The 56,778-nt window shown below is 64.1% G+C and carries 51 protein-coding genes, 1 tRNA gene and 2 pseudogenes; 33 read left to right on the plus strand and 21 right to left on the minus strand.

Translation table 11 applies throughout. The features are described 5' to 3' along the window. Positions 1-166: 166 nt before the first annotated feature. Positions 167-1,000 carry an alpha/beta fold hydrolase gene (locus J7E82_RS00005; RefSeq protein WP_214859135.1) on the minus strand — a complete coding sequence of 278 codons (834 nt, stop codon included), beginning with the start codon at positions 998-1,000 and terminating at the stop codon, positions 167-169. Between the two features lie 59 nt (positions 1,001-1,059). Further along, positions 1,060-1,908 carry an alpha/beta fold hydrolase gene (locus J7E82_RS00010; protein ID WP_214859136.1) on the minus strand — a complete coding sequence of 283 codons (849 nt, stop codon included), beginning with the start codon at positions 1,906-1,908 and terminating at the stop codon, positions 1,060-1,062. Between the two features lie 90 nt (positions 1,909-1,998). On the opposite strand from J7E82_RS00010, the gene lysS reads away from it, so the two are divergent. The 7 genes from lysS (at position 1,999) to J7E82_RS00045 (ending at position 10,503) form a co-directional block, all read left to right on the plus strand. Continuing rightward, the gene (lysS, locus tag J7E82_RS00015; RefSeq protein WP_214859137.1) at positions 1,999-3,516 is read left to right on the plus strand and encodes a lysine--tRNA ligase; all 1,518 of its coding nucleotides are present in this window, start codon (positions 1,999-2,001) and stop codon (positions 3,514-3,516) included. A gap of 2 nt (positions 3,517-3,518) precedes the next feature. Continuing rightward, the gene (locus tag J7E82_RS00020; RefSeq protein WP_214859138.1) at positions 3,519-3,767 is read left to right on the plus strand and encodes a hypothetical protein; all 249 of its coding nucleotides are present in this window, start codon (positions 3,519-3,521) and stop codon (positions 3,765-3,767) included. 128 nt (positions 3,768-3,895) lie between these two features. Beyond that, entirely contained in the window at positions 3,896-4,222 is a 327-nt protein-coding gene (locus tag J7E82_RS00025; protein ID WP_214859139.1) for an Lsr2 family protein, read from the plus strand. A 558-nt stretch (positions 4,223-4,780) separates the two neighbouring features. Continuing rightward, positions 4,781-7,273, plus strand: coding sequence for an ATP-dependent Clp protease ATP-binding subunit (locus J7E82_RS00030; protein WP_214859140.1), 2,493 nt, complete (start codon positions 4,781-4,783; stop codon positions 7,271-7,273). Positions 7,274-7,501: 228 nt separating this feature from the next. Next, positions 7,502-7,705 carry a hypothetical protein gene (locus tag J7E82_RS00035; RefSeq protein ID WP_214859141.1) on the plus strand — a complete coding sequence of 68 codons (204 nt, stop codon included), beginning with the start codon at positions 7,502-7,504 and terminating at the stop codon, positions 7,703-7,705. 63 nt (positions 7,706-7,768) lie between these two features. Further along, positions 7,769-9,898 (plus strand): prolyl oligopeptidase family serine peptidase, encoded by a 2,130-nt coding sequence (locus J7E82_RS00040; protein WP_214859142.1) that lies wholly within the window; start codon positions 7,769-7,771, stop codon positions 9,896-9,898. A gap of 95 nt (positions 9,899-9,993) precedes the next feature. Next, positions 9,994-10,503, plus strand: coding sequence for an amino-acid N-acetyltransferase (locus tag J7E82_RS00045; RefSeq protein WP_214859143.1), 510 nt, complete (start codon positions 9,994-9,996; stop codon positions 10,501-10,503). 27 nt (positions 10,504-10,530) lie between these two features. Here J7E82_RS00045 and J7E82_RS00050 read toward each other — a convergent pair whose 3' ends face one another. After that, entirely contained in the window at positions 10,531-10,695 is a 165-nt protein-coding gene (locus J7E82_RS00050) for a hypothetical protein (protein ID WP_214859144.1), read from the minus strand. Between the two features lie 384 nt (positions 10,696-11,079). Between J7E82_RS00050 and dhaK the strand changes: the two genes are divergently transcribed. Genes dhaK through dhaM form a run of 3 tightly spaced genes read left to right on the plus strand, consistent with a single transcriptional unit; the run spans position 11,080 to position 13,420 of the window. Beyond that, positions 11,080-12,081, plus strand: coding sequence for a dihydroxyacetone kinase subunit DhaK (gene dhaK / locus J7E82_RS00055; RefSeq protein WP_214859145.1), 1,002 nt, complete (start codon positions 11,080-11,082; stop codon positions 12,079-12,081). 2 nt (positions 12,082-12,083) lie between these two features. Beyond that, positions 12,084-12,728, plus strand: coding sequence for a dihydroxyacetone kinase subunit DhaL (gene dhaL, locus J7E82_RS00060; RefSeq protein ID WP_214859146.1), 645 nt, complete (start codon positions 12,084-12,086; stop codon positions 12,726-12,728). After that, the gene (gene dhaM / locus J7E82_RS00065; protein WP_214859147.1) at positions 12,725-13,420 is read left to right on the plus strand and encodes a dihydroxyacetone kinase phosphoryl donor subunit DhaM; all 696 of its coding nucleotides are present in this window, start codon (positions 12,725-12,727) and stop codon (positions 13,418-13,420) included. The genes dhaL and dhaM overlap by 4 nt, the downstream gene beginning before the upstream one ends. Before the next feature lie 5 nt (positions 13,421-13,425). On the opposite strand, the gene J7E82_RS00070 is transcribed toward dhaM, so the two are convergent. Together J7E82_RS00070 and J7E82_RS00075 are read right to left on the minus strand one after the other, a co-directional pair. Next, a complete protein-coding gene (locus J7E82_RS00070) occupies positions 13,426-13,914 on the minus strand; it encodes a hypothetical protein (protein WP_214859148.1) in 489 nt (162 codons plus the stop codon). A 154-nt stretch (positions 13,915-14,068) separates the two neighbouring features. Then, entirely contained in the window at positions 14,069-15,019 is a 951-nt protein-coding gene (locus J7E82_RS00075; RefSeq protein ID WP_285289671.1) for an A/G-specific adenine glycosylase, read from the minus strand. 207 nt (positions 15,020-15,226) lie between these two features. Here J7E82_RS00075 and J7E82_RS00080 point away from each other — a divergent pair, with 207 nt between their 5' ends. Then, the gene (locus J7E82_RS00080) at positions 15,227-15,949 is read left to right on the plus strand and encodes a hypothetical protein (protein ID WP_214859149.1); all 723 of its coding nucleotides are present in this window, start codon (positions 15,227-15,229) and stop codon (positions 15,947-15,949) included. Between the two features lie 29 nt (positions 15,950-15,978). Here J7E82_RS00080 and disA read toward each other — a convergent pair whose 3' ends face one another. The 3 genes from disA to J7E82_RS00095 form a co-directional block, all read right to left on the minus strand. Beyond that, a complete protein-coding gene (gene disA / locus J7E82_RS00085) occupies positions 15,979-17,055 on the minus strand; it encodes a DNA integrity scanning diadenylate cyclase DisA (RefSeq protein WP_214859150.1) in 1,077 nt (358 codons plus the stop codon). Between the two features lie 330 nt (positions 17,056-17,385). Further along, positions 17,386-18,759 (minus strand): DNA repair protein RadA, encoded by a 1,374-nt coding sequence (gene radA, locus J7E82_RS00090; protein WP_214859151.1) that lies wholly within the window; start codon positions 18,757-18,759, stop codon positions 17,386-17,388. Between the two features lie 85 nt (positions 18,760-18,844). Continuing rightward, positions 18,845-19,972, minus strand: coding sequence for an FUSC family protein (locus J7E82_RS00095; RefSeq protein WP_214859152.1), 1,128 nt, complete (start codon positions 19,970-19,972; stop codon positions 18,845-18,847). 273 nt (positions 19,973-20,245) lie between these two features. Between J7E82_RS00095 and pstS the strand changes: the two genes are divergently transcribed. The 4 genes from pstS (at position 20,246) to pstB (ending at position 24,440) form a co-directional block, all read left to right on the plus strand. Next, positions 20,246-21,361 carry a phosphate ABC transporter substrate-binding protein PstS gene (gene pstS, locus J7E82_RS00100; RefSeq protein ID WP_214859153.1) on the plus strand — a complete coding sequence of 372 codons (1,116 nt, stop codon included), beginning with the start codon at positions 20,246-20,248 and terminating at the stop codon, positions 21,359-21,361. Positions 21,362-21,557: 196 nt separating this feature from the next. Next, positions 21,558-22,490: a phosphate ABC transporter permease subunit PstC gene (gene pstC, locus J7E82_RS00105; RefSeq protein ID WP_214859154.1), complete on the plus strand. Its 933-nt coding sequence runs from the start codon at positions 21,558-21,560 to the stop codon at positions 22,488-22,490. Further along, the gene (gene pstA, locus J7E82_RS00110) at positions 22,491-23,600 is read left to right on the plus strand and encodes a phosphate ABC transporter permease PstA (RefSeq protein ID WP_214859155.1); all 1,110 of its coding nucleotides are present in this window, start codon (positions 22,491-22,493) and stop codon (positions 23,598-23,600) included. It begins immediately after the preceding gene. A 60-nt stretch (positions 23,601-23,660) separates the two neighbouring features. Continuing rightward, positions 23,661-24,440, plus strand: a complete 780-nt coding sequence (pstB, locus tag J7E82_RS00115; protein ID WP_214859156.1) for a phosphate ABC transporter ATP-binding protein PstB — start codon at positions 23,661-23,663, stop codon at positions 24,438-24,440. A 94-nt stretch (positions 24,441-24,534) separates the two neighbouring features. Here pstB and J7E82_RS00120 read toward each other — a convergent pair whose 3' ends face one another. Then, positions 24,535-24,720 carry a hypothetical protein gene (locus tag J7E82_RS00120; protein ID WP_214859157.1) on the minus strand — a complete coding sequence of 62 codons (186 nt, stop codon included), beginning with the start codon at positions 24,718-24,720 and terminating at the stop codon, positions 24,535-24,537. Positions 24,721-24,955: 235 nt separating this feature from the next. Between J7E82_RS00120 and J7E82_RS00125 the strand changes: the two genes are divergently transcribed. From J7E82_RS00125 to J7E82_RS00145, 5 genes are all read left to right on the plus strand, one after another. Next, positions 24,956-26,221 (plus strand): hypothetical protein, encoded by a 1,266-nt coding sequence (locus J7E82_RS00125; protein WP_214859158.1) that lies wholly within the window; start codon positions 24,956-24,958, stop codon positions 26,219-26,221. Positions 26,222-26,223: 2 nt separating this feature from the next. Continuing rightward, a complete protein-coding gene (locus J7E82_RS00130; protein WP_374223567.1) occupies positions 26,224-26,931 on the plus strand; it encodes an ABC transporter ATP-binding protein in 708 nt (235 codons plus the stop codon). Next, complete coding sequence (locus J7E82_RS00135) at positions 26,928-28,115, plus strand: ABC transporter permease (RefSeq protein WP_214859164.1); 1,188 nt, start codon at positions 26,928-26,930, stop codon at positions 28,113-28,115. The genes J7E82_RS00130 and J7E82_RS00135 overlap by 4 nt, the downstream gene beginning before the upstream one ends. 215 nt (positions 28,116-28,330) lie before the next feature. Then, positions 28,331-29,224 carry a glycosyltransferase family 2 protein gene (locus J7E82_RS00140; protein ID WP_214859166.1) on the plus strand — a complete coding sequence of 298 codons (894 nt, stop codon included), beginning with the start codon at positions 28,331-28,333 and terminating at the stop codon, positions 29,222-29,224. A 46-nt stretch (positions 29,225-29,270) separates the two neighbouring features. Further along, positions 29,271-29,465 carry a DUF2795 domain-containing protein gene (locus J7E82_RS00145; protein ID WP_214859167.1) on the plus strand — a complete coding sequence of 65 codons (195 nt, stop codon included), beginning with the start codon at positions 29,271-29,273 and terminating at the stop codon, positions 29,463-29,465. Positions 29,466-29,556: 91 nt separating this feature from the next. Here J7E82_RS00145 and J7E82_RS00150 read toward each other — a convergent pair whose 3' ends face one another. The 3 genes from J7E82_RS00150 to J7E82_RS00160 are packed head-to-tail and all read right to left on the minus strand — an operon-like array spanning position 29,557 to position 32,810. Next, positions 29,557-31,299, minus strand: coding sequence for a tripartite tricarboxylate transporter permease (locus J7E82_RS00150; RefSeq protein WP_251041239.1), 1,743 nt, complete (start codon positions 31,297-31,299; stop codon positions 29,557-29,559). Beyond that, positions 31,300-31,803 carry a tripartite tricarboxylate transporter TctB family protein gene (locus J7E82_RS00155; RefSeq protein ID WP_214859169.1) on the minus strand — a complete coding sequence of 168 codons (504 nt, stop codon included), beginning with the start codon at positions 31,801-31,803 and terminating at the stop codon, positions 31,300-31,302. Then, positions 31,800-32,810: a tripartite tricarboxylate transporter substrate binding protein gene (locus J7E82_RS00160; protein WP_214859171.1), complete on the minus strand. Its 1,011-nt coding sequence runs from the start codon at positions 32,808-32,810 to the stop codon at positions 31,800-31,802. The genes J7E82_RS00155 and J7E82_RS00160 overlap by 4 nt, the downstream gene beginning before the upstream one ends. Positions 32,811-33,055: 245 nt before the next feature. On the opposite strand from J7E82_RS00160, the gene J7E82_RS00165 reads away from it, so the two are divergent. Both J7E82_RS00165 and J7E82_RS00170 read left to right on the plus strand, forming a co-directional pair. After that, on the plus strand, positions 33,056-34,630 hold the full coding sequence (locus J7E82_RS00165) for a sensor histidine kinase (RefSeq protein ID WP_214859201.1): 1,575 nt from the start codon (positions 33,056-33,058) through the stop codon (positions 34,628-34,630). Continuing rightward, positions 34,627-35,301 (plus strand): response regulator, encoded by a 675-nt coding sequence (locus J7E82_RS00170; RefSeq protein ID WP_214859173.1) that lies wholly within the window; start codon positions 34,627-34,629, stop codon positions 35,299-35,301. The genes J7E82_RS00165 and J7E82_RS00170 overlap by 4 nt, the downstream gene beginning before the upstream one ends. A gap of 9 nt (positions 35,302-35,310) precedes the next feature. On the opposite strand, the gene J7E82_RS00175 is transcribed toward J7E82_RS00170, so the two are convergent. The 3 genes from J7E82_RS00175 to J7E82_RS00185 all read right to left on the minus strand — a co-directional run bounded on the left by J7E82_RS00175 (position 35,311) and on the right by J7E82_RS00185 (position 37,899). Then, on the minus strand, positions 35,311-36,321 hold the full coding sequence (locus tag J7E82_RS00175; RefSeq protein ID WP_214859175.1) for an inorganic phosphate transporter: 1,011 nt from the start codon (positions 36,319-36,321) through the stop codon (positions 35,311-35,313). Between the two features lies 1 nt (position 36,322). Next, a complete protein-coding gene (locus J7E82_RS00180) occupies positions 36,323-36,940 on the minus strand; it encodes a DUF47 domain-containing protein (RefSeq protein ID WP_214859203.1) in 618 nt (205 codons plus the stop codon). 299 nt (positions 36,941-37,239) lie between these two features. Continuing rightward, entirely contained in the window at positions 37,240-37,899 is a 660-nt protein-coding gene (locus J7E82_RS00185) for a hypothetical protein (protein WP_214859177.1), read from the minus strand. A 165-nt stretch (positions 37,900-38,064) separates the two neighbouring features. Between J7E82_RS00185 and J7E82_RS00190 the strand changes: the two genes are divergently transcribed. The 3 genes from J7E82_RS00190 (at position 38,065) to J7E82_RS00200 (ending at position 40,529) form a co-directional block, all read left to right on the plus strand. Beyond that, a tRNA-Lys gene (locus tag J7E82_RS00190) sits at positions 38,065-38,137 on the plus strand. 353 nt (positions 38,138-38,490) lie between these two features. Continuing rightward, positions 38,491-39,501 carry a LacI family DNA-binding transcriptional regulator gene (locus J7E82_RS00195; RefSeq protein ID WP_308113493.1) on the plus strand — a complete coding sequence of 337 codons (1,011 nt, stop codon included), beginning with the start codon at positions 38,491-38,493 and terminating at the stop codon, positions 39,499-39,501. Positions 39,502-39,608: 107 nt separating this feature from the next. Further along, positions 39,609-40,529: a cation diffusion facilitator family transporter gene (locus tag J7E82_RS00200; protein WP_214859179.1), complete on the plus strand. Its 921-nt coding sequence runs from the start codon at positions 39,609-39,611 to the stop codon at positions 40,527-40,529. Here the strand turns inward: J7E82_RS00200 and J7E82_RS00205 are convergent. Then, on the minus strand, positions 40,526-42,685 hold the full coding sequence (locus J7E82_RS00205; protein ID WP_214859207.1) for a glycogen debranching N-terminal domain-containing protein: 2,160 nt from the start codon (positions 42,683-42,685) through the stop codon (positions 40,526-40,528). The two genes, J7E82_RS00200 and J7E82_RS00205, sit on opposite strands and share 4 nt — an antisense overlap. A 260-nt stretch (positions 42,686-42,945) precedes the next feature. Here J7E82_RS00205 and J7E82_RS00210 point away from each other — a divergent pair, with 260 nt between their 5' ends. The 7 genes from J7E82_RS00210 to araA all read left to right on the plus strand — a co-directional run bounded on the left by J7E82_RS00210 (position 42,946) and on the right by araA (position 51,238). Continuing rightward, the gene (locus J7E82_RS00210; RefSeq protein ID WP_308113494.1) at positions 42,946-44,118 is read left to right on the plus strand and encodes a glycosyltransferase family 9 protein; all 1,173 of its coding nucleotides are present in this window, start codon (positions 42,946-42,948) and stop codon (positions 44,116-44,118) included. A 21-nt stretch (positions 44,119-44,139) separates the two neighbouring features. After that, entirely contained in the window at positions 44,140-45,138 is a 999-nt protein-coding gene (locus J7E82_RS00215) for a glycosyltransferase family 9 protein (protein WP_214859181.1), read from the plus strand. A gap of 142 nt (positions 45,139-45,280) precedes the next feature. Further along, positions 45,281-46,168 carry a family 43 glycosylhydrolase gene (locus tag J7E82_RS00220; protein WP_214859183.1) on the plus strand — a complete coding sequence of 296 codons (888 nt, stop codon included), beginning with the start codon at positions 45,281-45,283 and terminating at the stop codon, positions 46,166-46,168. Further along, a complete protein-coding gene (locus J7E82_RS00225; protein ID WP_214859185.1) occupies positions 46,155-47,108 on the plus strand; it encodes a glycoside hydrolase family 43 protein in 954 nt (317 codons plus the stop codon). Before J7E82_RS00220 ends, J7E82_RS00225 begins: the two co-directional genes overlap by 14 nt. A 65-nt stretch (positions 47,109-47,173) precedes the next feature. Next, entirely contained in the window at positions 47,174-48,937 is a 1,764-nt protein-coding gene (araB, locus tag J7E82_RS00230; RefSeq protein ID WP_214859187.1) for a ribulokinase, read from the plus strand. After that, complete coding sequence (locus J7E82_RS00235; RefSeq protein ID WP_214859189.1) at positions 48,934-49,638, plus strand: L-ribulose-5-phosphate 4-epimerase; 705 nt, start codon at positions 48,934-48,936, stop codon at positions 49,636-49,638. The genes araB and J7E82_RS00235 overlap by 4 nt, the downstream gene beginning before the upstream one ends. A 76-nt stretch (positions 49,639-49,714) precedes the next feature. Continuing rightward, entirely contained in the window at positions 49,715-51,238 is a 1,524-nt protein-coding gene (gene araA / locus J7E82_RS00240) for an L-arabinose isomerase (RefSeq protein ID WP_214859191.1), read from the plus strand. Positions 51,239-51,273: 35 nt separating this feature from the next. Here the strand turns inward: araA and J7E82_RS00245 are convergent, their stop codons facing one another. From J7E82_RS00245 to J7E82_RS00265, 5 genes and pseudogenes are all read right to left on the minus strand, one after another. Next, positions 51,274-52,377, minus strand: coding sequence for a S1C family serine protease (locus J7E82_RS00245; protein ID WP_251041240.1), 1,104 nt, complete (start codon positions 52,375-52,377; stop codon positions 51,274-51,276). A gap of 115 nt (positions 52,378-52,492) precedes the next feature. Further along, positions 52,493-53,299 (minus strand): annotated as a pseudogene (locus tag J7E82_RS00250) (GntP family permease); the annotation flags it as partial. After that, a complete protein-coding gene (locus J7E82_RS00255) occupies positions 53,300-54,373 on the minus strand; it encodes an IS630 family transposase (protein WP_374223568.1) in 1,074 nt (357 codons plus the stop codon). Positions 54,374-54,425: 52 nt separating this feature from the next. After that, a pseudogene (locus tag J7E82_RS00260) lies at positions 54,426-55,019 on the minus strand (GntP family permease); the annotation flags it as partial. Positions 55,020-55,092: 73 nt separating this feature from the next. Then, entirely contained in the window at positions 55,093-55,641 is a 549-nt protein-coding gene (locus tag J7E82_RS00265; protein ID WP_214859193.1) for a gluconokinase, read from the minus strand. 189 nt (positions 55,642-55,830) lie between these two features. Between J7E82_RS00265 and J7E82_RS00270 the strand changes: the two genes are divergently transcribed. After that, positions 55,831-56,565 carry a FadR/GntR family transcriptional regulator gene (locus tag J7E82_RS00270; RefSeq protein WP_214859195.1) on the plus strand — a complete coding sequence of 245 codons (735 nt, stop codon included), beginning with the start codon at positions 55,831-55,833 and terminating at the stop codon, positions 56,563-56,565. Positions 56,566-56,778: the final 213 nt, after the last annotated feature.

Consider the following 56,778-nt stretch of genomic DNA (forward strand, 5'->3'; position numbering starts at 1 on the left):
CCGCCTGACCCCGACAGGCTCACCCACCCCCCCCGCCCAGGTGCGAGATACCACGGGAAGCACCACCCAAAACCACGAAACCCCACCCCCCCGTCGAACCTGGGACTTCGAACCCGGGCCGTCGAACCCGGGCCGTCGAACCCGGGCCGTCGAACCCGCCAGGAGCTCAGCCCGAGTAGAACTCCGCGAGCTCGCTGATGAGCTTCTCCGGCGCCCTGATTGGGCCGTCGTGACCGAAGCCGGGCAGGATCGTGTAGCTGGATCCGGACAGGACGTCATGGATTTGCCCACAGGCAACCCCGAAGTATGCCGGGCTCTTCTCGCCCACTACAATCAGGGTTTCCAGGGGGAGCGCCAGGAACGGCTCCGCAGGCATGTCGGCCGCGATGATCGCCTTGATCTCCCTGACTCCCGCGTGCATAAGCTCTCGCATCTGCTTCCCCATGGGGGTTCCCGCGGTGAGCCGGTTAGCAAGGGTCAGCATGGAGAGCGGCATACGCGAGAAAGGGCCGCCGGTCTCAGGTCCCTTGAGCAGGACCGCCAGGCCGCGATCGTAGTCGCCCGCCGCCATCGCACGCTCGTACTCCGGGATCCAGTCGGCCCTCACGCTGTGGTTCACTGACACTGCGGGATCGTAAACCGCGAGCCGTTCCACGGGTAGGTGCCGGGCAGCATGCAATGCCACTGCGCCGCCGAAGCTGTGGCCGAAGACGTCGCTGCTGGACGTGTGCCTCATGACAGCATCAAGGTCGCGGATGTCGACGTCGAGGGTGTAGTCCTCAGGCTGCGGCGAGGAACCGCCGCGGCCACGACGATTGAAGGTGTGCACCGGTCGCCCCAGCTCCGCGCTCAGCCGCTGGGCGAAGCGGGTGTAATCCGAGGCGGTCACCATGGACGTGGCGACAATCACCACGCCGGAGCCGTGCGGGGACGCGTTTCCCCCGGTGGTAAAGACTTCGATAGTGGCGCCGTCGGCGGTGGTGATCATCTCCTGCGTCATGTTCCGAGCCTAACGGAGGCCGGTCGCAGCGGGGTAGCTGTTAGCCGTCAGTGGACGCCTTAAGCCGACTGGCCATCCGCTAGGAACCGGGCCACCCTGAGGGGCAGCCGCCGTCCAGGCCGCAGCGGGCCTTCGTGAAGCTGCCCCGGAACCAGTGAGAACTCAATGGACGGCACCGACGCAGCCAGCAACCTCCCAGTCTCGGCGAAGTAGCCGGGACTCCAGCCCCCACTGAGCATGAGGGTGGGAACTGCTACCTCGCTGAAGTCTTCGATGGTGGAATCCGCGGCAAGGACGGCCTGCATCTCGGCGACGGCGGTTGGCAGCAGGCGCCGCATTTCCTCTCCAAGCCGGGTCCTGGCAGACACTATGCTCAGCAGCCGCAGGGCCCCGAGGGGCAGCCGGGAAACGGGGCCGGCTGTTTCAAGCCCCTGCACCAGGTGCGCCCACGCATGATTGAGGCGCCCGACCTGCACGGCCTCCTCGAGCTCCGGCCGCCACCGCTCGTTCAGGTTTCCGGAAAGCGAGACTGCAGCGTCGTAGGTGACCAGTCGGCGGATCGGGATGGTACGCGCCGCCTGTAGCGCTACGAACCCGCCGTAGCTGTGGGCGACGACGTCTGTGGCGCCCATTGTGGCCATGACCTGCCGGAGGTCCGCTATTTCAGTTTCCGCAGAGTATGTTCCGGGTTGGGGCGTCGAACCAGCGCGACCCCTGCGGTTGTAGCAGTGGACCGGGCGACGCAGCAGGAGACTCAGTCGGCGGGCGAAAGGCAAGTACAGGGCGTCGGTCACCAGGGTTCCGTGGATAATAACGACGCCGGGAACCTCGCCGCCGGTCGCGGAACCGATGGAGTGCAGCTCAAGCCGGCCGTCGCCGTCGTCCGTTTGAACAGTTCGTGTCTCCACGCCGTCGAGTCTAGCGTCAGGTGTGTGCCGTTAGCAGAGGCAGATTCGGCGGGAAAGGGGGCAGCTGACTTCCCGGTAAACTTAAGCACTGTGACTTCAGAAAACACCCCCTCAACAGAACCCGCCGATGCCAGCGAACAGATGCGCGTCCGCATGGAGAAGCGCGCAAAGCTGATCGAACGAGGCATCGAGGCGTACCCCGTGGGTGTCGGTCGCACACATTCGCTGAGCGAGATCCGCGAGAAGTATGCGCACCTCGAAGCGGACGACACCACCGGAGACATCGTGGGGGTCACGGGGCGTGTGGTCTTCATCCGAAACACCGGCAAGTTGTGCTTCGCTACCCTTCAGGAGGGCGGCGTCGACGGCAAGGCAACCCGGCTCCAGGCCATGATTAGCCTGGCTAATGTCGGGGAGGAGGCGCTGGCGGACTGGAAGGCCATGGTGGACCTTGGCGACCACGTCTTCATCCAGGGCGAGGTAATCTCCTCCCGCCGCGGTGAGCTGTCCGTAATGGCCGATTCCTGGTCGATGGCGTCCAAGGCACTGCGGCCGCTTCCCGTCCTGCATGCTGACCTGAACGAGGAGACCCGGGTCCGGCAGCGCTATGTGGACCTGATGGTCCGCGACGAAGCCCGCGAGATGGTTTACCTTCGCGCTGCAATCACACGCTCGATCAGGGAGACCCTGCACCGTCACGACTACGTTGAGGTGGAGACTCCCATCCTGCAGCTGGTCCATGGTGGCGCGACGGCACGCCCGTTCGAAACCCACATGAACGCCTTTGACCAGAAGATGACCCTGCGCATCGCGACAGAACTTTTCCTTAAGCGTGCGGTGGTCGGCGGGATCGACCGCGTCTACGACATGGGCCGCGTGTTCCGCAACGAGGGCGTCGATTCAACACACAGCCCCGAGTTCACGACGCTGGAATGCTACGAGGCCTGGGCCGACCAGTTCGTTATGGCGGAGCGCATGAAGGAAATCATCCTCAACGTCGCCGACGTCGTGGGGACCCGCACTATCCAGACGGAAGCCGGGGAGATCAACCTCGACGGCGAATGGCGATGGCTGGGCGTCTACCCAGGCCTTTCCGAGGCAGTGGGCGAGGAGGTCACGCCCGATACCCCCCTTGAGCGGCTCCTCGAGATCGGTGATGCGCACGGCGTCAAGACCGACGCGCTGTGGACGCAGGAGAAGGCAGTTGTCGAATTGTTCGGCGAGATTGTCGAGCCGACGCTGATCAACCCGACGTTCGTCTATGACTATCCGCCGTCGGCGCAGCCCTTGGCTCGCCCGCACCGGGACGATGACCGCCTCATTGAAGCATGGGATTTGATCATCGGGGGCATGGAGCGCGGCACCGCGTTCTCTGAGCTCATCGACCCCGTCATTCAGCGGGAGCGGCTCACCGCGCAGTCGCGCCTTGCCGCAGAGGGCGACGACGAGGCCATGCAGCTCGACGAGGACTTCCTCCGCGCCCTCGAGTATGGGGCTCCGCCCATGGGCGGAATTGGGCTCGGAATCGACAGGCTTGTCATGCTCTTCACCGGCGCAGGCATCCGCGAGACCATCCTGTTCCCGCTGCTGAAGCCCGGGGGCCACTGATTATGGAGTACCTGGCAGTCCTTGCGCCGTCGGTCGTGGTCGGCCTCCTGTTCTGGTTCGCGATGAGGTCGATCTTCAATGCGGACAAGTCCGAGCGGCAGGCGGAAGCCCGTGCCCAGCAGGAAGCCGATGCCCGGCAGGAAGCCCGTGCCCAGCAGGAAGCCGACGCCCGGCAGGAAGCCCGTGCCCGGCAGGAAACTGAAATGGGAAAGCCGGAACCAACAGACCCCGCTTCTCGGGAAGAGAAATAGCCTTCTAATTCTCGGCCCGATATCCACAGGAACCAATTCGCCCTTTGACGCGTTGCCTTAAACAGGACGATAATCTTTATAGGTCTCGTTGTTTGATAATCTAACCTTTCCCAAAAGAGAGTCTCTTCATGGCACAGAAAGTCAAAATCATCCTTGTTGATGATCTGGATGAAGGCGTTGCGGACGAAACCGTGCGTTTTGCTCTGGATGGCGTCAGTTACGAAATGGATCTTTCCTCCGGTAACGCCGCAAAACTGCGTTCCGCGCTGGAGCCCTTCATAGCCAAAGCACGCAAGACCTCATCGGGCCGCCCAGCCCGGGGGCGCGGCGCCACGGCGAGGAACCAGGATTCCGCAAAGATCCGGCAATGGGCCCGCGAGCACGGCTATACAGTCAACAGTCGAGGCCGTATTCAGGCTGAAATTCAGGAAGCGTACCAAAAGGCGAATGCCTGACGTTAAAAGTTCAAATGCCCCGGCAATACTGTCGGGGCATTGCTTTTTATCCAACCAATCGTTCTTTTCCCTCCCGGCGGGGAGAAGTCCCATTTACGGAGGCAAAAGGGAGCGCCGGAGGCTGTATTGCGGGAAAAAGACTGAGTGCCGCAGAAAAAACCCGGCGAGGCATTCACTAAGTGCCTCGTGGAGTCATTCCAGGCATCATTGCAAAGGTGATCCGTGGCTGGTCTCCATTCAAGGCCAGCGAGGAGTTGCGGCCAGCGGGGAACTCACACCGGGCTCGCATTGGGCCTACCCCGAGCTGGGCGGCGGGGCGATCCCTGAAGCCCGATCCCTGAAGCCCGATCCCTGAAGCGCGATCCCCTGAAGCCCCTCCGCGGCACCGGCCATGCTCAGCCGGCCGTATCGGGGAGGCTGGGGCCGGCGTCGACATGGGGAAGGGGCGCCGGAAGGCTAATCCCGAACCCCGCCATGTTTCCCCCGTGGCGAACACGCCCCAAAATTCTTGCTTGGCCACGTAGCATCAAAGTACGTCGTAGCTAGGAGTGTGGCGAAATGTTTGAGAGATTTACGGACCGTGCCCGTCGCGTGGTTGTGCTTGCCCAGGAAGAGGCACGCATGCTCAACCACAACTACATCGGTACCGAGCACATCCTCTTGGGTCTGATCCATGAGGGTGAAGGCGTTGCCGCAAAGGCGCTTGAGTCCCTGAGCATTTCGCTCGACGGCGTCCGCGAGCAGGTGCAGGAGATCATCGGACAGGGCCAGCAGGCGCCGTCCGGCCACATCCCCTTCACCCCACGCGCCAAGAAGGTGCTTGAGCTCTCCTTGCGCGAAGCCCTTCAGCTCGGCCACAACTACATCGGTACCGAGCACATCCTGCTTGGCCTCATCCGTGAGGGTGAAGGCGTCGCAGCCCAGGTGCTCGTGAAGCTCGGGGCGGACCTGAACCGGGTCCGGCAGCAGGTTATCCAGCTGCTCTCCGGCTACCAGGGCAAGGAGTCGGCTGGCGCCGGCGTCGGCCCCGGCCAGCAGGAAGGGACTCCCGCCGGCTCCGTGGTGCTGGACCAGTTCGGCCGCAACCTGACCCAGGCTGCCCGCGAGAACAAGCTCGATCCCGTGATCGGCCGCGAGCAGGAGATGGAACGCGTCATGCAGGTCCTCTCCCGCCGTACCAAGAACAACCCAGTGCTGATCGGTGAGCCCGGCGTCGGCAAGACCGCCGTCGTCGAGGGCCTTGCCCAGTCGATTGTCCGCGGCGACGTCCCGGAGACCATCAAGGACAAGCAGCTCTACACCCTGGACCTCGGTTCCCTGGTGGCTGGCTCCCGTTACCGCGGTGACTTCGAAGAGCGGCTCAAGAAGGTCCTGAAGGAAATCCGAACCCGCGGCGACATCATCCTGTTCATCGATGAGATCCACACGCTTGTTGGTGCCGGTGCAGCCGAGGGCGCAATTGACGCAGCCTCCATCCTCAAGCCGATGCTGGCCCGCGGCGAACTGCAGACCATTGGTGCAACCACCCTGGACGAGTACCGCAAGCACATCGAGAAGGACGCCGCCCTGGAGCGCCGGTTCCAGCCCATCCAGGTCAAGGAGCCCTCCGTGGCGCACGCCATCGAGATCCTGAAGGGCCTGCGGGACCGTTACGAGGCGCACCACCGGGTGACCATTACCGACGGCGCCCTCGCCTCCGCGGCGCAGCTGGCTGAACGCTACATTTCGGACCGCTTCCTGCCGGACAAGGCCATCGACCTGATCGATGAAGCCGGTGCCCGGCTTCGCATTCGCCGCATGACCGCTCCGCCGGAGCTCAAGGCCATGGACGAGCGCATCGCTTCTGTGAAGCTCGAGAAGGAATCTGCGATTGACGCACAGGACTTCGAGGGCGCCGCTTCCCTGCGGGACAAGGAGCAGAAGCTCATTGCCGAGCGCGCCGAAAAGGAGCGCCTGTGGAAGTCCGGCGGCATGGACGACATCTCCGAGGTGGACGAAGACCTGATCGCTGAAGTCCTGGCGAACTCCACGGGTATCCCGGTCTTCAAGCTCACCGAAGAGGAGTCCTCGCGGCTGCTCAAGATGGAACAAGAGCTGCACAAGCGTGTGGTGGGCCAGGACGAGGCCATTCGTGCCCTGTCCCAGGCGATCCGCCGCACCCGTGCAGGCCTGAAGGACCCCAAGCGTCCCGGCGGCTCGTTCATCTTCGCCGGCCCCACAGGCGTCGGCAAGACCGAGCTGGCGAAGGCCCTTGCGGAGTTCCTCTTCGGCGAAGAGGACGCGCTCATCACGCTGGACATGTCCGAGTACTCCGAGAAGCACACGGTTTCGCGTCTCTTCGGCGCCCCTCCGGGCTATGTCGGCTACGAAGAAGGCGGACAGCTGACCGAGAAGGTCCGCCGACGTCCGTTCTCCGTGGTCCTGTTCGACGAAGTTGAGAAGGCCCATGCGGACCTCTTCAACTCGCTCCTGCAGATCCTGGAAGACGGCCGCCTGACCGATTCCCAGGGCCGCGTGGTGGACTTCAAGAACACGGTGATTATCATGACCACCAACCTTGGTACCCGCGACATCTCCAAGAGCGTGGCCACCGGCTTCCAGTCGGGCACGGACACCACAACCGGCTACAACAGGATGCGGGCACGGGTCACGGAAGAGCTCAAGCAGCACTTCCGTCCCGAGTTCCTGAACCGTGTTGACGACGTCGTGGTGTTCCCGCAGCTGACGCAGGACGAGATCATCGAGATCGTGGACATGTTCGTCACCCGCCTGGAGACCCGCCTCAAGGACAAGGACATGGGCATCGAGCTAACGAAGGAAGCCAAGGTCCTCCTGGCCACCCGTGGCTACGATCCCGCAATGGGTGCCCGGCCTCTTCGCCGCACCATCCAGCGCGAGATCGAGGACCAGTTGTCCGAGAAGATCCTCTTCGGCGACCTGCACCCGGGCGACATCGTGGTGGTTGACGTTGATGGCGAGGGTGACGACGCAAAGTTCACCTTCGCGGGCAACGCCAAGCCGCGGATCCCGGAGATCGCACCCAGCGCCTAGCGCTTGCTCTCCGGAATCAATCCCGGAGGCGGTCAGAAGTATTGATACCCCGTCCGCACAGAAAGTGCGGGCGGGGTTTCGCTTTAATCGATCAAGCCCGCAGCGCTGGCATGCGTCCGGCGTCGGGCATAGCGTGGAAGTGACCGGATGGCTCCGGCGCCTGTCCGGCCCAATCCGACGCCTGTCCGGCAAATCCGGCGCCTGTCCGGCCCCCAAAGGAGGAAGACCATGCCTGCTACTGGAAAGTCCCACCCCAGGGAACTCCCGGGTAACAAGCAGCCCGGCGAGCACCGTGCCTCGGAAACAGGTGCTGCGTATGACGAGCCGGTCGAGGCAACAACCGCCGATCCCGAAAGCGGCAGGCCTGGCCTCGGCTCTGAAACCCCCGCGGACGAAACCGGCGCCTCGGCGGACCATAGCCAAAAACCGTAGCTGGAAACCCGCGGCCGCGAGATTCCCCTGTGAAGAGCCGCACATTCAGTGTTGAATCGGAGCATGGAATCCACTAACCCGGAAATCCCGAACGAGCAGCCCGAAACCCCATTCCACGAACTCGACCACTACCTGGCCATCCCTCGCGTCAGCGGGTTGGCGATGAGTCCCGACGGCAAGCGCCTTGTCACCACAGTGGCGACGCTTAACAGCAAGGCAACTGAGTACGTGTCAGCGCTCTGGCAGATCGATCCTGAGGGCCATGAGCATGCCCGTCGAATTACACGCAGCGCCAAAGGGGAAGCCGGCGCCGCTTTTGCAAGCAACGGAGATCTCTACTTCACTTCGGCGCGCCCGGATCCCGATCGTGCCGACGAGGGTTCCGACGACGATCCGGTCAGCGCCCTCTGGCTCCTCCCGGCCGATGGCGGCGAAGCCCGGGTGGTCCTGAACCGCTTGGGCGGGATCAGTTCGGTCTTCACGGCGAAAGACGCGGACAGAACGATCGTCGTCGCGCCGGTATTGGCTGGAGCCGCGGACGAGGAGTCGGACGAGATGCGCCGAAAGAGCCGCAAGGAGAACAAGGTCCAGGCCATCCTGCACACGGGCTACCCGGTCCGATTATGGGATGAGGACCTCGGCCCTTCGCAGCCGCGCCTGTTCGCCGTCGAGCCTGGCGAGCCTCCGGCGGGCGGGAAGCCGTCCACGGTGGACCAGGCGCCGCCCCTGAAGCTGCGCAACCTGACGCCCGACGTCGGGGCCGGCCTCCGTGACACGGCAGCGGTCATCAGCCCCGACGGCAGGGCGGTCTACACCAGTGTGGTCAAGCCGCTGGCGAAGGCTGATTCCAGGCATGTGCTGGTTGCGATCGACGTTGCTACCGGCGCCCGCACCGTGCTGCTGGATCGTGAGGGGATGAGCTATTTCCCCGGCCCGGTCAGCGCTGACAACCAAACCCTGGCCGTGCTTAGCGAGAGCGATACGACCCCCACCCAGGCACCCCAAGTGAAGCTCCAGTTGCTGGATGTCGCCGGCGAACTGAATGTTGCCCCTGAGAGCCGGGAGCTCCGGCCGCTCGCGCACGACTGGGACCGCTGGGGCCACCCGGTGGCCTGGCTCCCGGACGGCAGCGCGCTGCTGGTCACGGCAGACGACGACGGCGCCACCCCGCTGTTCCGGATCGACGTCGCAGACGGGACCGTCACCAGGGTGACGAAGGATTCCGCAGCCTACACCGACGTCGCCGTTTCACCGGATGGACGCCATGCCTATGCGCTTCGCAGTTCGTACGAATTCCCGCCCGAAGTGGTGCGGGTCGACCTGGCCTCCGGCGAGGTGTCGAGGCTTCCGGCGCCGGCGGACAGGCCGCGCCGTAAGGGAACCCTTGAGCGGATTGAAGCGACGGCGGCCGACGGCGCCCGGGTCCCCGCGTACCTCGCCCTGCCGGAGGGCGCCTCGGCCGCGAACCCCGCTCCACTGCTCCTGTGGATACATGGAGGACCGCTCAGTTCCTGGAATGCCTGGACCTGGCGCTGGAACCCCTGGCTGCTGGTCTCCAAGGGCTATGCCGTGCTCCTGCCCGACCCGGCGCTGTCAACTGGGTATGGCCAGGCATTCATTCAACGAGGCTGGGGCGAGTGGGGCAAGGCGCCCTTCATGGACCTCATGGCCATCACGGATTCGGTCCTAGAACGGCCGGATATCGACGAAGCGCGTACGGCTGCCATGGGCGGCTCGTTCGGCGGCTACATGGCCAACTGGGTGGCTGGACAGACCGAAAGATTCAAGGCCATCGTGACCCACGCCAGCCTGTGGGCGCTCGACCAGTTCGGTCCGACAACCGACGCCTCCCAGTATTGGCTCAAGGAGATGACAGCGGAGATGGCGCTGGATAACTCTCCACATCGCCATGTGGAGAAGATCGCCACGCCGATGCTTGTTATCCACGGGGACAAGGACTATCGGGTACCCATCGGGGAGGGCCTTCGGCTCTGGTATGAGCTGCTGTCCAACTCGAAGCTGGCGGCGGACGCCGACGGCAAAACGGCCCATCGGTTCCTGTACTTCCCTTACGAAAACCACTGGGTATTGCAGCCGCAGCACGCGAAGATCTGGTACGGCGTCGTGGAACATTTCCTGGCCGCCCATGTGCTCGGCAAGGAGGTAGGGCTGCCAGCCGACCTGGGGCTGTAACGGCGATCCGCGGGCTGTAAGCGGGGGCCCGGCTTCGCTCCGACGTGCAAGCCCTTTGCCGGCACATAGGATTTGCCGGCACATAGGATGGGGCTGTGACTTCGACCTTTAGCATCCGCCCTGCCCGCACCAGTGACGTAGCCGCCATCAAGCGCCTCGTGGCACCGCTGGCGGAGCAGAGGATCCTGATGGCGAAGGAAACCGTGGCCTACTACGAGAGCCTCCAGGAGTTCCGCATCGCCGAATCATCCGACGGCGAAGTGATCGGCTGCGGAGCCCTGCACGTGATGTGGGAAGACCTGGCCGAAGTGCGCACCCTGGCTGCTGCCGACGAGTGGCGGGGCCGGGGTGTGGGTCACGTCCTGGTGCAGCGGCTCATCGAAGATGCCCGTGAATTGGGTGTCTCACGAGTCTTCTGCCTGACTTTCGAGGTGGACTTCTTCAAACGCCACGGCTTTGAAGTCATGGCGGACCAGACCGCCGTCGATCCCGAGGTTTACTCGGAACTGCTTCGCTCGCATGATGAAGGCGTCGCCGAGTTCCTGGACCTTGCGCGGGTCAAGCCCAATACCTTGGGCAATACGCGCATGATCAAGAAGCTGTAGGGCAGACTCGCATCAATCGGAATTCGGTTACTCGGCGGCTTCCTCGGTGGCGTCAGGATCCTCTTCCGGTTCGAAGGTGTTGGGTTCGTTGCTGGCTCCGGCTCCTACGCCTTCCTTGCTTGCGGGAATGGTTCCTTGAGGTCCGGTCTTCGCCGTCTCGCCCTGGCGAGGTGCCTCGTCGTGTTCGCTCATTTCTACCTCCCTAGTGGAATTTCGTTCCGGTGAATCCAAGCTAACAGCGGTAGGGCTGAAATTGCAGCGGAGCAAAAGGGCTATCGCCAAATCCAATTGATAGATAAACTTTGGAGCGGGTGGCTCGGGGCGGGGTCACACCGCTTGAGGGGGCGGACGCGTGTTGAAAGCCCACGGGAGGGACGGTCATTGGGGGCCGTCCCTTCCGTCGTTCCCACATGCTGGATGCGGGTCTACCCTGCGTGTTGTCCGGGTAGTAGGGTCAAGACACGATCGGCCTGTCACGCCCCAGCAGTGGATTGAACGCAGCAGTGGATTGAACGCAGCAGTGGATTGAACGCAGCAGTGAATTGAATACAGCATGAATGAACCAGGAGCACTGAAATGAAAAAGCTCATCAATGATCCGCAATCTGTGGTGGACGAGTCCGTAGAGGGGTTTGGCCTGGCGCATGCGGACCTTGTCACGGTACATGCGGATCCCAAATACGTCCTGCGCACGGATGCTCCTGTTGCCGGCAAGGTCGCCCTGGTCTCAGGAGGCGGAAGCGGCCACGAACCCCTCCACGCCGGCTTTGTCGGCCTTGGGATGCTCGACGCCGCGGTGCCTGGCGCTGTGTTCACCTCTCCCACTCCGGACCAGATCATTCCGGCCACCACAGCCGTGGATTCAGGTGCCGGAGTGATCCATATCGTAAAGAACTACACCGGCGACGTCCTGAACTTTGAGACCGCCGCGGAAATGGCCCAGGCCGAGGGAGTCCATGTCAGGACCGTGCTCGTGAACGACGACGTCGCTGTGGAGGATTCCCTCTATACGGCCGGGCGCAGGGGAGTGGGTGGAACAGTCCTGGTAGAAAAGATCGCCGGGGCCGCTGCGGAACGTGGCGACGATCTTGAGACAGTGCTGGCCGTGGCCGAGCGGGTCAACCGCAACGTACGCTCCATGGGCGTCGCCCTCTCGGCCTGTACCGTTCCGCACGCCGGGGCTCCGAGCTTCGACCTTGCCGATGACGAGATCGAAATCGGCATCGGAATCCATGGAGAGCCCGGCAGGCACAGGATCGCGATGGAAAACGCTGACGGCATCACCGACAGGCTGCTCCAGCCCGTCCTCGAGGACCTCCGTGTCGACTCCGGCGAAAAGGTACTGCTGTTTGTCAACGGCATGGGCGGAACTCCGCAAAGCGAGTTGTACATCGTCTTCCGGCGGGCGGCGCAGATCCTAAACGACAGGGGAATTACCGTGCAGCGCTCCCTTGTGGGCAACTTTGTCACCTCACTGGAAATGCAGGGTTGCTCGATTTCCGTCCTTCGCCTCGATGACGAATTCACCGAACTGTGGGACGCGCCGGTTCACACTGCTGCCCTTCGCTGGGGAATCTGAGCATGGCGCTGGATGTCACATGGGCCGTGCAGTGGCTGAGGTTATCCGCCGAGGCAATGGCAAAGCACCGCAGCGAACTCATTGAGCTGGATCGCGCCATCGGGGATTCCGACCACGGCGAGAACATGGACCGGGGCTTCAAAGCGGTCCTGCAAAAGCTGGCCGAGTCACCGCCCGAGACGCCGGGAGCAGCCCTCAAGCTGGCCGCCATGGCCCTTATGTCCAAGGTTGGCGGGGCCGCCGGGCCGCTCTACGGAACCGCCTACCTGCGGGCCGCCACGGCGATGGGCGAGGCAGGGGAGATCGACGCCCAGCTGCTCTCCGAGGCACTTACCGCAGCCCGTGACGGCGTCGTTGCCCGTGGAAAGGCTGAGCCGGGCGACAAAACCATGGTGGACGCCTGGACCCCTGCCGTCGACGCAGCCCGCAAGGCAGCAGCCGACGGCGATCCGGCAGCCGTCCTGGAGGCGGCAGCCGCGGCGGCGGAAGCAGGAGCCGTAGCCACGGACCCGCTCGTCGCGCGGAAGGGCAGGGCAAGCTACCTGGGTGAACGCAGCGCCGGGCACCGGGACCCCGGGGCCGCCTCAACGGCCCTGCTCCTGCGTGCAGCCGTCGAGGCGGCGGACCACGCGGCGGGGCCGCTATGACGGTCAGCCTGCTCGTCGTCTCGCACAGCGGAAAGATCGCCGAAGGTGCCGCGGAGCTGGCCGCGCAGATGGCCCCCGACGTCGGTATTCTCACCGCAGGCGGAACGGACGACGGCCGGATCGGGACCAGTCTGGAGAAGGTGCTGGCCGGGCTCGAGGACGCGCTCGCCACGTCCAATTCCAGCGGCGTGGTGGTCCTGGCGGACCTGGGCTCCGCCGTCATGACAGCTGAAAGCGGCGTCGAATTCTCCAGCAGTCCTGACCACATCCTGCTGGCCGATGCACCGCTTGTGGAGGGGCTCGTGGCTGCCGCGGTCGCCGCGCAAGGGGGAGCGGAACGGGAGGCGGTGAAGGCGGCAGCCGAGGCTGTGCGTTTCGGCACCCCTGGCCAGGGCGTTCCCGAGGCCGCCGTGCCAGCCGGCAAAGCAGGGGAGCCATCGGCAGTTGGTGAATTCGAGCTCATTAATCCAATGGGCATGCACGCACGTCCCGCCGCCAAGATTGCTGGGGGACTGGCATCTTTGGATGCCGAGGTGAGCGTCAACGGAGTTGAGGGCACCTCGATCATGGCACTCATGACCCTCGCTGTGGGCCAGGGTGGAAAGCTGAGGGTCGAAGCCTGGGGCACGGACGCGGACAAGGCCGTCCATTACGTAGAGGGGCTGGTGGCGAAGGGCTTCGGCGAGCTCTGAGAACCCTATTCCTGGCGCAGGCCGGCCTCGTCAAGGATCAGCCCTGCGGTCAGGAACTTTCCGCAGTGGGCGCCGAACGGATACTCCGCCTTCGGCGTAAACGTCAGCGAATGCACCGGGAGCGGATTGCCGTCCGACGCCGTCGCGCTCGCGGTGGCGTTGATCGGCGACTCTGTGAGGGCGTCCATCATGAGCATTCCACGCAGTGTGCCGTCAGGAGACGCGGTTGCCGAACAGGAGCCATCCGGCCCCGGCTCGCAGCCCTGGTCCACGGATACAGTTCCGGGCATTAGCTCCAGGTTGCCTTCCTTGCAGGTCTCCTCCTGGCATGCCTTCAGGTGCACAGCCTTAACCGAGGGAGCGTAGGAGGCGGGAATGGTCAGCGAAACCACCGGCGCCATGGCGATGGCGGGGCACGCGTAGCCTTCGGGCTCGCATGCCGAGCCCAGTCCCGTCGCCGCGAGCAAGAAGGATGCTACCAGGAACCTGCTCATGCCTTAGGGTAGGCCTCCGCGGGGGTGCGGCAAACGGCCGGGAATAAACCGCCGCCGCATCGTTACTCCACACCACTGCGTCGCGCACTCTCGTTGCCGATTCGCAACCGAAGTGGGCAACCGGAGCGGGCAAGTCGAAGCACCGGGCCGGCCTTCAGCCGGGAAGCCGGAAGCCGCCGTCGTGCAGTTCTGCGAGACCGTCGGCGAGCAGGCCTTCGAGCGCGCGTTCCAACTGTTCGGGGGCCGAGTTCAGTCTGTGTAGGGCGGTGAGCGGGATGGCAATGCCCTCCGGAGCGAAACCAAGGTCCGCGGGGGCCTGCTGGAACAAGTCCCGGGGAACGGGTGCATCGGCCTCTCGAAGCACCGCCATCACGGCACCGCGCACCTGCCGATCCGTTCCATGCCAGGCCTGCCCCTTGGGCATATAGCTCGGTGGCGGTTCGCCAGCGGCCCGCCAGGCGCAGGACTGCTGGACCGGACATTCCCCGCATTTGGGTGATCGCGCCGTGCAGACCACGGCTCCGAGTTCCATGACTGAGGCATTCCAACGCACGGACAGTGACTCGTCGTCGGGGAGCAGGGTGTCGGCCAAGCGCATTTCAGCTGCAGTCAGCGACGGAGCAGGCAGCGCAAGGCCGGCGAAGAGCCGGGCGTGAACCCGGCGGATGTTTGTATCCACCACTGTCTCCCGTTTGCCAAAGGCAAAAGCAGCGACGGCGGCCGCCGTGTAGCTGCCCACGCCCGGCAGGCCGAGAAGGGCCGCAGCGTTGGCGGGTACCTCGCCCCCGTGGTCGTCCCTGATTGCCGTAGCCGCCGCATGAAGCCGCAGTGCGCGCCTCGGGTAGCCCAGCCGTCCCCAATGCCGCAGCGCCTCACCCGCCGGTTCATCCGCGAGATGCGTGGGCGTGGGCCAGCGTTCCACCCATTCCTCCCACACTGGAAGGACCCTCACTACAGGAGTCTGCTGAAGCATAACCTCGCTGATGAGTACTCCCCACGCTGTACATTCGGGGTCGCGCCACGGCAGGGGTCTGGCGTTTTCGGCGAACCACATATCCATGACGGCATGCAGGCGGGCCGGATCAACCTCGAGGGGCTGAGCCATAGTGAACGCCCCTTTCCTCGGCTGGCGTGGTCAAATGGCCTGAAGTCCAGGCCCAGGGGACTCCTTGAAGAGCGCCCGACTTTCCAATCTACCGCAGGCAATTTCCCTTGCTTGGCGGGTACTGAGACGCAGCTCATACATGGGCGTCTCGTACTCCAGCGGCGTGGTGAGGAGCAAACCCGCGGTCCCGTTCTCTAGCCTGTAAACATGGTCAGTAAGGGCAAGCAGCAGTCTTCGGCGCGCAAACCGCGTCCAAAAGGCCCTGCCCGCCCGGCCAAGCGGCGGCAGAGCCCGGCCGTTTATCGCCGTCGCAGGCTCTTCGTTGGAATTGTCCTGGTGATTGTGCTGGCAATGCTTACAGGCGGCTTCGCAGCGGTGAGCGGTTTGCTGGCCTCCGGTACCGAACAGGTGTCGTCCAGGAACGCCGACGGCGGTTCGGGAAGCGGCGACGCCGGCAAAGCGGAGGAGGCCGGCACAGCTGGCTCCCCAAACAGCCAGCCCGATTCCGGAGCTCAATCTGCTACCCCGTCTGCCACAACCGGCTGCGATCTCAGCCAGGTCACCGTAAGCGCCTCAACTGACAAGCCAAGCTATGCAGAGGGTGAGAATCCAATGCTGACTATGAAAGTCACCAACGGAGGCCAAGTGCCCTGTGAAGTGAACCTGGGTACGTCCCAGATGGAATTCCTGGTGATGAGCGGCTCGGACAGGATTTTCTCCTCAAGGGACTGCCAGGCATCAAGCGAAGACCTTGTTAAGATCATCGAGCCGGGCAAGAGCGAAACCGCCAACTTCCCGTGGCAGCGCAATCGTTCCGTCGAAGGCTGCAAGGAGATGGCAGCCAAGCCCGGTGGCGGGGGAGCCACCTACATTTTCAGGGCACGGCTGGGTAACAAGGAGAGCTCAAAGGCCGTCTTCCAGCTGGGTTAGCCGGAGGGCAAGCGGGTACCTCAAGGATGTCAGAGGAAGCGGTCCAGCAGGCTCGCTTCCGCCATGCGGCTGAGGCCTTCACGAACCGTGCGGGCCCGCTGGTCTCCGATGCCATCCACTGTCATAAGGTCTTCAATGGTTGCTGCCATCAGGTTTTGGAGTCCGCCAAAGTGATCAACGAGGCGGTCGGCCACGGCCCTCGGCACGGATTTCAGCCCGGAAAGCAGCCGGTAGCCGCGAGGCTGCACAACGGCGTCGAGCGTTTCCACCCCTCCCGCGAAGCCGATGATCCCTGCGATCTTGCTGAGGTCGATCAGTTCCGTGGGGCCGAGGTTCAGCAGCGCCTGAACAGCCTCTTCGATTTGTTCAGGCGTGGCATCGGGGCCGGCGTAGTCGCGAATGATGACGTCGCTGCCAGGGCCGCGGCCCACGGTGAGTTCGTCGAGCTGGAGGGACAGGAGCCTGCCGTCCTCACCAAGCTCCAGGACGTATTGGGAGATCTCTTCGGAGATGCGGCGCACCATTTCCTGGCGCTGCAGCGTCACTGCCACATCCCGGACCGTGACCATGGCTTCGATTTCCAATGCCGACAATGAACTGGTTACCTGGTCCAGCCGCGCCCGATACCGCTCCAGCGTGGCCAGTGCCTGGTTGGCTCGCGCCAGCACCTTTTCCGAGCCCTCCAGCACGTGCCTGAGTCCATTCACGTAGAGGGCGATGATCTGCATGGACTGGCTGACGGAAATAACCGGAACTCCGGTCTGGATGGCAACACGTTCAGCCGTCCTGTGACGGGTACCCGATTCCTGCGTTTCGATACTGGAATCAGGCACAAGCTGGACAGCCGCGCGGACAATATTGCTGGCGTCCTTGTCGCAAATGATCGCGCCATCCATTTTGGCCAGTTCACGCAGCCGCGTCGGCGAGAATTCGATGCCGATGTCGAAGCCGCCTGAGCAGATGGAATCTATTGTCCTGTCGGACCCGAGGACGATTAGCGCTCCCGTACGTCCACGGAGGATGCGTTCCAGGCCATCGCGCAGGGCGGTCCCGGGAGCAACCCTTCCCAAAGTCGCCTTCAGCGATTCCTCGGGGCTCCGAGCCATAGCTTTTCCCTTCAAAGGTGCAAGCCGCAGCTCACAAACATGCCAATTTCACTCTCCGACGCGCCTAGCCAAAATGCCCGGAAAGCGACAAGCACAATGATAAAGGCATTCGGACCCTTAACCGCACCAGCAAGCCCCAAAGTGGTCCAAAGCTATGCTCTGCCGAGGCTGCAAAAAGACCCGTTTGGTGACCGGTTGAAGGGGGCATTTTGGCTTCCGCCGTGCCGGCGAGGATACCTCGAAGCCCTGCCCAAGTGACTCGCAGTTGTGGTCGTTAAACGCGGGCATAACGACCACAACTGCGACCTAGTTGGTAGTCTGGGCACCTGCTCAGGAGATCAGCAGATCCAGTACTTCTGCGAGGTGTCCCACTTCCCGGACCTTGAATCCCTCCGGTACCGGCCCCGGACCGTTGGGGCTCGCCGGGACTACTGCATGGGTGAAGCCGAGACGCTGGGCTTCTTGGATGCGCTGGTTGATTCCGGGGACCGGACGTACTTCGCCTGCCAGTCCAACCTCCCCAAAGGCTATGAACCGCTCCGGCAGCGGCTTCTTCGCTTTCGCGGAAGCAACCGCCAGCGCGACCGCCAGATCCACCGCCGGCTCGCTGAGTTTGACCCCGCCCACTGTGGCCACGTACGAATCGTCCTTTTGCAGGATGCAGCCGGCCCTCTGCTGCAGGACCGCCAGCAGCATGGCCACACGGGAGCTTTCCAGGCCACTTGTGGCGCGGCGGGGCTGGGAGCTGGAGCTTTCGGCCAGCAATGACTGCACTTCCGCGAGGAGGGGCCGCCGGCCCTCCATTGTCACGGTGATGCAGGTTCCGGAGACCGGCTCCCTGGTCCGCGACACGAAAAGCCCGCTTGGATCGGCCAGGCCGATGATGCCGGTTTCGTTGAGGTCGAAGCAGCCGACGTCGTCGGTGGCACCGTAGCGGTTCTTGACCGAGCGCAGCAGCCGCAGCCGGCTGTGGCGCTCGCCTTCGAACTGGCAGACGACGTCCACGAGGTGTTCCAGCAGCCGCGGCCCGGCAATAGACCCGTCCTTGGTCACGTGCCCCACCAGCAGTGTGGTCATATTCCGCCGCTTTGCCGCGGCAATGATGGATGCTGCCACCTCACGGACCTGGGAGACGCCGCCTGCGCTGCCCTCGACGTCGGCGCTGCTGAGGGTCTGCACGGAGTCCACCACCAGCAGGCGCGGCTCGAGTTTCTCCACTTGGCCGAGCGCCTGCCCCAGATCGGTTTCGGCCGACAGGTAGAGCGTGTGCGCGACGGCGTCGATCCGCTCGGCGCGCAGCTTCACTTGGGCGGCGGATTCCTCGCCGGTGACGTACAGGACATCCTGCCCCGTTCGCGCGAACTTGGCCGCGACGTCCAGTAGCAACGTGGATTTTCCGACGCCGGGCTCGCCTGCCAGGAGGATGACCGCCCCTGGCACGAGTCCTCCGCCCAGTACCCTGTCCAGTTCGTCGACGCCGGTGGGGAGGAAGGCTGCCGTGCTGCCATCCACTTCCGCAATCCGACGTGCCGGCTCAAGGACAGTGGTGGCCGCCGTCGTGCGCGCAATAGCGGTGCCGGTCTCCTCGACGGTGCCCCACGCCTGGCATTCGCCGCAGCGGCCCACCCACTTGACGGTGGTCCAGCCGCATTCGGCGCATTTATACGCAGGGGTTTTGGAAGCGCGAGCGGTCTTTGAAGCCATGCGACCAACAGTAGTGGGGGACACCGACACTCCGTGTCGAGCGTATCGCCGTCGAGCTTTCGATAGGCTCAACCACCGGGCGGCGCTAGAGCGGCGGGAGCATGTCCCGGGCCTCGCGTGAGTCCATGCCACTCGCCTCAAGCAGGTCAACCATCAGCGGGCGGAAAAGCATCACGACAGTTTCGCCCTCGAGCTTCTGGACATCCAGCATTTTCGGATGGAGCCGGGAGGCAATTTCGATGAGGTCCTGCCGCGCGCCACGCAAATGGGCGCGACGGGCGCCGTCGTGCAGTTCCGCGAGTCCAAGGGAGAGCTCGTCGACGGCGGCGGCCGTCTCCATCAAGACCTCCGAGATGCTGTCGATCGCCTCGTCAGACAGGGCGGTGTGGTTGATGGCGCTGGTCAGTCGCCGGGCGAAAACGCGGCTGTTACGGAGGGCGAGGTCGATGAACTCCAGCGATTGCTCAAGGCCGGCCAGCTCGTCCCGGTGACGGCGATATAGCGGTGCCAGGGTGGCCACCTCTCCGGATGCCCTGAGAGTTTGGCGCATGCGGTCCACAAGCGGCTGGCAGTTCCGTCCCCGGATCAGCGCGTGCCAGGCCTTGGTGGAATCGTTGTCCACCAGCCCGTCGGCGCACTCGCGCAGCACCTCGGCGAGTTCGTGCAGGATTTTCCGCACATCCTGGCGGGGCTCCCGGCGCGGATCCTTGGGCATGAGGATAGTGACGAGCAGGGCGAAGATGCCCCCAACGACCGCATCCAGGCTTCGCGTGAACGGGCCGCCGGCAGGCGCCGGAAGGAGCACCACCAGGAGCGACTGCAGGCCGAGCTGGGTGGTGAAGATGGTGCCGCTGTCCAGGAAGCGGGCCACCAGGATGGAGAACAGGAGGACGACGGCGGCCTGCCAGATTCCGGCGCCGAGCCAGTGAAGCAGAAGATCGCCGATGACGATCCCGATTGTGCAGCCGAGACCCACCTCCATGACCCTCCGCAAGCGGGGATCGCGCGAGAATCCCAGGGCGATCAGTGATGAGGTGGCCGCAAAAAGCGGGCCGGTGTGCCCCAGGACGTATTCGGCGAAGGCATAGGCGCCGACGGCGCATGCCGTCATCTGGACGGCGGGGAGCAGTGAGTTCCTGCTGCGGGCGAGGCCTGTCTTGATACGGGTGCGGAGGAATCTTCTGCTTGCGGAAAGTCCCGTCACGGCGCCCATCCCCACAGTCTATTTGTTTACACTGGATCATCCGGCCGGTGGCAGGGCGCCTTTATTCCTGTGACGGATCTAACGCAATGCCGGGCGCGCACTTGTTAACCAATGGTCCGCCGCCGTTCATCTTCCGTTAACTTTTCACCCCAAGTCCCGTTACCTGCCGACCTTAGTGTCGATCGAGGTACAAGAAGGCACGCAGTGCAAATATCAGCAGCTCGCAACCGCCGGCCTCTCCGTCCGGCACGCATCAGAGAATCCCTGGAAGGGGTATATCCAGTGAAGGCAACTCGCTTCGGCCGCAATACGGTCATCGCGGTCATCGCAGCCGGCGCCCTCGCGCTCACCGCCTGTGGCTCCGACAACCCGACCGGCACGTCCGGTGGCGCACAGACCGCAGGCACGAAGGTGACCGGCACTCTGACCGGCATCGGTTCTTCCGCCCAGGGCGCGGCAATGGACGCCTGGAAGACGGAATTCGCCAGCGCCAACCAGGGGGCCACCATCCAGTACTCTCCGGACGGCTCCGGTGCAGGCCGCAAGGCACTCCTGGACGGCTCCGCACAGTTCGGCGGCTCCGACGCCTACCTCAAGGACGAAGAGTTCGCGCAGTCCAAGCAGGTCTGCGGACCCGACGGCGCCATCAACATCCCGGTCTACATCTCCCCGATCGCGGTAGCTTTCAACCTGCCCGAGATCAAGGAACTGAAGCTGGACGCACCCACAGTTGCCAAGATCTTCCGTGGCGAGATCGCCACGTGGAACGACCCCGCAATCGCCGCGCTGAACGAGGGCGTCTCCCTGCCCGATCTCAAAGTCACCCCGGTCAGCCGTTCGGATGACTCCGGCACCACCTCCAACTTCACCGACTACCTGGCCGCCGCCGCTCCCGAGGTCTGGACCGACAAGGCCGCCGGTGTCTGGCCCGCATCGCTGAAGGGCGAGAACGCCAAGGGAACCTCCGGCGTCGTGAAGACGGTTTCCGACACTCCTGGTGCCGTGACCTACGCGGACGACTCCGCCGTTTCCGGCAAGCTGGGCGTTGCACAGATCAAGGTAGGCGAGACCTTCACCAAGATCTCCGCCGAGGCTGCCGCCAAGGCCGTCGACGCCGGCAAGCCGGTTGAGGGCCGCGGTGCCAACGACCTCTCCATCAAGCTCGACCGCACGACGGCCGCAGAGGGCGCCTACCCGATCGTCCTGGTGTCCTTCCACATCGTCTGCAGCAACTACGACAAGCAGGAGACTGTGGACCTGGTCAAGGCCTTCGAGAGCTACGTGGTCTCCGACGCTGGCCAGAAGGCCGCCGCTGACGCAGCAAAGTCGGCGCCGCTGTCCAAGGACCTGCAGGAGAAGACCAAGGCTGCCGTTGAATCCATCAAGGTGAAGTCCTAGGACTTTCCGACTCTCTAAAGGCATAGTGGAAGCAATAGCCGAACACTGAGGTTCCCTGTCCGCGCCGACTGGCCATCACCAGTCGGCGGGGCAGGGAATTAGCCATGTAACACTAGTTCTGCCGCTGTGATTGACGGAGAGATCCGAAGGAAACAGCCAGTTCCGCCATAACGTGATCGAATCCAGAGGATCGTTTGTGACCACCAACTCCCTGACAACCTCCCAGGGCGCGGGCCGCGCCGGGGACAAAGTCTTTTCCGGCGCCGCCCTCGCCGCAGGATGCCTGATCCTCGCAGTGCTGTTCGGCGTCGCCCTGTTCCTCGTGGTGCAGGCACTACCGGCCTTGGTCGCACAGCCAGAGCAGATCCAGGGCGGACAGGGCTTCTTCGCTTACATCTGGCCGATCGTCATCGGCACACTGATCGCGGCCATCATCGCGCTGGTCATTGCGACGCCCATATCGATCGGTGTGGCCCTGTTCATCTCGCACTTCGCGCCCCGCCAGCTGGCCTCCGGGCTCGGCTACGTGATCGACCTGCTGGCAGCTATTCCGTCCGTGGTCTATGGCGCCTGGGGGGCAGCCTTCCTCGCAAAGGAAATCTCGCCGGCTTATGGCTGGCTTGCCAACAACTTAGGCTGGATTCCCATCTTTCAGGGACCGGCGTCCGCAACCGGCAAGACCATCCTTACCGCAGGCATCGTCCTGTCCGTGATGGTGCTGCCCATCATCACCTCACTGTCCCGCGAGATCTTCCTCCAGACGCCGAAGCTGCACGAGGAAGCGGCCCTGGCGCTCGGGGCCACTCGCTGGGAGATGATCAAGATGGCAGTCCTGCCCTTCGCCCGTCCCGGAATCATCAGTGCCGTCATGCTGGGCCTTGGCCGGGCGCTCGGTGAAACCATGGCCGTTGCACTGGTCCTTTCTTCAGGCGTGCTCACGGCCAGCCTCATCCAAAGCGGGAACCAGACCATCGCCGCCGAAATTGCCCTGAACTTCCCCGAGGCCGGCGGTCTCAAGGTGAACACGCTGATCGCAGCAGGCTTGGTGCTGTTCGTCATTACCCTGGCCGTCAACATGATCGCGCGCTGGATCATCACCCGGCACAAAGAATTCTCGGGAGCCAACTAAATGACCTCCACCCTGACCCCGCCGCGCAAGCGCTCGGCGCTGACCAAGGGCCAGCTGCCCAAGTTCGCCCCGCTGGTGGTCGTGGCCGTGGCCTTGGTCCTGGCCGCGGCAATCCTCGCGTTGATCGGGTTCAACGCCCTCGGCTGGGGAATCCTTTCAGCGATCCTCTTCACGATCGGTCTCGTGACCTGGAGCGGCCTGGTCGAAGGCTCGCGCAAGGCCAAGGACAAACTGGCAACCTGCCTCGTCGTCGGCGCCTTTCTTGTGGCACTGCTGCCGTTGGTTTCCGTGATCTGGACCGTTCTGGTTAACGGCATCCCCGGCCTCCTGACCCCGGGGTTCCTGACCACCTCCATGAACGGCGTCACCGGCACCACCGACAACAGGAGCGTCGAGGAAGGCACGCGCGTCCTGGGCGGCGTCTACCATGCGCTGCTGGGCACCATCCAGATCACCGTCCTGGCCACCGTCATTTCCGTGCCGGTCGGCCTTCTGACTGCGATCTACCTGGTGGAATACGGCAACGATCGTCCATTGGCACGCGCCATCACGTTCTTCGTGGATGTCATGACCGGCATCCCGTCCATCGTGGCCGGCCTCTTCGCCGCGGCGTTCTTCTTCGCCATTGTGGGGCCGGGCACGAAGACCGGCGCCGTCGCTGCCGTCGCGCTTTCCGTCCTTATGATCCCGGTGGTGGTCCGCTCCAGCGAGGAAATGCTGAAGATCGTGCCCAACGAACTGCGCGAAGCCTCCTACGCCCTGGGCGTCCGCAAGTGGCGGACCATCGTCAGGGTGGTCATTCCGACGGCGATCTCCGGTATCGCATCGGGAGTCACCCTCGCGATCGCCCGAGTGATCGGCGAGACCGCCCCGATCCTGGTAACCGCCGGCTTCGCCACGAGCATCAACAACAACGTCTTCAGCGGGTGGATGGCCTCCCTGCCCACGTTCATCTACACCCAGATCCTCAACCCGACGTCGCCGTCCAACCCTGACCCCTCCAACCAGCGGGCCTGGGGAGCGGCGCTGGTGTTGATCATCCTGGTGATGCTCCTGAACCTCGGCGCGCGCCTCATCGCCCGGGCCTTCGCACCGAAGGCCGGCCGATGACTTCCCGGCCGGCACTTCGCCCTAAACTTGAATCCATCTCCAACGCAATGAAGGAACACCATGTCTAAGCGCATCGACGTCAAGGACTTGAACGTCTACTACGGCAACTTCCTGGCCGTCGAAGGCGTGAACATCAACATCGAAGCGAAGTCCGTTACGGCCTTCATCGGCCCTTCAGGCTGCGGCAAGTCCACCTTCCTGCGCACCCTCAACCGCATGCATGAGGTTCTTCCGGGCGCGCGAGTGGAGGGGGAGGTGCTGCTCGACGGCGACAACCTTTACGGGCCCGGCGTCGACCCCGTGACCGTACGCACCCAGGTGGGCATGGTATTCCAGCGGCCCAACCCGTTCCCCACGATGTCCATCCGCGACAATGTGCTGGCTGGCGTGAAGCTGAACAACAAGAAGATCAGCAAGGGCGCAGCCGACGCCCTCGTGGAGCGTTCCCTTCGTGGGGCGAACCTGTGGAACGAGGTCAAGGACCGCCTCGAGAAGCCCGGTTCCGGACTTTCCGGCGGCCAGCAGCAGCGACTCTGTATCGCCCGTGCCATCGCAGTGGAGCCACAGGTGATCCTGATGGACGAGCCCTGCTCCGCCCTGGACCCCATTTCCACGCTGGCCATCGAGGACCTCATTAATGAGCTCAAGGACCAGTACACGGTAGTGATCGTCACCCACAACATGCAGCAGGCGGCCCGCGTCTCGGACAAGACGGCCTTCTTCAACATCGCGGGCACTGGCAAGCCGGGCAAGCTGATCGAATTCGGCGACACCCACACCATCTTCAGCAACCCGAGCGTGAAGGCCACTGAGGACTACGTCTCGGGCCGCTTCGGATAGCCCTTCCCTCAACCTTTTCCCCAACTAACTGGCATTTGTGGTCGTTATGAGCTCTCATAACGACCACTTTTGTTAGCTACTTGGGTGAGAGGGCCTAATACCCGACCTTGACTTCAATCTCTTCCGCCGGCAGCCCAAGGAACCCCGACGCCGCTTTCCTTATCGCGTCCGGAATGTCACTCAGATTGTGCACCTGGGTCACAAGGCCGGGCGCTTCATCGACAGTGAGGACGAGCTTCCCGTCGGTAGCATTCCTGATCCTCGCCGTCAGCTTGACCACTGGATTTCCTGACTGCGGATTATGGACATGGCGGGGCTCCCTGATTAGTCCTATGCGGGCCCGCCTGCTCAAGCCCCCAAAGCTGGCTCCCACCGTAACCCCTGCCCTCGCCGCGGACAAGGGTCCTTCGGCACGGCAGCCGGATGCATTTATCCACTCCCCTGACTAAATCCCTATAGGCTGTGAACTGCATCTCGCAGAGAGGTTCTGTGGGGAGCTACCGAACGGGGCAGAGATGAGGATTTTCAGGCGCGTCGTCATGCCGCTGGCATGGTTGGCAGTGTTCGCAGTCATAGCCGTGGCGCTGGTCAAGATTGCATTCATCGATGGGATGCAGCCAGGACAAGTACTGGCCGCACCTGGGGCGGCAGTCGCCGTTCCGGTGGTTCAGGCAACGCGGGCCACCGTTACCAATACGGTTCAGGTCCAGGCAACCGTCCAAAGTGACGCCGCGGTCAACGTCCGCAACACAACTGCAGGCGTGGTGACGCACCTCTTTCTGTCAGCCGGTAGCAAGGTGAGCACTGGGGACCGGCTGTATCAGGTCCGGACTGAAGTTCTGCCTGAGCCAACAGCTGCGGCTCAGCCAGTAACAGGGCCACTAACGTCAGGCCCAGCGATGGCGGAGACCGGCCGGGCGGGCGGTCCGAATACGGCCACAGCCCGAACTGCTGCCAGTCCCGTCTACACCTACACCGATGTGCTCGCTCCCGTTTCAGGTGAACTCGCTACTCTCACTGTCCTGATTAACCAGCAGGTGGGCGTGGGTGATTCCACGGGAACAGTCAACCCGGGAACCTTCACGCTCAGCGGATCAGTTGATGCCTCGCAACAGTACCGGCTGCTGGCCAAGCCGGCTTCCGCGCAAATCTCCGTCGTCGGGGGGCCTGCTCCATTCACCTGCCCGTCAGTGGTGTTGAAGAGCGTCGCTGGCGACGTCGCCGGGGCCACCACTGGGAACGTGCCCGGCGGCCTGGCCGGAGGCGTAGGCCGCTCCGTTCCCTACGCCATCGCCGGCCCCGGCGGAGGCGGCGCCCCCGAGCAGGGCGGCACGCCCACCGGAACAATCAGCTGCGCGGTCCCGTCCGGAGTGGAGGTGTTTGCTGGCCTGGGTGCAACGATGACCGTCACGGCCGGACAGGCCAAGGACGTCATCACCATTCCGCTCACTTCCGTCCAGGGCAGCGTGAAGGAGGGTTTGGTCTGGCTGGCTCCCGCCGGAGCAGCGCACGGTCCCGCAGCAGGTACTGCCGCGGGTCCGGCGGCGGGAAACCCGGCAGGAAATCCTGCAGAAAACCCTGCAGGAGCGGCAGCAGGAGAACCGGCAGGGCAGCCTGAGCAGCGAAAGGTTCAGTTGGGCCTCAACGACGGCTCCATGGTGGAAATCGTCTCCGGCCTGGCCGAGGGCGAAGCTGTCCTTGAGTTCATCCCCGGGGCGCCGGCACGGACACCGCAGGGCCCCCAGTTCGCCGGTTCCGGCCCCTACCCGATGGGAGGCTGATCGTGGAGGAACTCGTCTCCCTCAAGGGCGTGACGCGGACCGTCCTGCTGCCTGACGAACAGGAACTGCATATTCTCAGAGGCGTGGACCTGACCGTCTGCAGCGGCGACCACACAGCAGTTATCGGGCGATCCGGCTGTGGAAAGTCAACCCTGCTGAACCTCCTCGGGCTATTGGACCTTCCAACCAGCGGAGAACTCCGCTTCCAGGGAACTCCCGTGGAGCGTCTCGGGAACAACGAAAGGGCGAAACTACGTGGTTCTTCGGTTGGCTTTGTGTTCCAACAGTTCAATCTCCTGCCTGGCCGCAGCGCCTTGGACAACGTGACCACACCCCTGCTGTACGCCCGGGGCCCTGCAGTCTGGAAACGAAGGGAGCTCGCCATGGACATGCTGGACCGGGTGGGGCTCGCCTGCCGGGCGGAGACTATGCCGAATATGCTCTCCGGCGGCGAACAGCAAAGGGTGGCCATCGCAAGGGCGCTGGTTCGCCGGCCGCGGCTCATCCTGGCGGACGAGCCGACAGGAGCTCTCGACGTCGACACTGGGCAGGCCGTTATGGCGCTGCTCGATACGGTGGCCACGGAAACCGGAGCCGCCCTCATAACCATCACGCACGATGTGAATGTCGCAGGTTTGGCCCGCGCTTGCTACCGCCTGGAGTCAGGCGTTCTCACCCCCACCGAGGTCCCTGCGGGGGTGCTCGCGTGACCGGCGTGGTCTCGGCCCTGGTAGAGGCATGGCAGGAACTCCGGATCAACAAGACGCGAATTCTCCTGGCGCTGGTGGGGGTGGCCCTTTCGGTTGCGGCCCTGACCTCCGTAGTAGGGGTGGGCAACCTTGCGTGCGAGGGCTTCAAGTCGGCCGCGGAACGTAATGGCGGCCGTTCGGCGACCCTCGGCCTTGGAGTCTTCGGGCCCACCCAGGCGGACCCACAGAAACTCGAGGAAGCCTACAGCGGCATCATTGAACGCTACGGCATCAAGTACTACTCACATCTAAGCCCCGCCCAGCAGTCATTCCAGTTTCCAAACGGCGTACAGCAGGTGCAGCTCCAGGTGGTCGACCCCGGCTACGGCGTCATTCATCGGGTGGACGTCAGCCAGGGAAGCTGGTTCGCGGCCGACGACGAGGATCGCCTTGCTCCCGCACTGGTGGTTTCCGAGGCCTTCTACAACGCGGCCGGACGCCCGAACCTGGTTACCCATCCCAAAGTGACCCTGACTGGCAGCCAGGCAACGACGGCGGTAATCATCGGAGTGACGCCGGACCCCTATCCGCAGTCCCCGCCGTCGGCCTATATGCTGACCCGTGCTGCAGAACGCGCCGGAATCGGGGCAATGGTGGGAATGGGCCAGTTCAAGCTCTGGGTTCAAGACGGCCAGGCCGAAGCACTCAAGGCAGCCATCACCTCGGACCTCCAGCAGCAGTTCCCGGGCATGCAGATCCAAGCCGAGCGAATGGACTACGCCAGCCACGGAGACCCGTTCGCAGCGGTACAGCTCGCAGTGGGTGGTATTGCCGGACTTGTTTTGCTGCTGGGCGCGGTGGGCATGCTGAACATCTCCATGGTCACCGTCCGGTACAGGGTGCGTGAAATCGGGATCAGGAGAAGCTTTGGGGCGACCTCCCAGCGGATTTTCCTGGGCGTCATGATGGAATCAGTCGTGGCAACGGCAGTGGCGGGGTTGGCAGGGGTAATGCTTGCTGTTGCCGTGGTCAAGAACCCATGGATTGAATCGAAAATCGCGCCGGACCTGACGGAGTATCCGGCCTTCCCGATTGAGGCTGCCATGCTGGGGCTCGGTGCGGCCATCCTGGTAGGCGCATTGGCCGGGGCGATACCGGCCCTCGTCGCAGTCCGGGTCAAGGTGATCGATGCTATCCGCTTCTAGGGCATCTTTGATGACTCAACGCGGCTCCTTGCCCCGAAAGGATCAGCGGTCTAGCCTAATGCTGGTAAAAGAGCTCTAGCAGAAGGGCGGATACCTCAGTTTGTGAGGAGCCCGTCTATGCTCACCAACCCCATCTTCTATCCCGAGGGAACCGCCATGCGGCGTCGTGTGGACGCGGAAGTGCCCCAGGCCTCCTGCACTCCTGGAGACGAATCATGAGCTCGAGAACGTCCGCTGAATGGGCCCTTCCCCAGGTTCCGGAAACTGACCCTGTCGAGGTAGATGTCCTCATCCCCACCTTCAATCGGCCGGCCGAACTTGCCGTGACCCTTGCGGGCCTGGCGGCCCAGTCGCAACCTTCGTTCAGGGTTTTTATCAGCGACCAGTCCACAGAGGATCCCGCCTGGAAGCAGCCGGCCACCGCGGCATTGGTTCGTGTCCTGGAAGCGCAGGGCCATCACGTCAGGTGCATTCGCCATCTTCCCCGTCGAGGTCTTGCCGAGCACCGCCAGTTCCTGCTGGAGCAAGCCACGGCGGAGAAGGTGCTCTTTCTTGATGACGACGTGTGGCTGGAATCCGGCGCATTGGAGCGGATGACCGACGCGTTGGAGGAGTTAGGGTGCGGCTTCGTGGGGATGGCTCCTCAAGGGTTGTCCTACCTGGACGACAGGAGGCCCGAGCAGACTCAGATGTTTTCGCCGTGGGTAGGTCCTGTGCGTCCCGAGAGAGTGGGGCCGGACACTCCCGAATTCGAAAGATGGCCCCTTCACAGCGCAGCGAACTTGAGCCATCTGAACGCGGAACTTGGCCTCAAACCCGGGTCCTGGGTTGCCTACCGTGTGGCGTGGATTGGAGGTTGCACCCTCTACCGGCGGGGGGCACTCCAGGAAGCGGGAGGTTTCACTTTCTGGCCGCAGCTTCCTGCCTCCCACAGCGGCGAGGACGTTTTGGCGCAATGGCAGGTGATGGAGAAGTCCGGAGGAGCGGGCATCCTCCCGTCCGGCGCCGTCCACCTGGAGGCACCAACGACAATTCCCGACCGCGAGGTGGAGGCCTATAGGGCAGTAGGACGCGGGGACACCACAGGGTTGGCGACACCAAAGGCTTGAAGAGTTAGTACCGGAAGAGAAAGTCCCAACGAAAGGAACCAGTGCAATGGCTGAAACTCCCAATCCCATTCAGGTCCAGAAATTCCTCGGAGGCCTTGACTACCCGGTTGGCCGGGAGGACCTCGTGTCCAAGGCCAAGGAGTCGGGCGCGGACGAGAACGTCCTGTCCGCGCTGGAGAATCTCCCCGACCGCCAGTATGACAGCCCCACGGCCGTGAGCTCGGCCATTTCCGGCTCCTAGGGCTCGGGCTCCTAAGGGGCCCCAGACGCCGACGGCGGACTCCCCACTCTGGGGGGTGACAGTCCGCCGTCGGTTTTTTCCGTTTCAGGCTTTAGAGCCGGGTTTCGTGATTGTGCTCGTTCTCCGACCGGTCCCTGTCGCCCGGACGTTCCCCGCTCACCGGATGTTCGGAGTTGCCGGGACGGTCTGCACTCACCGGACGGTCGACGTCGAACGGCTCACCAGCGTGACGGCCGGCGTGCCCGCCAGCATGCTCACCGACGTGACGCCCGTCCTCGTGATGGCTGAGTGACGGGAAGATCGGCGAAGGCGGCAGGTCCGCCGACGTCGAATCCGCCGCAGGAGCCGCCGGACGGAACCGGCGCCAGGCGAGTGCCACCAGTGGCCACGCCAGGATCAGCGCAACAAAGATGTACACGGTGACGGCAATCGGTTCGCTCCACAGCCCCGAGATGTCGCCCGCACTGAGCTGCAAGGACTTGCGCAGCGACTCTTCGGCGCGTGGGCCAAGGATGAGCCCGAGGATCAGCGGAAGCACCGGGAGGCCGTAGCGGCGCATCGCGAAGCCCAGCAGCCCCAGGACCAGCAGGATGATGAGGTCGAAGGCCTGCAGGTTCACTGCGTAGGCCCCGAGCGTCGCGAAGAAGAGAATCCCCGAATACAGGTAGGGCCGTGGCAACTTCAGGAGCTTTGCCCACAACGGTGCGAGCGGCAGGTTGATGAGCAGCAGCAGGGTATTGCCGATGAAGAGGCTGGCGATCAGCGCCCAGACGAGCTCGGGTTCGTTCTGGAACAGCAGGGGGCCGGGCTGGATACCGTATTGGACGAAGGCGGCGAGCATAACGGCGGCCGTGGCGTTCGTGGGGAGCCCCAGTGCCAGCATGGGGGTCAGCGTGCCGGCGGCGGAGGCGTTGTTGGCAGCTTCCGGTCCGGCAACACCTTCGATGGCTCCATGCCCGAATTCCTCCGGGTGCTTCGAGAGCTTCTTCTCGGTCACGTAGGACAGAAACGTGGGAACCTCGGCGCCGCCGGCGGGCAGTGCACCGAACGGGAAGCCAAATGCCGTGCCGCGAAGCCACGGCTTCCAGGACCTTTTCCAGTCGCTCTTGCCCATCCAGGGCCGGCCTACGGGGATCGTCTTCAGGGGATTGCGTCGCAGGTGCGCTGCAATCCACAGTGCTTCACCTACCGCGAAGATCGCGACGGCGACCACCACGATGTCCAGGCCGTCCGCCAGCAGGGGCTGTCCGAAAACCAGCCGCTGCTGGCCTGTGATGGGATCCAGCCCTACAAGGCCGATGCCCAGGCCGAGGCCGAGGGCGGCGAAGCCGCGCAGTTTGGAGGACCCGAGCACCGCAGTCACGGCGACCAGCGCCAGGACTATGATCGCCAGGTAGCTGGGGTCGCCCAGGCTGACGGCAAACTGCACAACGATGGGCGCGAAGGCCACGAGCAGGGCAGTGCCGATAGTGCCGGCAACGAAGGAGCCGATGGCCGCGGTCGCCAATGCCTGTGCGGCACGGCCGGCCTTGGCCATCTTGTGTCCCTCTATAGCCGTGATCACGGTGGCGGACTCACCCGGCGTGTTGAGCAGGATCGACGTGGTGGAACCGCCATACATGCCGCCGTAGTAGATACCGGCGAACATAATGAACGCGCTGGTGGGTTCCATGCCATAGGTGAGGGGGAGCAACAGCGCTACAGCCATGGCCGGGCCAATGCCCGGCAGCACGCCGACGGCGGTGCCGAGCAGCACGCCGATGAAGGCATAGAGCAGGTTCATGGGGGTCGCCGCTGTGGCGAACCCCTGCATCAGTAGATTGAGGGCATCCATCTAGAGAACTCCCGCCAGGAGGCCAGCCGGCAGTTTGATGCCGAGGCCGAGGTAGAAACCGTAAAAAGTCAGGACGGCAAGTGCCACGGAAATAAGTCCGTCGCGGACGTACTTCCGGCTGCCGAGGGCCCATACGCTGCCCCAGAAGAGGATGGTGCCGGAGATGACCCAGCCCACGACGTCGATCAACAGGACGTTGAGAACGAAGGCGCCCAGCAGGGGAAGGACTGTGCGCCAGTCGCTCGGGTGGGTGAGGTCGACATCCTCGCCACCCTCGGCTTCGCCCTGGCCACCGCGGATGACGTTCACTGCCAGCAGGACAGCGCAGACCAGCAGCAGCGAGGCCACAATGATGGGCATCGTCCGGGGGCCTACGGGGTCGGACTGGGAATACGGGGTGTTCAGGCGAAGCCCGTCCCACAACACAACGGCCCCAAGGACCCCGAGCAGGGCCGCGAGGCCCAGCTCGGAGCGGCCCTTGAGCCACAGTCGTGCAGTTTTCACGCCAGTCCCAGCTTCGTGAGGACGTCAGCGACGCGCTTGTCCTGCTCCTTCAGGAAGGTCTCGAACTCACTACCCGTGATGAAGGCATCGCTCCAGCCGTTGGTCTTGAGTGCATCCTTCCATTCCTGGGTTCCGTGCATCTTTTCCAGGGCGCCAACCAGCTTGCTGCGGTCCTCCTCGGAGATGCCCGGAGGGGCCACAATGCCGCGCCAGTTGGTGAACACCAGGTCGATGTTCGATTCCTTCAGCGTGGACGCGTCTACGCCTTCGAGCCGTTCCTCACCACTGGTGGCAAGCACACGGACTTCGCCGGACTTGATCTGGTCCAGGTATTCGCCGGCGCCGGAGGCTGCGAAGCCGAGCTTGTTGCCCAGGATCGCGGGGAGCAGATCGCCGCCGCCGTCGTAGGAAACGAAGTTGACGCTCTTGGGGTCGATGCCAACAGCCTCGGCCAGCTGCATGGGAAGCAGGTGGTCAGGGCCGCCAGGGGAGGAGCCGCCGCCGACGCTGACCTTGGACGGATCCGCCTTCCAGGCCTTCACGAGGTCATCAATAGTCTTGTAGGGGGAGTCCTTGGAAACCATAATGGCGCCGGGCTCCTGGATGAGCCTGGCCAGGGGAGTGGTGTCCGTGAGCTTGGACTCGGACTTGTTGGTGTAGCTTGCGCCCACCACGCCGAGGCCCATGAGCATGGTCAGATCCCCATTGCCCTTCTCGTTCACGGTGCGGGCCAGGCCTACAGTGCCGCCTGCGCCGGCGAGGTTGAAGACCTCGACGCCGGACGCCGTCTTGGTCTCTTCCATGACCTTCGCCGCCACACGCGCGGTGGTGTCATAGCCGCCACCGGGGGTGTTCGGAACCATGATCCGCAGGCCGCTAACGGGTCCAGCGGCTGTAGTGGCGCCGCCTGTCTGTGTGTTGGAGCCTCCGGTGACGCCACAGCCAGTGGCGGCCAGTGCGATTGCTGCGACGGCGACAACGGCGCGCAGTGCGTTCAAGCGACGCATTTTGTCCTCTTCTCATCATTGGTGGGAGTAATCCCACGTTATGACCCGCAGTGATCCGCGTCACGCTTGTGTTCTCAAAGAATGTTTTGTTCATTGTGGTCACGATCACAGGCGGCTGCTGCTGGACCATAATGAAGGAAGAAGTCCACAATTTGGCGTAAACCAGCAAGCCCCAACGCCGTGAGCCGCACGGAACGCCATGCCGAAGGAGCCCCGTGCTCGAACACACTCTCCGGCCGCCGCGCCTGTCGCTGGCAGGCCAGTACCTTGCGTTGCAATTGCTGATCGTCCTGGCAGTGCTCGTGGGTGTCGTGGCGATATCGCTCGCCCAGTCGGCGCAGGCCTTCGAACGGGTCGAGGGCCGGCGGGCGCTTTCCGCCGCCGAATCCGTCGCGGCCATGCCGGTTGTCCGGTCACTCCTTCCAGGAGCGGAACCTAAGCTGGGCGCCGCCCTCCCGGCCGTGGCCGAATCGGCCCGAACCGTCTCCGGATCCAGTTTCGTCACCTTGGCCAAGCCGGACCTCACCATCCTCACATCACCGGATCCCTCCAGGCTCGGCCGGTCCCTGGAGCTGGGGGACAGTGATGTCCGCAGCGGGCGGTCTTGGACAGGGACCGTCAGCATGGACGGCATCGTGTCCATGGTGGCGCACGTGCCGGTCCTGGACGACGCCGGCTCCATGGTGGGGATCGTCGCCGTCGGACGTGAATACCCTTCCCTGTGGGAGCGCCTTGGCGACGCCGCGCCCAACCTGCTCGCGTACGTAAGCGTCTCCCTGGCTTTGGGGACGGTGGGTTCGCTGCTCCTCTCCCGGCGCGTGAAACGTCAGACCCTCGGGATGGAACCGGACGAGATCGCCGGGCTGGTGGAGCACCGGGAGGCGTTGGTCCACGGCGTGAAGGAGGGGGTCATCGCGCTGGACCCGCAAGAACGCATCACGGTGGCAAATGACAGTGCCCGCGAGTTCCTGCACCTGCCTGAGGACTGCGTCGGACGGAAACTGGAGGATCTGGGGGTGAGTGGCCAGCTGCGTGAGGAGCTGACAACCGAGCAGCCGGATCCTGACCGCCTGGTGCTTGTTGGAGAACGGATGGTGGTGCTCAACCGGAAACCCATGGTTTCGCGCGGGCGGATCATCGGCTCAGTAACCACGTTGCGGGACCGGACCGAGCTGTCCAGCCTGGAGAAGGAGTTGGGCGCCACCCGGACCACTACGGACACCCTGCGTGCCCAGACCCACGAGTTCGCCAACCAGCTGCACACCATCTCCGGGCTAATCCAGCTGGGCGAATACGATGAGGTGGTGAATTTCGTCGACGGCGTGAGCCACAGCCGAAACAGGCTCCAGGATGACGTCACGACCAGGATCAATGACCCCGCGCTCGCGGCCCTCCTGATCGCCAAGACCAGCCTGGCTGCCGAGCGGGCCGTCAGCCTGCAGCTCGACGACGAATCCTCCCTCGGGCGGGTGGACGAACAGCTGTCTCGGGATCTGACAACCGTTGTAGGCAACCTCGTGGACAATGCCATGGATGCAGTGTCGGGGGTGCCGAATGCGGCGGTTCGGGTGGGAGTGGCTGACGAGGCGGACCGGGTGCTGGTGACGGTCCGGGATTCCGGCCCTGGCGTGCCCAACGACCGCTTTGAGGACATCTTCCGCCAGGGCTTCAGCACCAAGGCGGTGAACGGCGACGGCGGCCGCGGCTTTGGCCTCGCCCTCACCCGGCTAGTATGTCTGAGGCGCGGCGGTGAAGTGGGGGTCCGCAACGAAGACGGCGCCGTATTCACCGCCAGCCTACGGAAGCGGAGTCCGGCATGATCAAGGTCCTGATAGTCGATGACGACTTCATGGTGGCCAAGGTGCACTCGGGCTTCGTCCGGCAAACACCCGGATTCAGTGTTGTGGGCGTGGCCCACACGGGAGCCCAGGCAGTTGAAGAGGCCCGCCGCCTGCAGCCGGACCTGGTGCTGCTGGACATCCATTTGCCGGACATCAGCGGGCTGGACCTGCTGCAGCAGCTGCGCGAGGCGGTACCCGAGCTGGACGTCCTGGTGATCAGCGCCGCCCGCGAGGTGGACACCGTGCGGCGTGCACTGCGCGGCGGAATCGTGCACTACTTGATGAAGCCGTTCTCCGCAGACGACCTGCGCGAACGCCTGGAACATTACCTTCAGGCGTACCGTCCGCTCACTTCCTCAAAAAGCACCGCGGAGCAGGCCGATGTGAACAGGGTCTTCGGCCTCAGCCAGCAGGAGCGTCCGCTCCCGAAGGGGTGCAGCGTGGAAACACTTCATCTTGTGGAGCAGCTGCTGCGAGATGCGGGCACGGATCTGTCGGCAACTGAAGCCGCTGATGCGCTAGGAACTTCCCGGGTGAGTGCCCGACGCTATCTCGAATACTTGAGCGAAGAGGGCCGGGTGACGGTGCAGCTCCGCTATGGCGGAATCGGAAGGCCGGAGCGGCGATACGCCTGGCGGAAGGCCGGCTAGGACCGTCGACTACGTCAGCGGCGAGGACGCGAGCCCGAAGATGAAGGCCACGGCACCCGTGACCAATGGGGTCAGGAGCCAAAAAGTCAGGACCCTGAAGGTCAGCCTCCGGTTCGTGGCGGCGAAGCGCTGGTTTGTTCCAGCGCCGAGGGTAGCCGAAGTCACTGTATGGGTTGACGAGATGGGCCAGTGAAGGCCAATGGCTCCTAGGAACAGGATCAGTGAACTATAGATCTGCGCCACGGAGCCGCGGAGGGGGTCGATGCGGATCAGCCGATACCCCAGCGTGTGCGAGATGCGCCAGCCGCCAAAGAGCGTCCCGGCTGTGAGCATCACGGAGGTGAGCAGGGCAACCCAGAGGGGAACCTCTCCGCCGTCGTACATTCCACCCGCAAGGAGCGCCAGAAGCAGGACGGCGGCAGTCCGCTGACCATCCTGCAGCCCATGGCCGAAAGCCAGGGCCGCGGTGGACACGGCCTGCATGCTGCGGAAGCGGCGGTTGATCACCGCCGGCTGTGTGTAGCGCGCCGCCCACGTGACCGGCCACACCAGGAGGTAGGAGCCAATGAACGCGATCATGGGGGAAAGCAGCAGCGGAAGAACCACCTGGTAGAGGAGGGACTCGTCCACGCCCCCGACGACGCTGCCGTCGATGATCACGCTGGCAACGCCCGCGCCGAACAGCCCGCCCACCAGTGCATGGGTGGACGACGACGGGATGCCCCGCCACCAGGCGTAGATGCCCCACAGGATGGCACTGGCCAGCCCGGAGGCCAGCAAGGCCAGCCCGCTGCTCCCGGCGGGAATGGAAATCCACGTACGGGCAACCGTCAGGGCCAGGGCAGTGCTGAGCCATGCTCCGACGAAGTTGAAGAGTGCGGCCAGCAGCACAGCAATCGACGGCGTCAGCGCTCGCGTCCGGACGGAGAGCGCGACGGCGTTAGAGGCATCCCGGAAGCCGTTGAGGAAGGCAAAGCCCGCGGCCAGCCCGACCACCAGGACGAAGAAGGCGCCCGTCACCTCAGGATTCCTTGACGATGATGCTGCCTACCTGCGTGGCCACGCGGCGCATGTCCTTGGTGACGTCAACCAACTGGTTGGCGACGTCCCGGTGGCGCGCGTACTGGGTGGATTTCATGTCCTTGAGCATGTCTGCCACCCAGATCCGGTGCGTCCGCTCTGCCCGCTTTGCCAGGCGCAGGATCTCGATCCAGTAGTCCTCGAGCTCGTCGAGGTCCTCGAGCCGCAGCATGGCCTCCACGGTTAGTTCGGCCTGGCGGCTGATGATTTCCAGTTGGTCGGCGGCCCTCTTGGGCAGCCGTTCGAGTCTGTAGAGCGAGACGAGTTCCGCTGCGGCGTCCAGTTTCTCCATGGCCTCATTGAGGTAGCGGGAGAGCGCGTACATGTCTTCCCGTGGCAAGGGATTCACGAAGCTGGTGCGCATGTGGGTCAGGAGGGCGAAGTGCAATTCCGTGGACTTGGCCTCGTGATTGTGCATGTCCTCAACGAGCCGTTCGTGGTCCGTGGCAGCTGCCCCAAGGATCTCGGAGAGGGTTCCGGTGCCTGCAGTAATTTGCTCGGCCATCTGGGACAGCAGATTCAGCCCGGCGGGTTCCTGGGGGAAGAGGCGCAGCTTCAAATTTTTTCCGGTTTCGGGAGGACGGACTGGAATCGACGTGACCGGGGTCGCCGGCCGTGCGTTACGTGACGTCTCCCCATGGACAGTCATCAGTTTAGCGTGGCTGATGAAGCTGGCTGGGCGCATAAAAATGGTGCCGAACCGGATACGCCTCTCGGCGGTAGGCCGCTCGAAGCGGCTGTAAGTTGAAGCCCGGGGGTTTCGCGGTTCGACACCAGTTTCAGTGTTCTACGGAGCTGGAGCTAAGTCAACATTGACAGACAAGCCCGCAAGTGGCAGTCGTTTTGCTCTCGGTCAGGCTAGTCCAGCTCACCCAGCCGCCAGGCATTGGCCGCATGCTCGAGGTCCTCTGCGGTCTTCACCAACAGATGCGAACTCCGGGTCAATTTGCTCGCATGGCGCTCGTTGGAGTGCTCGGCACCGTCTGCCAAGGTGGCCTGTCCCAGCGCAACGACCCGGCAGAAAGCGGCGGATCGTTCCAGCGCGACGTCGAAGTCGCCGTCGAAGGCCCCGGAGAGGATGGCGTCAGCCATGGTCTTCATTTCCTCCGCCCCGGGCGGCTCTGCGGCTCCCGCCACCACATTGGACACCTGGGCCGTGTCACGGCCGGCCTTGAAGTACAAGGAAATGCGCTCGGGGTCCTGCACCGTGGCGGCGCGAATCGCGTAGAGGCGCCACAGGGCACCGGGCAATGAACGTGCAGGGCTTTCCGCCCACATTTCGGCGATGGCGTCCAGGCCCTGTTCGTCCGCCAGCTTGACGAGCCTGCGGGTGACCTTGGGATCGTCACTGTCCCGGCCCCGGCGCACTAGCGCCTGGGCAGCCAAGTGGGCGGCCTCAGAGACCCGGGCGGGGTCCGCACCCCCGGCGAACGGTTCAAAATCGATGGGCGCGAAGGGCTTCGGCTTATGGTGCCGCGGTGCTCCGCCCTTAGCGCTGAATCCTGCTTGCTCGCTCATGGCACCCACGCTACTCCTGAGCATGATGGTGGTCGAGTACGGGTTTCCGGCCCAAATCCGACGGTCCTTCTGCGCGACGCGGCTGCCGACTGCTGGGCCCGTACTCTCGTTCCGGAACACTCCCGGCATTGCGGTAGAGTATCTAACGTCCAGAAATGGATGCAGGGGCCTTTAGCTCAGTTGGTAGAGCATCGGACTTTTAATCCGCGGGTCGTGGGTTCGAATCCCACAGGGCCCACCCTTACGCAGGTCAGGAGCACGTGGCTTCTGGCCTGCTTTTCTTTTGCGCTCCCTGCCGGGCTTCCTTGTCTTGATGCGCATGCGGCGTTTTGTGTACGCGGCCGGCGGCGGTCCGGCACCATATCAGGGACGAACCGCCGCCGTCTGCGTCCGGGGCCTCCCCCATGGAGGCTGCCCACTTCGGAGGCTCTTGGAAGGTTCCGCGACGCCTTTTAATGGTAAGCCTGCTTACTAGCCTTGGTCACCAGGTGGGCGAACGAATCTCCAGGCCCTACCGCTGACGGGATCTTTTCCCTACGGCCATAGGATGTTGGCAGGCAGGATTTGGGCTAGGGAGAGGTTGATCGGGTGGTGAGCAACAGTGGACGGCGTTTGCCAAGGCTGGAAGACGTCGCGGAACGGGCAGGTGTGTCGCACCAGACCGTTTCGCGGGTCGTCAACAACCATCCCAACGTCAGCAGCAAGACCCGTGAACGTGTCGAGGCTGTCATCGCGGAGCTCGGCTACCGGAGGAACATCGCCGCGAGGTCGCTCGTAACGCGGCGCTCGCAGACCATCGGCGTCCTTGGCAGCGAACTCCCGCAGTACGGTCCGGCGAACACACTCCTCGGCGTCCAGCAGGCAGCCCGGGAGGCCGGGTATTTCGTCAGCATCGCCGCCCTTAAGGATGGCGGCCCCGAATCCCTTGGAGACGCAGTACACCACTTCATGGACCAGGGCGTGGACGGAATTGTGGCGCTTGTGCCGCACGCGGAAACCCTGCAGGCCCTGGATGCACTGAAACTTGACCTGCCCGTTGTGGTTGTCGGGTCAAGTGGTGAGGGTCGCTTCAGCGGGGCCATGGTGGACCAGAAGCTCGGCGCGCGGCTGGCCGTCGCCCATCTGATTGAACAGGGCCACAAGCGTATCGGCCATATTGCCGGCCCCCAGGATTGGACCGACGGCGCCGTCCGCGCTGAAGGCTGGCGCGAAGCCCTCGGCGAAGCCGGCTTGCCCGCCGATCTGTTCATCGAAGGCGACTGGAGCGCCGGCAGCGGCTACAGCATCGGCAAGAAACTTGCCATCAAGCGTTCCTCTACGGCCATCTTCGTGGGCAACGACCAGATGGCCCTGGGGCTGCTGCGGGCCTTCGGCGAGGCCGGGGTTCGCGTCCCGCAGGACGTCTCTGTGGTTGGTTTCGATGACCAGCCTGAGGCGGGCTACTTCACGCCTCCACTCACCACGATCCGCCAGGACTTCGAAGAGCTCGGGCGCCGCTGCATGGACCTGATGCTTGGGCTGCTGGAGGACGGCTCTGGAACCAGTACCACTGTTGTGGAGCCAAAAATCGTGGTGCGGGAGAGCACCGCCCCGCCAGCGTAGGTTAACTGCTGCCGGCCCGGCGCAGATAATGCACTGATCCCCGCTCGGCTGTACTTTAGGTTCATGGGACGTCAACCTGTTGCCGTACGGGTTCCCGGGAGGAACGCATGAGCGGACACGACCACGGACACGGCCATGGCGGTGACGCAGCGGCGCAGCGCGGGAAACTCATTGCTGTCTTGTGCATCACGGCAGTGGTCATGGTGGCGGAAATCGTGGGATCGCTTCTTACCGGGAGCCTCGCGCTCCTGGCCGATGCCGGCCACATGTTCACGGACGCTGCAGGGCTGCTGATTGCCCTGATCGCGGCCTCCCTCGCACTGAAACCGGCCACCGCCAAACGGACGTGGGGTTATCAGCGCGCGGAAATCGTTGCCGCTGCCGGACAGGCCGCCCTCCTGCTGGGCGTGGGCGGATTCGTCATCATCGAAGGGGTCCGAAGGCTCATCGAGCCACCCGAGATCGGCGGATCCGCGATGCTGTGGTTCGGGATAATCGGGCTGGCAGGCAACGCGGTTGCCCTGATCATTCTGGCCTCGGGGCGGCACCATAATTTCAACATGAAGGCCGCCTTCCTCGAGGTGCTGAACGATGCCCTGGGCTCGGCCGCCGTGATCGCGGCCGCGATCATCATCTCCCTCACGGGCTGGGTGCAGGCTGACGCCGTCGTCTCCCTGCTCATCGGGGCGCTGATAATCCCCCGCACGCTCAGGCTGCTCCGCGACACAGTCAACGTGCTTATGGAAAATGCTCCGCAGGGGCTGGACATGGCCAAGGTCCGGGAACACATCCTTGCCCTGCCGCACGTCATTGATGTCCACGACCTGCATGCCTCCCTCGTCGCCTCCGGAACGCCGATCCTCTCGGCCCATGTCACCGTCCAGGACGGCTGCATGAGGGATGGACACGCTGCAACGATTCTCGCCGACCTGCAGCGCTGTGTGGCCGAGCACTTTGACGTCAGCGTGGAACACTCGACCTTCCAGATCGAACCTGCCGCCCACCGCGATCAGGAAAGCATGCACTAGGCCTTTCGGCTCCGGCCGGCTTCCTCCACGAGTTCGGCGAGCCACGGCCGGTGCCCCTGGCGGAACACCATCCCTTCGGGAAGGCCCTCCACCATTGGAACGGAATTGGTGACCTGGATGCTGATCCGGCCGCCAGCCATGGGGGCGTTAGTGATGTGCAGGTCGCCGTAGGACTCCGGCAGTACGGGATCCATCCATAGCCCACCCCGGGAAACGTGGGCGTCGTACCGCAGGAGGCTGGTCAGCAGCAGGATGGGTGTGGTGGCTGCCCAGGCCTGGGGCGAGCACGCCGTTGGGTAGGGCACGGGCTCGGCGAAATGGTCCCGGTTGAAGCCGCAGAACAGTTCAGGGAGTCGGCCGCCTGAGTGCTCCGCTGCCTCCAGCAGGGCAGTGGAGATACGCTGTGCCTCTGCCACAAAGCCGTAGCGCAGCAGCCCGGCCTGGATAATTGCATTGTCGTGCGGCCAGACTGATCCGTTGTGGTAACTGGCGGGGTTGTAGGCACCCATGTCGCTAGCAAGGGTTCGTACGCCCCAGCCGCTGAACATCTCCGGGGACATCAGGCGTTCAACTACCTGCGGCGCCTTGTCCTCATCCACAATGCCGAGCCACAGGCATTGCCCCATGTTGGAAGCACATGCATCCACCTGCCGCTTCTTGCCATCAAGGGCGACGGCGTAGTAGCCGCGATCAGGCATCCAGAACTCTTCATTGAACCGTTTCTTCAGCTGCGCCGCGCGATCAGCAAGTTCGGCAGCAAGAGCCGTATCACCGGCGTCGTATGCCATCCATGCGCGCGCGTTGTACGCGTCGTAAACGTAAGCCTGCACCTCGCAGAGGGCGATAGGCGCCTCGGCTATCCGACCGTCGGCAAAATTGATCCCGTCCCAGGAGTCCTTCCAGCCTTGGTTGAACAGTCCCCGTTCGTTGAGTCGCTCATACTCGACGAACCCGTCGCCGTCCCTGTCTCCATAATCACGTATCCACTCCAGTGCACGGTCCGCATGAGGCAATAAGGCAGCGATGGTGTCCGCCGCGAATCCCCAGCGGCTAACCGAGGCAAGAACAATCACAAACAGTGGCGTGGCGTCCACACTGCCGTAGTAGATGGATTTGCCGCCCAGGGACAACCCGCTGGAGACATCGAGCCTGACCTCGTGCAGGATCTTGCCCGGCTCCTCCTCGCTCATCTGGTCCACCACACTGCCCTGGCGGTCCCCCAAGGTCTGCAAGGTGCCCAGAGCCAGGGACGGATCCACCGGCATAGCCATTATCGAAGCCCACAGGGAGTCGCGGCCGAACAGGGTCATGAACCAGGGGGCGCCAGCGGCCACCACTACGCGGTCGGGGTGATTCGGATCCTCGATGCGAAGCGCGCCCAGGTCGTCGTAGCTGCGCCGCAGGGTTCGTTCGATGGAGCGGTTTCCCATGTGCACCACCGGAATCTTGGCCACCCATTCCTGCCGCCGCCGATCCCGGGGAGACAATTCGTCTGCGTCAGGATGGACGAACGACGGCGGGGGAGGGCTGGGCGCCTCGGTGGTGGGAACCACGGTGAGGACAGTGCTCCACTGGCCATGTGGCGCGACAGACACACGGTATGTCAACTCTTCCTCGGTGACCTCTGCCCCAGGGGCTTGGACACGAATGCCCTTCCGGACATCCTGCCAAACCGCCCGGAGAGTCAACGAATCACCCTCCACTTGCCGGGTTTGTTTCCAACGCCGCTGGATCCGGACCTCCTTCACTTCGAAGAGATCCGCAAAATCTGCCTCAACCCGCAGGGAGATCAAACATTCGGCCGGGTCCAGGGAGTAATTGCGGATGGTGACCTGTTCCTGGATGCCAGCCCCCACTTCGCGGAGCCGCTCCACGATCAGCGGGCTGTCCGCATAGCCCTCGGCGTGAGGAATGCGGCCGGCAAACAGGGCCCTGTACGGTTCCTTCGTCTCCGCCGCCAACGGCTCGAGCTGATGGCCGTTAATCGTGAGGATCCAGCCGGAAAGGATGCGGGTGTCGAGGTGGAAAGCACCATGGGGATGTTCAGGATGGATGTCCCCGTTCTGCATAGAGATGCAGAACGACGAACCCTCCACCAGAGTTACCGCACCGGTCCCCATCGATCCTGCGGCTGTATCAGCATTCCATCCCGCCATCTTGGGTCCCTCCAACGGATTGGGAAATGGCGCGGCAACGGGGCCGGAAACGGTGGCCGATCCGACTGTCGCCGCAGTCTTCATTGATTTAATCGACGCTACGCTTGAGGGCTTCGCGATTCCAGAGGCAGATGGTCGGCCGCGATCCGGGGCGGGGAGGTAGCCTCCTTCGCCGGAATCACCGTATTGTGGCTGCACAGGCAGCGCAGGAGACGGCAGCAAGGCGCTTTGGATGAGGCGCCTGACCGAAGGGGGTCCCAGTGGAGCGGTTGACGGCAGAATTCGGCGGTTCGAGCGTCGTCGGTATGGGCGTCGGGCCCGTCCTGGAAAAGTTCGACGGCGTCTCCCGGATTGCCGTTCTCCGCGGCGGCGGCCTCGGAGACCTGATCTACGCGATCCCGGCCATGGCCGCCCTCAAGGCCGCCTACCCAGACGCAACGCTGACCCTGCTCGGCATGCCTGCTCATCAGCAACTCCTCGCCGCGACGAAGAGTCCCGCAGACGAGGTGCGCATCCTGCCTTTCTCCGAGGGCGTGCGGCCTGGCGATGAGGACCAGGATGAGCTGGAGGCGTTTTTCGCGGAGATGCGTGAGCAGGACTTCGACCTTGCTGTCCAGTTGCATGGGGGAGGGCGTTACTCGAATCCCTTCCTCCTTCGCCTGGGGGCCCGCCACACCGTTGGAACGCGGACAGCGGATGCAGCAAGCCTGGAGCGGACTGTTCCTTATCTCTACTACCAATACGAGCCCCTGCGTTCAGTGGAAGTGGCCGGATTTGCAGGTGCCTTCCCGGTTGACCTGGAAGCCCGTCTTGCGCCGGCAGTTGGCCCGGACGCCTTGCCCGCAGGCCTTGTGCTTGAAGATTTAGGGGACAGCCGGTCCCAGCCGCTGGTTGTCTTACATCCGGGGGCCAGCGACCCGCGTCGCCGCTGGCCCGCCGAACGCTTCGCTGAGCTGGCGACGGCGTGCGCCGCCGATGGCTGCCAAGTGGTAGTTATTGGCGACAAGAGTGAGCGGCACCTGGCCAAGCGGGTTGTGGAGCTGGCTGGTGCGCCCATCCGTTCCCTGGCTGGCGAGCTGGATATGGCCGGTCTGGTGGCAGTGCTGGCGCGAAGCGCGGTGATGGTCGGGAACGACAGCGGTCCCCGACACCTTGCCCAGGCTCTCGGAATCCCTACCGTAGGCATCTTCTGGGTGGGCAACGTGATCAACGCCGGCGCCCTGGGCAGGAGTCTTCACCGCGTCCACGCTTCGTGGGTGACCAGGTGTCCGAGCTGCGGCATAGACGTCACCCAGGTGGGATGGACGGCTCCCCGCTGTCCGCATGATGATTCCGTGGTGGCGGAGATCGCTGTGCGGGATGTCCACGAGGACGTCCGGAGCCTGGCCGCCACGAGTCCCCTTGTTGAGGGCCCCCTTGTTGAAGGTGCCTAGCGGTTCACAGAAAGGCGCGGATTGGAACAGAGTGGTGGATCGGAAGGCAAGGCGGCCCAGGAAGGCAAGGCTGTCGAGGAAGACAAGCCGGTCCAGGACGGCAAGCCGGACCTGCTGGTATTACGGGCGCTCAAACTGGGTGATTTGCTGGTAGCGGTACCTGCGCTGCACGCCCTTCGCCGTGCCCACCCCGAGCATCGGCTTAGGTATGCGGCGCAAGGGTGGCTCTCCGAAGCCTTGGGCCTTGTTGGCGGCTTTGAACTGCTGCCTACGCACGGCCTGGACGAGCCATTGGCTGTTGAACCCGGCACTGTGGACGTGGCCGTTAACCTCCATGGCAGCGGGCCGGAGAGCCAGGAGCGGATTGAAGCCGTGCGGGCACGCCTCACCATCGGCCATAGCAGCCAATATCGCGACGGGCCGCCTTGGCGGCCCGAACTGCATGAGCGGGAAAGGTGGGTTCGGCTGCTTGAGTGGCATGGAATCGAGGCGGATCCGCTGGATTTCCGGCTGAGCCTTCCGCCCGTGCCCAGCCCGTTTCCGGCAGCAACAGTACTGCATGTGGGTGCTGCCTACGGCAGCCGGCTTTGGCCCGCGGACCGTTTTGCCGCCGTCGCTTCCCGCCTTGCCGAGTCGTGCCACCACGTCATCTTTACGGGCGGTGCGGGGGAACGCGAACGCGCCCTTGATGTCTGCCTGCGGGCGGGCCTTCCGGCCACGGCCGTCCTGGCAGGAAGCCTGAGCCTGAATGAGTTTGCGGCAACGATCGCCGCCGCCAGGCTTGTGGTTTCTGCCGACACAGGCGCGGCACACCTGGCCTCCGCCTATGGCACGCCATCGGTTGTGCTCTTCGGGCCGGCCCCTCCTGAGATCTGGGGACCGCCGCCGGGTCCGCATCTGGTGCTGACCCGCCCTGAGCTGCGCAGGGGAGACACTTTTGCCAAGGATCCCGATCCGGCGCTCCTCGCAGTCTCGATCCAGGACGTCCTTGCGGCCGTCCGCAGCCTGGGCCTTTTCTAGCCCTCCTGTTCCAGCCCCCTTTCCAGGGTCCTGTTCCAGCGTCGTTAGGAGCAAGGGACTTGACGGAGGGGATCGTGAACGTTCACGATTCTATAAGTCCCCATGACGCGGTGGGCTAAAGCAGCGATCGAACAGGTGCCCCGTGAACCAATCCCCAACCCCGTCCCCCTTGGGCGGGCTTTTCGCAGACCCAAGCCTTGCCGTCTTCGGCGGCCGTTACTACCTCTACCCCACTACTGACGGCCTTGAAGGCTGGGCGTCCAGGTCATTCTCGGTCCTGTCCTCGGATGACCTGGTGGAATGGACCAACCATGGTGAAATCCTGAAGCTGGGGGTGGACGTGGCCTGGGCCGAAGAGAAGGCCTGGGCGCCTGCGATCGCTGAGCGTGACGGCAGCTACTACTTCTATTACTCGGCCAACGGCAACATTGGGGTTGCTGTCGCCGATTCCCCGACGGGACCGTTCCGGGATATCGGGCGACCCTTGGTGGCTGCCGGGGATTACGGCGGCACAGCGATCGATCCTTCCGTTTTCCGTGACGACGACGGCATTTATTACCTCTACTGGGGCAACGGCCTCGCCCATGGAGTGCCACTCGCCCCCGACATGGTGTCCTTCGATCCCGGCAGCGTGGTGTCCTGGGTGCCGGACGGCTTCCGGGAGGCCGCCTGGGTGCACCGCCGCGGCGCCACCTACTATCTGTCCTGGTCCGAAAACGATACCCGGGAAGCGGACTACCGCGTCCGCTACGCCACAGGCAGTGGGCCCCTGGGGCCATGGGCCGACCAGGGAGTGCTGCTCGAGAAGGACGTGGAGCGCGGCATCCTCGCCACGGGCCATCATGCCATCACCGGCCTTCCAGGCAGCGATGAATGGGTCATCGCGTACCACCGTTTCGCGATTCCGGGAGGCAACGGCTACAACCGGGAGATCATCTTTGATCCGCTGATCCATCGCCCCGACGGCCTCCTGGAAAAAGTGCGGCCCTCCTCGAAGCCGCTGAGGAGGCCGCTGAATGGCCGGGCATGAGGCCTACCTGTTCGCATACTTCAAGGGCGAGCAGGATGCCAAGGGCGAGCAGGTCTATTTTGCCGTCAGTAATGGCCCCGCCCCCACGTCCTGGACTGAACTGAACGGAGGCGGGCCAGCCCTCATCTCCAAAGTGGGGGAGTGTGGCGTGCGGGATCCCTTCATCATCCGTGATGAGAACCGCGGCCGGCTTGTGCTGCTGGCGACAGACCTGCGCATCTGGCCCGACGGCGATTGGCACCGCTCCGTGCGTCATGGCAGCCGGTCCATCCTGGTATGGGAGTCAGAGGACCTGGTTACCTGGTCCGAGGGGCGGCTGGCAGAAATCTCGGGTACGGAGGCCGGCAACACGTGGGCTCCGAAGGCGTTCTGGTCTGAGGAGAAGGGTGTGTGGCTGGTGTTCTGGGCTTCCGCCCTCTACGGCCAGGGGGAGCGCGAATCCGGCCAACACCAGCGCATGATGTGGGCTGAGACGAAGGATTTCTCCACCTTCTCCGAGCCCAACATTTACCTGGATCCTGGTCATGACGTCATTGACGCCACACTCATCATGGACGGAGATGCCTGGTTCCGGTTTTCAGCCAACGCGCACGTTCCCGGGGGAAGTCCGGAGCTTGGGAATCACATCTTCCACGAGCGGGGCAAGGCAATATTTGACCAGGACTATGCTTCAGTAGCGGTCGACGTCGGAAAGCCGGAGCTCCGCAGGGGCGAAGGCCCCGCCGTCGTACCGGCACTCGACCGCCCGGGCTGGTACCTGCTCATTGACGAATTCGGGCTCCGCGGCTATCAGCTGTTCCAGGCACAGTCTCTGCGCTCCGGAAAATGGCAATGGCAGAAGGACGCTGGAATGCCTGTCGGCGCCCGGCACGGCTCCCTTCTCCCGATTACTTCCGGAGAGCGACGCCGGATTGTGCAGGGTTCCCTGCTAACTTCTTGACACGTCGCATGTTAGCGCTCACAATAAAGTTAGGCCTTGGAGGGCAAAAGCAACTGGAGGATTCGATGGACGTCACAACCCGTGACACTGAGCGCTACGTGATCGGTGTGGATTACGGCACCCTGTCTGGTCGGGCCGTTGTGGTTCGCGTTTCGGATGGGGCGGAACTTGGCAGCGGGGTATTCGAATACCCCCACGCGGTGGTAGCCGATGCTTTGCCTGCAGATGTAGCAGGCGACGGCGGTACACGTCTTCCGGGGGACTGGGCACTTCAGGTGCCCAATGACTATCGTGAGGTGCTGCGTCGTGCCGTTCCGGCCGCAGTGGCGGACGCGGGGATCGACCCCGCCACAGTGGTGGGTATTGCGACTGATTTCACGGCGTGCACCATGGTGCCCGTGAAGGCTGACGGTACGCCTTTGAACGAACTTCCGCAGTATGCCGATCGGCCCCATGCGTATGTGAAGTTGTGGCGGCATCATGCTGCCCAGGGCCAGGCGGACCGGATCAACGAGCTTGCCGCGGAGCGCGCGGAGTCCTGGCTGCCGCGCTACGGGGGGCTGATTTCCTCGGAATGGGAGTTCGCCAAGGGCCTGCAGCTGCTGGAGGAAGACCCCGAACTGTATAGCGCCATGGATCACTGGGTCGAGGCGGCTGACTGGATCGTGTGGCAGCTGTGCGGAGAGTACGTTCGCAACGCCTGCACCGCCGGCTACAAGGGCATCTACCAGGACGGGAACTACCCCTCGGAAGACTTCCTGGCGGCCCTGAACCCGGACTTCCGGATGTTTGTCTCGGACAAGCTCGCGCACCGCATTGGGCGCCTCGCCGAGTCTGCGGGCGTTTTGACCGAGGAGGCCGCCGCCTGGACTGGGCTGCCGGCCGGAATCGCCGTAGCCGTTGGGAATGTGGATGCGCATGTCACGGCGCCTGCAGCGCGGGCCGTGGAACCTAGCCAGCTGGTGGCCATTATGGGCACCTCCACCTGCCATGTGATGAACGGTGATGTGCTGCGGGAAGTCCCGGGCATGTGCGGAGTAGTCGACGGCGGCATCGTGGACGGGCTCTGGGGCTACGAAGCCGGCCAGTCCGGCGTCGGGGATATCTTTGGCTGGTTCACCAAGAACGGTGTCCCGCCCGCCTACCACCAAGCCGCCGAGGCTGCCGGTCTTGGTATCCATGAATACCTCACCGAACTCGCCGCCAAACAGGGCATCGGCGAGCACGGGCTGATCGCGCTGGACTGGCATTCAGGGAACCGCTCCGTGCTGGTGGACCATGAACTCTCCGGGATCGTCGTGGGCCAAACCCTCGCCACCCGGCCGGAGGACACCTACCGGGCCCTGCTGGAGGCCACGGCCTTTGGTACCCGGATGATCGTGGAGGCCTTCCGCGACTCAGGCGTCCCAGTGGAGGAATTCATCGTTGCCGGCGGACTGCTGAAGAACAAGCTGCTGATGCAGATCTACGCCGACGTCACCGGCCTGCCGCTCTCCACGATCGGTTCCGAACAGGGCCCGGCCCTCGGCTCGGCCATCCACGCCGCCGTTGCCGCCGGCGAATACCGGGACATTCGGGCCGCGGCCTCAGCGATGGGGGCGGAACCCGGTGCGGTCTACGTCCCGATCCCGGAAAACGTTGCCGCGTACGACGTCCTCTTCCAGGAATACCGGACGCTGCACGACTACTTCGGCCGCGGGGCCAACGAGGTCATGCACCGGCTCAAGGCCATCCAGCGGTCCGCACAGGGGAACGTCCAAAACTCCGCCGGGTCTCTCACGGGCGACAGCGATGCCGGGGAACGTGTTGCAGAAGGAGTATCCGCATGAGCGCCCTTCTCGAAACCATCGCCCGGGTGCGCCGCGAGGTTTGCGAACTGCACGCCGAGCTGACCCGCTACCAGCTGGTGGTGTGGACGGCAGGCAACGTGTCGGGCCGGATTCCCGAGTATGACCTCATGGTCATCAAGCCGTCCGGCGTGTCCTACGACGAACTCACCCCGGACCTCATGGTCGTGACTGACCTGTATGGAAGTCCCGTGAAGGGTATTTCCACAGGTTCCGGCCTGGTGGAGTGGGAAAACCCGGCCCTCACGCCGTCGTCCGATACTGCTGCCCACGCCTACGTGTACCGGCACATGCCCGACGTCGGCGGCGTAGTACACACGCATTCCACCTACGCTACGGCCTGGGCAGCCCGCGGCGAGGAGATCCCCTGCGTGCTGACCATGATGGGCGACGAGTTCGGCGGGCCGATTCCGGTGGGCCCGTTTGCGCTGATCGGTGACGACTCGATCGGCCAGGGCATCGTAGCGACGCTGAAGAACTCGAACTCCCCGGCCGTCCTGATGCAAAACCACGGCCCGTTCACCATTGGCAAGGATGCCCGCGCGGCGGTCAAGGCCGCGGTGATGTGTGAGGAAGTGGCGCGCACTGTGCATATTTCCCGGCAGCTGGGCGAGCCTTTGCCCATCGGCAAGGACCAGATTGATTCGCTCTACGCCCGCTATCAGAACGTCTACGGCCGCTAGGCGGCAACACCACGAAATCCCACGCCCTGACCGCCTGGTCGTGGCCACCGACAGATAACTTTCCAGGAGAACAACGATGAGCACCGCCGCTAACAGCACGTCCCTTGAGCAGTATGAGGTCTGGTTCCTGACCGGAAGCCAGCACCTCTACGGCGAGGATGTCCTGAAGCAGGTAGCCGCGCAGTCGCAGGAGATTGCAGCAGCCCTGAACGAATCCTCCGAGGTGCCGGTCAAGCTCGTCTGGAAGCCCGTCCTGACGGATTCGGATGCCATTCGCCGCACCGCCCTGGAGGCAAACTCCAGCGACGCCGTCATCGGCGTGACCGCCTGGATGCACACCTTCTCCCCGGCGAAGATGTGGATCCAGGGCCTGGACATCCTCCGCAAGCCGCTGCTGCACCTGCACACCCAGGCGAACAGGGATCTGCCCTGGGCGGACATCGACTTCGACTTCATGAACCTGAACCAGGCCGCCCATGGCGACCGCGAATTCGGGTACATCCAGTCTCGCCTCGGCGTGCCGCGGAAGACTGTAGTCGGGCACGTGTCCAACCCCGAGGTCGCTCGCCAGGTCGGTGCCTGGCAGCGAGCCTCCGCTGGATGGGCCGCCGTCCGCATCCTCAAGCTCACCCGTTTCGGCGACAACATGCGCAACGTCGCCGTTACCGAAGGCGACAAGACCGAAGCGGAGCTGCGCTTCGGCGTCTCCGTCAACACCTGGTCCGTGAACGAACTTGCCGACGCCGTCCACGGCGCCGCGGAGTCCGACGTCGACGCCTTGGTGGCCGAGTACGAGCGGCTCTACGAGGTGGTGCCGGAACTGCGTGCCGGCGGTGCCCGGCACGAGTCGCTGCGGTACAGCGCGCGGATCGAACTCGGCCTGCGGTCCTTCCTGGAAGCCAATGGCTCCGCTGCTTTCACCACGTCCTTCGAAGACCTGGGTGAGCTGCGACAGCTGCCCGGAATGGCTGTCCAGCGGCTCATGGCCGACGGGTACGGTTTCGGCGCCGAAGGCGACTGGAAGACGGCCATCCTGGTCCGTGCAGCGAAGGTGATGGGTGCTGGCCTGCCCGGCGGTGCCTCGCTCATGGAGGATTACACCTATCACCTCACTCCTGGCCAGGAGAAGATCCTGGGCGCGCACATGCTCGAGGTTTGCCCGTCCCTGACCGCAAAGAAGCCGCGCGTGGAAATCCACCCGCTGGGCATCGGTGGCAAGGAAGACCCCGTCCGCATGGTCTTCGACACCGACGCGAGCCCCGGCGTCGTCGTCGCCCTGTCCGATATGCGCGACCGCTTCCGCCTCGTCGCCAACGCCGTGGACGTTGTCGACCTCGACGAACCGCTCCCTAACCTGCCCGTCGCGCGGGCACTTTGGTCCCCGAAGCCGGACTTCGCGACGTCGGCCGCCGCCTGGCTGACCGCCGGCGCAGCGCATCACACCGTGCTTTCCACCCAGGTCGGTATGGACGTGTTCGAGGACTTCGCCGAGATCGCCCAGACCGAACTGCTGACCATTGATGACGGCACCACCATCAAGCAGTTCAAGAAGGAACTGGCCTGGAACGCGGCATACTACAAGCTGGCTGGCGGCCTGTAGGCCCCGCTTTTGGGGCAGCGGCCGACGGCGGGAGCTTAGCCTTCTGTCGCCGGCCGTGCCTCAAGCACCACTTTCGCCTCCTGGGTGTCCGCACCCCTGCGATATTCGAGGGTCACTGTCTGGCCGGGAGTCTTGTTCCGGAGCGCAGCCAAGAGGTCCTCCGGGGCGTCGAGCTTGTCGCCCTCCAGCGCCAGTAGCACGTCTCCGGGCCGTAATCCGGCATCTGCCGCCGGGCCGCCCCGGACCACTGATATGGCCAAGACGCCATCCGTGTTCGGAAGGCCCAGCTGCTCCGCAATCTGGGGCGTGATTTCGGCGGGGGAGAGGCCGATAAAGGAGTGATCGGCCGTGCCGTCCTCCAGCAACTGCTCGGCCACGCGAACCGCCGTCGCGGCAGGAATCGCGAAGCCGAGCGCCACGGCGCCGGACTGCGGCGGGATGTAGGCCTCGCTGATTCCAATGACTTCACTGCGGGAGTTCACCACCGCACCGCCGGAATTGCCAGGGCTGATGGCGGCATCCGTCTGGATCAGGTCCACCAGTGACTGGCTGCTCGCGGCTGACCCGGGAATCTGCCGATGAAGTCCGGAAATGATGCCCGATGTCGCGGTGTTTTCGAATCCCAGCGGAGACCCGATGACAACTGCCAGTTCCCCAATACGGGGCAGGTCCGTCTGGAACTTCGCAGCTGGCAGGCCCGTGCGCTGGGCTTCCACCAGCGCTAGATCCGAGATCGGATCCGTGGCACGCACTGTCCCGGCCACGCGCTGCCCGTCGGCGAACGCCACCTCAACGTCGGAGTTTCCGCGCACGACGTGTTCGTTGGTCAGGATCAATCCGTCGGCGGCATAGACCACGCCGCTTCCCACCCCGTCCTGGGTAAACACCGTGACAACGGACGGCTGGACGTTCTCGATGATGGCGGGAATGTCCGCAGCGGCCTGGGGCGGCTGCGGAGCCTGGGTGTTCTGGTTGTTTTGGGTGTTCTGCCCCGGGGGCGGGCTGGCGCCTGGAGAAGTGGGAGCCGTACCCGGATTGCCCGTGCAGCCGGTCGCCATCAGGATGACGACGGCGGCTCCGGCGGCAAGGGCGCGGACGCGGCCCCTTCGACGGCGTGGTGCGGCTGGCAAGGACTCCATGGGCTTCCCCTCTCGCAGCAGGTTGCTTAAAGTATCGCGGGGAGACATTGGCCGGGCCAGAGGATTTGTGCCCCGAACGAGAGCCGCTTGCATGGGGCCGAATTGGGAGCCCGTGTCAGCCGGCGACCCCCGCGAGCCAGAAGATGATGGCGGCGATGGCGAAACCCATGACGCCGATCAGCGTCTCCATCACTGTCCAGGTGAGCAGCGTGGTCTTCACGTCCATTCCGAAGAATCGGCCAACAAGCCAGAACCCGGAGTCGTTCACGTGCGACACCACCACCGAACCAGCGGCGACTGCGATGACCAGGGCAGCAATCTGCATGCCATTGAGTCCGGCGGCTGCTACGGCCGGGGCAATCAGGCCGGCCGTAGTGGTCAGCGCGACGGTGGCGGAACCTTGGGCGATGCGGAGAATGGCGGAGATCAGGAAGCCGGCCACGATCAGCGGGATCCCCAGGTTGCCAAGGACGTCGGCCAGTGCGGAGCCAATGCCGGAGGTAGGGAGGACGCCTCCGAACATACCGCCGGCACCGGTGATCAGGATGACCGAGCAGACCGGTCCAAGGGAGGATTCGAGCAGCTTCTCGATGGCTCCGCCGTGCACTCCCCGGCGCGATCCGAGGACGAAGACGGCCACGAGCACTGCGATGAGTAGCGCCACCGGGGTTTCGCCGAGCGTGCGGAGAAGCTGGAACCAGAGTTCATTGCGGGCGGATTCCGGCAGGACGCCGGATGCTGCGAGCGTGTTGAGGCCGGTGTTGACGAAGATCAGCACGAGCGGCAGCAGCAGCAGGCCAATGATGGTGCGGAAGCGGGGCGGGTGCGCTTCGGCTTCAGCGCTTGCATGGCCCAGCAGTTCCGGAACGGGAAGGGTCAGCCGCTTGCCGGTATACAGACCGTAGAGGTAGGCAGTGACGTACTAGTGGGCTGAGTCTTTAGTTGTTTTTGGTTTGGCTTTGGCGAGGATTTGCTCGGGTGTTTTGGTCCATACGAATGGTGTGGACCGGGAATTCCAGCCGTTGATGAACGCCCGGATCTTCCGGTTCAGGTCGGTGACGGAGGTGAACGTGCCGCGGTGGATTGCCTGGCGTTCGATGATGCCGAACCAGACCTCGACCAGGTTCAGCCATGAACCGGAGGTCGGGGTGAAGTGGGTGTGGATGCGCGGGTTGGCGGCCAGCCAGTGCCTGACCTCGGCTTTTTTGTGGGCCGCGTAATTGTCCATGACCAGGTGCAGTTCCTGCCCTGGGTAGGCTTTCGCGACCTGCTTCAGGAAGGCCAAGAACTCCTGATGCCGGTGCCGGGGCTTGGTTGCCGCGGTAACTTTGCCTGTCGCGATCTCCAGCGCGGCGAACAGCGTTGAGGTCCCATGCCGCACATAGTCGTGCGTGCGCCGGGCAGCCAGGCCGGGTTGCATCGGAAGCATCGGCGCCGTCCGGTCCAGTGCCTGGATCTGGCTTTTTTCATCAACGCAAAGAACGACGGCGTTCTCCGGCGGCGCCAGATACAGGCCCACCACATCGGTGACCTTCGCCACCAGTTCCGGGTCGGTGGAGAACTTGAACGTCTCCATGCGCCACGGCTTCACCCCGGCCTCCCGCCACGCCCTGGCCACGGTGGCGAAATCAATCTTCAGGTGCGCCGCCAGCAGCCGCGAGGACCAATGGGTCACCCCGAGCTTTTTCGGTGGCGGGGCCAGCGTGGCGGCGATGATCTTCTTCCGATCAATCTCCCTGGGCCGGCCGCTGCGCGCCTCGTCACTGAGCCCGGCCATTCCACGGTCCTGATACCGTCCCCGCCACGAGGTCACGGTCGGCTGGGAGACCCCCACCAGCTCGGCGATCCGGTAGTTCGCCACTCCCTCCGAAGCCAGCAATACGATCCGCGCCCGCTGCGCCAACCCCGCCGATCCCATGGAAGATCGCACCAGAGACGACAGTCGGTCACGATCACCCTCACGCAACACCAGGGCAGGAGCAGGACGATTCGCCATGCCCCAATCATCCCAAGCCCAACATCAAACAAACATAAGACACGGCGCACTAGGTAGGGATCGCGGTCAGGAGGCCGACGATCAGCACCAGCCCGATATTGGCATCGAAGAAGGCCGACGCCGACACCGGACCCGGGTGGGGCGGCAGGAAGATGTGCATAACGGAGAACGCGCCGGCAGCGGGCAGGCCGTACCGGAGGACCCCGCCACCCAGTCGGTGCGCCACAGCAAAGACCACGGGCAGCATGACCACAAGGCCGGCGTCGAAAAAGATGGGGAAGCCGAAGATCAGCGAGGCGAGGCCGAGCGCGAAAGGCGCCCGCTTTTCACCGAACACGCAGATCAGGTAGTCGGCCAGGACCTTGGCCCCGCCGCTGATCTCCACCATCCGACCGAGCATCGCACCCAGCCCGACCAGCAGGGCCACCGTGCCCAGGGTGGTGCCGAAGCCATTAACCAGTACCGGCACGATCTGGTTGGTGGGAATGCCAGTGGCGAAAGCGGTGGCGAGGCTGACCAGGATCAGGGCGACCAGGGCGTGCATGCGCAGCCGGATGATCAGGAAGAGCAGGACAGCGATTGCCGCTGCCGCGATGAGCAGGAGCGGTCCGGCTCCCAGCGTTTGAGTCCATCCTTCGATGGTCATGGTTCTCCTTTGAAACAGGTTTTGTTAGGGGTGATGCTGATAAGCAGCGGCGCCGGTCTGGCGTGACGCCCGGTCAGGCGGGGGTGAGAGGCTGCGCGGCGCGAGTCAGCTGCAGCGCGCTGATGATGTCATCGACGAGTTGTTCGGGAGAGCGGGAGATGTCCAATCGAAGGCTTCCTCCGGCCAGTTCGTCTGCAGACAGGGGCTCAAGGGTGGCCAACTGGCTGGGCAGGAGCGTGGTCGGCATGAAGTGGCCCTCACGGTTTTGCATGCGTTGCCCGAGGAGTTCCGCAGCGCCGTCGAGGTGCAGGAAGGCGACGCGGCCCTCCGCCTCAGCCAACAGGCTGCGGTAGCTGGCCTTAAGCGCCGAACAGGTCAGGACAGTGCTGTTTCCTGCTTGTGCCTGCGTTGTCATCCAGTTGCGGATCTGCAGCAGCCACGGCCAGCGGTCCTCATCCTGCAGGGGGATGCCCTGGCTCATTTTGCTGATGTTGGCTTCGGGATGGAACTCGTCCGCCTCAGCCTTGACCCAGTGAAGGGCATGCGAAAGTTCTTCGGCAATGGTGGACTTGCCGGCTCCGGCAACGCCCATGACAACAAGGTGGGTGGGAGGACACTTCATTGTTCAATCTCCAGTGGAAGACGTCGTTGGCTTCGGGTGAAGCGCTGGCGGGCTGTCTGGCCGCCGGTGAAAAATAAGATAGCACCATTTTGACCGATAGGTACTATCTTTATGTAACACAAGTCATACCTTTCGCCTCTGGGTCGGTTAGTCTGGAGGTGCACTTCGCGTGCCTACAGGGAGGTTTGGATGTCGACGGCGACAGAGGACGAAAGCGGGACAACGCCAGCGGGCAGTTCGGGCCCCGCCCTGCATCAACGGGTCCTTGACGCAGTGGGGGAGGCTATTGCCTCAGGCGCGATGCCCCCCGGCCAGCGCCTGACCTTGGACGACCTGCAGCAGGACTACGGAATTTCCCGCACAGTCGCCCGCGACACCATGCGGGTCCTGGAATCAATGAACCTGGTCTACTCCCGCCGGCGGGTGGGGATCGTGGTGCAGAATCCTGAGCTGTGGAACGTCTTCGATCCCAAGCTGGTGAGGTGGCGGCTGGCTTCGGAACGGCGCGCGGAGCAATACAGCAGTCTCACGGAACTGCGGATCGCGGTTGAGCCTATTGCCGCCGCCGGTGCGGCACGGCGGGCTAGTGCTGCTGAGCGAAACAGGCTTTTGGGATTGGCGGCCGAGCTGCGGCGGCTGGGTGAGGCCGGAGACCTGGAGGGGTTCCTTGCCGCGGACATCGCTTACCATCAGCTGCTGTTACACAGCTGCGGCAATGAAATGTTTATGGCGCTGGAGGGCATGGTGGCCGAGGTCCTCACCAGCCGCACCCGCCAGGGCTTGATGCCCTTCCGCCCGAGACCGGAGGCACTCCAGGCACATGAAGACGTTGCCGCCGCTGTTGCCGGGGGCGATGCCAAGGCCGCTGAGGCGGCCATGCACCACATCCTTGATGAGGTGCGGAATGCGATGGGGTTGGATTAGGGGCTGAAAGCTCGCAACTTCCGTTTTCGGGGGCAAGCCCAAGTCGCTAGCAGTTGTTGTCGTTATGCGCGCGGCGGAGTCAAGTAGTCGGGGCAACGCTGGGGTTTAGGCTGCCAGCAGCAGTTCGTTGAGCCGGTTGGCTGGGGTTTGCAGGTTCAGGGTGGGCCGGGGCCGGCGGTTGAGTGTGGCGGCGACTCGGCGGAGGTCTTTCGG

The sequence above is a fragment of the Arthrobacter sp. ISL-30 genome (genome assembly GCF_018613855.1).
Lineage (GTDB): Bacteria > Actinomycetota > Actinomycetes > Actinomycetales > Micrococcaceae > Arthrobacter.

Bases quoted from the DNA above. Each gene is read 5' to 3' on its own strand.
- J7E82_RS00005 (WP_214859135.1), bottom strand. From the start codon at position 1,000: ATGACGCAGGAGATGATCACCACCGCCGACGGCGCCACTATCGAAGTC.
- J7E82_RS00020 (WP_214859138.1), top strand. From the start codon at position 3,519: ATGGAGTACCTGGCAGTCCTTGCGCCGTCGGTCGTGGTCGGCCTCCTG.
- J7E82_RS00025 (WP_214859139.1), top strand. From the start codon at position 3,896: ATGGCACAGAAAGTCAAAATCATCCTTGTTGATGATCTGGATGAAGGC.
- J7E82_RS00030 (WP_214859140.1), top strand. From the start codon at position 4,781: ATGTTTGAGAGATTTACGGACCGTGCCCGTCGCGTGGTTGTGCTTGCC.
- J7E82_RS00035 (WP_214859141.1), top strand. From the start codon at position 7,502: ATGCCTGCTACTGGAAAGTCCCACCCCAGGGAACTCCCGGGTAACAAG.
- J7E82_RS00040 (WP_214859142.1), top strand. From the start codon at position 7,769: ATGGAATCCACTAACCCGGAAATCCCGAACGAGCAGCCCGAAACCCCA.
- J7E82_RS00050 (WP_214859144.1), bottom strand. From the start codon at position 10,695: ATGAGCGAACACGACGAGGCACCTCGCCAGGGCGAGACGGCGAAGACC.
- dhaK (WP_214859145.1), top strand. From the start codon at position 11,080: ATGAAAAAGCTCATCAATGATCCGCAATCTGTGGTGGACGAGTCCGTA.
- dhaL (WP_214859146.1), top strand. From the start codon at position 12,084: ATGGCGCTGGATGTCACATGGGCCGTGCAGTGGCTGAGGTTATCCGCC.
- dhaM (WP_214859147.1), top strand. From the start codon at position 12,725: ATGACGGTCAGCCTGCTCGTCGTCTCGCACAGCGGAAAGATCGCCGAA.
- J7E82_RS00070 (WP_214859148.1), bottom strand. From the start codon at position 13,914: ATGAGCAGGTTCCTGGTAGCATCCTTCTTGCTCGCGGCGACGGGACTG.
- J7E82_RS00075 (WP_285289671.1), bottom strand. From the start codon at position 15,019: ATGGCTCAGCCCCTCGAGGTTGATCCGGCCCGCCTGCATGCCGTCATG.
- J7E82_RS00080 (WP_214859149.1), top strand. From the start codon at position 15,227: ATGGTCAGTAAGGGCAAGCAGCAGTCTTCGGCGCGCAAACCGCGTCCA.
- disA (WP_214859150.1), bottom strand. From the start codon at position 17,055: ATGGCTCGGAGCCCCGAGGAATCGCTGAAGGCGACTTTGGGAAGGGTT.
- radA (WP_214859151.1), bottom strand. From the start codon at position 18,759: ATGGCTTCAAAGACCGCTCGCGCTTCCAAAACCCCTGCGTATAAATGC.
- J7E82_RS00095 (WP_214859152.1), bottom strand. From the start codon at position 19,972: ATGGGCGCCGTGACGGGACTTTCCGCAAGCAGAAGATTCCTCCGCACC.
- pstA (WP_214859155.1), top strand. From the start codon at position 22,491: ATGACCTCCACCCTGACCCCGCCGCGCAAGCGCTCGGCGCTGACCAAG.
- pstB (WP_214859156.1), top strand. From the start codon at position 23,661: ATGTCTAAGCGCATCGACGTCAAGGACTTGAACGTCTACTACGGCAAC.
- J7E82_RS00125 (WP_214859158.1), top strand. From the start codon at position 24,956: ATGAGGATTTTCAGGCGCGTCGTCATGCCGCTGGCATGGTTGGCAGTG.
- J7E82_RS00140 (WP_214859166.1), top strand. From the start codon at position 28,331: ATGAGCTCGAGAACGTCCGCTGAATGGGCCCTTCCCCAGGTTCCGGAA.
- J7E82_RS00145 (WP_214859167.1), top strand. From the start codon at position 29,271: ATGGCTGAAACTCCCAATCCCATTCAGGTCCAGAAATTCCTCGGAGGC.
- J7E82_RS00150 (WP_251041239.1), bottom strand. From the start codon at position 31,299: ATGGATGCCCTCAATCTACTGATGCAGGGGTTCGCCACAGCGGCGACC.
- J7E82_RS00160 (WP_214859171.1), bottom strand. From the start codon at position 32,810: ATGCGTCGCTTGAACGCACTGCGCGCCGTTGTCGCCGTCGCAGCAATC.
- J7E82_RS00170 (WP_214859173.1), top strand. From the start codon at position 34,627: ATGATCAAGGTCCTGATAGTCGATGACGACTTCATGGTGGCCAAGGTG.
- J7E82_RS00185 (WP_214859177.1), bottom strand. From the start codon at position 37,899: ATGAGCGAGCAAGCAGGATTCAGCGCTAAGGGCGGAGCACCGCGGCAC.
- J7E82_RS00200 (WP_214859179.1), top strand. From the start codon at position 39,609: ATGAGCGGACACGACCACGGACACGGCCATGGCGGTGACGCAGCGGCG.
- J7E82_RS00205 (WP_214859207.1), bottom strand. From the start codon at position 42,685: ATGGCGGGATGGAATGCTGATACAGCCGCAGGATCGATGGGGACCGGT.
- J7E82_RS00225 (WP_214859185.1), top strand. From the start codon at position 46,155: ATGGCCGGGCATGAGGCCTACCTGTTCGCATACTTCAAGGGCGAGCAG.
- araB (WP_214859187.1), top strand. From the start codon at position 47,174: ATGGACGTCACAACCCGTGACACTGAGCGCTACGTGATCGGTGTGGAT.
- J7E82_RS00235 (WP_214859189.1), top strand. From the start codon at position 48,934: ATGAGCGCCCTTCTCGAAACCATCGCCCGGGTGCGCCGCGAGGTTTGC.
- araA (WP_214859191.1), top strand. From the start codon at position 49,715: ATGAGCACCGCCGCTAACAGCACGTCCCTTGAGCAGTATGAGGTCTGG.
- J7E82_RS00245 (WP_251041240.1), bottom strand. From the start codon at position 52,377: ATGGAGTCCTTGCCAGCCGCACCACGCCGTCGAAGGGGCCGCGTCCGC.
- J7E82_RS00255 (WP_374223568.1), bottom strand. From the start codon at position 54,373: ATGGCGAATCGTCCTGCTCCTGCCCTGGTGTTGCGTGAGGGTGATCGT.
- J7E82_RS00265 (WP_214859193.1), bottom strand. From the start codon at position 55,641: ATGAAGTGTCCTCCCACCCACCTTGTTGTCATGGGCGTTGCCGGAGCC.
- J7E82_RS00270 (WP_214859195.1), top strand. From the start codon at position 55,831: ATGTCGACGGCGACAGAGGACGAAAGCGGGACAACGCCAGCGGGCAGT.